Consider the following 57326-nt stretch of genomic DNA (forward strand, 5'->3'; position numbering starts at 1 on the left):
ACGGCGTGTCCTGCCCACCCACACCGCCCCGCCATCCCACGGATAGCCAGCTCTTGCCGTTGCCGTTGCTCCAAGCAGGTGCAGGGCTGCAAGCCCTGCCGAAACACCCACCCCTTACAAAAGCGGCTGCCGCGTCAGACCCACCGGGCGTGCGTTGTCATCCATGTGCAGCGTCACGGCCTTGGCGTTCACCAGCAGATCGGCCAGGGCATCGCTGGCGCCCAGCGAATGGGCGATCTCCGTCCGGCTCGAATCCACCCGCGGCGCGCGCCGTTCCTTGCCGGCGAAACGGTAGCGGTTGTACTCGGCCCAGGCGATCAGCAGCAGCGCGCAGCAGACCAGGATGACCGGCAGCGCGATCATCACGAACGGGTCCAGGTGCTGCTTGTGCTGGTACAACTGCACGAACGCCATCTGCCCGCCCAGCAACCACGAGATCAGGGTGACCAGCGGTGCCCACAGGTAGAAGTAGAAGCCCCAGAACGCCAGGGTGACGAAGCCCCACGCAGTGCGCTGCAGGCGCGGCTGCTTGCGTGGCTTCTGGATCAACCGCGAATCGAAGCGGTTGGACGGTTTCTTCGGTGTGCTGCTGCGTACGATGTTCATCGGATCCCCCGGTCAGGGCTGACCCAGGTGGCGCGCTTGCCGCGGCGCTTGAACAGCGTCTTCGGCAGTGCCACCAGAGTGGTGAACAGGCTGATCAACCAGTACGCCATCGGGTACCAGATGACCCAGAAGTAGTTGCGTCCAATGTGTGTTTCGTAACGACGGTCGATGATCAGACTGCTGGCGAACTGCAGCAGGCAGACCAGCGCCAGGATCACGCCGTGCCATTGCGGCAGCAGCGTATCGATGTACAGCGGGGCCGGCAGCGGGATGAACTTGCCCAGCGCCCACAGCACCACGATCAACAGCATGGTGTACGCCCAGAACACGCTCAGGATGTACTCCAGCAATACCCCCCACATGCGCCGCTTGCGCCAGCTGAACAACGAAGCGCCATGCCGCAGCAGCACTTCCACGCCACCCTGGGCCCAGCGCAGGCGCTGCCGCCACAAGCCCTTCAGGGTCTCGGGCATCAGGATGAAGCACAGCGCGTTGGGTTCGTAGCGGATATCCCAGTGGTCCAGCTGCAGGCGCCAGCTGATGTCGATGTCTTCGGTCACCATGTCATCGGCCCAGTAGCCGATGCGGTGCAGGGCGGTGCGGCGGAACGCGGCGATCACCCCGGACACGGTGAAGATGCGCCCGTACACGCGCTGGGCACGCTTGATCATGCCGATGATCGAGGAGAACTCGGCCACCTGCAGGCGTCCCAGCAGGGTGGAACGGTTGCGGATGCGCGGGTTGCCCGTCACCGCGCCAACGCGCGGCCCGCTGGTCAGGTGCCAGACCATCCAGTGCATGGCGTACTCTTCCAGCATCGCATCGCCATCGATGCAGACCAGATATTCAGAACGCGCGGCCAGCGCACCCATGCGCAGTGCATTGGCCTTGCCCAGGTTGCGGTCCAGGTGCACCACGCGCAGGCGCGGGTGCTGCGCGGCCAGTGCATCCAGGCGCGCGCCGGTGTCATCGCGGCTGCCATCGTTGATGGCGATCACCTCGAAGTCCGGATAACGCTGCGCCAGCGCCGCGCCGATGGTGTCGTCCAGGTTGTCCGATTCGTTGTGGCAGGGAATCAGCAGCGTGGCGAACGGGTACTCGTCCATCGGCGGTGGGTCGTTGCGCGGCCGCGACTTCCGCTCGCGGCGGAAGAAGTAGTACAGGCCGCCGGACATCCAGAAGAACGCCATCACCATCGGGTAGAAGAAGGCGAACTGGAACAGGGCATACAGCCAGGGGCTCATGTCCATGTCACTTCTCCGGGTACGGGAAGTTGCGCGCAGACATCGCGGCGCGCGCGTCCACGGTCGACGGCTTGTCGGCAATGAAATCGTCCGGGTACCACGCGAAGTGGCGCACGCCCTGTGCCTGCAGGCGGCGCACCTGGGCGCGCAGGCGCTGGCCACTGATCGGGGTCTGCGTGCGCCAGTCCACGGTCTGCAGCTCGAACATGGTGTGCTTCAGGTCCGGGTCGTGCGCGCGCACGGCGGTCACCAGCCGGTCCAGCCAGCGTTCGGGGTGGCGGCTGCCTTCCATCCACGGCATGGCCATCAGCGCGGTGCGGTCGTAGGCCTTGTTGAACAGGTCCAGGCGCTGGGCGAACCAGTTGGCGCTCTGCGGTTCCAGCACCGGCTGCGCGTACAGGTTGCGCACCGTGCCCAGCTTCGGCCGCCAGCGCTGCGCGCTGTCACGCAGTTCCAGGGTGAAGTCGATCAGTGCCTGGGTGCGGCCGCCATCGGGGCCTTCCTGCGGCAGCTGCGCCAGTTCGGTGTCACGCACGTAGGCATCGTCGTGGAACAGCAGGCCTTCGAAGTACGAATTGATGGCCAGGTCTTCGTAGATATCCTTGATGATCTGCCGCGCCTGCGGCTTGGTGAAGTCCAGCCGGTACATGCCATCGTGTTCGGGGCTGGCAATGCCCAGCGCGGTGCGCTGGGCCGCATCGGGCAGCTCGTAGCCCAGCACCGGCAGCCACGCATACACCTTCACCCCGGCACGGGTCTTCAGCTGCCAGGCCACGCGGTTGAACAGGTCCGCGCGCATCGGCAGGTGCCGGTTGGGGAAGTACAGCGCATCGGCGGTGTTGTTGCCGTCCGGATCGGCGAAGGCCTGCAGGTAGACGTGGGTCGGGCCGACCTTCTTCACCCGTTCGATCAACGCATCCAGGTTGCGCGCCTGCTGGGCCGGGTTGGCGTCGTACACAGCATCCAGGTCGATCTGCAGCGCGCGGGTGCCGTCCAGGCCCACGTTGCGGCGCAGTTCAAAGGCCAGCGAGGCGGTGTTGGGGTTGTTGGTCACCAGCAGGCGTGCCAGCCCGTGCAGGTCGCGGGTGACCGGCGTGCTGCGGCCTTCCAGGTCGAACGACACCGGCATGCCCAGCTGCTCGGCAATATCGTTGCTCATCTGGTTGTAGGCGGCATACGGCCAGACGATCGCCTTCGGGGTTACCCCCAGCTCTTTCTTGATCAGCTGTACGCTGCGGCCCAGGTCCGCGCGCAGGCGCTGTTCGTACTCCTGCGCGGTTTCGTAGCGCTGCGCCTTCGGGTCGTAGACGCGGGTGATCACCGCCGGGGTCTGGTTGCCCTGCGGGTTGGACTGCACGCCGTGGTGCAGGTTGTCGGTGTGGCTGGCCAGTTCGATCAGCCCGCTGGACTGCATCTCGCGCAGCTGTGCCCAGGTCAGGAAATCATCGTGGCCGAACGGGCGGTAGCCGTAGTCGATGGTGCGGCCCGGTGCCATGTCCACGTAATCGGTGATCACCGCCACCAGCGCCGGGTAGTTGTAGGCACGCAGCAGCGGGTACACCCGCGTATAGACGCTGCGCAGGCCGTCATCGAAGGTCAGCAGCACCGGCCGCGGTGGCAGCGTGGCTTCCCCGCGCGAGGCCTTGATCAGCTGCGACAGCGAGATCGGGTGGTAGCCATGCGCCGACAGCCAGTCCAGGTGTGCGGCGAAGTTCTGCGTGCTGACGGCATAGGCATCAGCATCGGCCTTTTCGCCCACGTCATCGCGGATGTCGTGGTAGCTCAGGATCAGCAGGCCGTTGTCGCTGGCATCCAGCTCGGTGGGCTGCTGGGCGGCCGCCGGTTGTGCCAGGGCCAGCAGGCCCAGCAGCACGGTGGTCATCAGGTAGCGAAGCATCCGTTCCATCTCACTCTCCCCAGCGCAGCGCGGCATCGAAGCCGATATGACGTTCACGTTGGCCGTCGTAGACCGGCCGCGACCAGCTCACCCCGTATTCCAGGATGCGCCCCTGGCTGAACTGCCATTCGTGGCGGTAAGCCACGCTGGGAATCAGTGCGCTGCCATAGCCTTCCTGCCAGTAGTCGCCCAGCGACACCGTCAGGCGGTGGCGGAAGTGGCGTTCGTAGTGGCGCCACAGCTGCTGGTCGATGCGCAGGCCGATCTCCACCGAGCGGTCGCGCGAGGGATTGAAGTACGGTGCGTCGTCCTGGCTGCCACGGCTGGTGTAGACGCTGCCCAGGCCATCGATCAGCAGGCGCGGGCGGGTCAGCAGGCGCTGCTCGATCGCGCTGGTCAGGGTGTCGCGGCGGTTGCCGTCGTCATAGCGGAACTGGCTGCCGCCCAGGCTCCAGTGGGTGCGTTCGTTGCGGGTGTAGTCCACGGCCACGGCCAAGCTGTCGGCGGTGATGCCGGAGACGCGCGCCTGCATCGAGGCTTCGGGGTCGTTGCGTGCGGCGGTCACGCCCGCATGCCACTGGTCGTTGAACTGCCAACCGAAACCGCCGCGCAGGCCAGTGTCGCCGATGCTGTCGTTGGGGCGCAGCACGGCGGCCTCGGCGTCGGCACGGCCGAAGCGGTAGCGCACGCCCGCACCCATCCACAGCGGGTTGATCTTCTGGTCCTGGAAGGTGACCGAACGGCGGTCGGCGAAGGCGAACAGCCGCCAGCGATCGTCCAGGATCGGTGTGGCCACTTCCATGCCGTAGTGCAGGTCGTCGTTGCCCAGTGGCGAGGTGCCACCGCCGCCCGAGCTGCGGCCGCCGTCCACGGTGGCCTGCAGCTGCCAGCCGCGGTGTGCGCGCCAGTCACGGTCCATGCGCTGCACCGAGGGCTGGTTGGGGTAGCGCTGCAGCAGGTCGTCGTGCAGCGGCCGCGCCAGGTCGTCGCGCTGCAGCTGCACGTAGGCTTCGTGCATGCCCAGGCGCGGCGACACATCGCGCGGATCCAGGGTATAGGCCATCTGGTGGCGTTCCAGCGAACGCCGCGGCCAGCCACGCATCTGGTACACGCTGCCCAGTGCGGTCTGCAGGCCGCCGTTGCCGGGGCCCACGTCCACCAGCGCTTCCAGCTCGCGCTGTGCGGTGGGCAGGTCACCGCTGTAGGCGCGGATCATCGCCAGGTTCACGTCGGCCTCGTAGCGCGCCCAGTTGGCGTACGGGCTCTTGCCGCCGCCCCAGCGCCAGGCCGGCTCGTCCTTCTGCCAGGCCTGCAGGTAGCCGATGGCCTTTTCCGCCTGTTCGGTTTCCAGGTAGGCATAGGCCAGCTCCGAACGGGACTGGAAGCGCGACGGGTCGTTCTTCACCGCTGCTTCCAGCAGCGGAATGGCTTCGTCGGGGTGCTGGGTGGCCATCATCGAATCGCCCACTGCCGGCAGCACATAGTCGGGCAGGGCATGGCCTTCGGCCTGCAGGGCGCGCGCTTCATCGCGCACCTGTGCGTGCCGTGACAAACGGTTGAGCAGGATCAGCCGGTCCATGCGGATGCGCAGCGGGGCCTGCGCCAGCGGGGTACCGTCGCGCTGCACATAGCGCTCCATCTCCGCCAGCGCGTCCTCGGCTTCGTCCAGGCGGGAATCTTCGGTCTGGCCGTAGGCCAGGCTCCAGTTCACCAGCTTGGCCACGTAGTTCGCTTCCAGCCGGGCCTTCTGGTCGGCGTCGAACAGCTGCGGCCGCGCCTGGTACAGGCGCCACGCCCGATGCGCGTTGCCGATGTCGCCCAGGGTCAGGACCTGCAGCTTGTACAGCAGGTCGTCGTTGGGCTCGACCTGCTGCGCGCGCTCGATGGCGGCCAGCGCGTCAACCCAGCGGGCCTGGTCACGGTAATGGCCGATTTCGGCCAGCCGGTCGGCACGGGTGGCCTGGGTGGGCGGCGGCGCCGCGTGGGCCCAGGACGCCAGAGCGGCGCAGGCCAGGCCGACGCAGAGCGCCAGCGGTCGATGAACAACCATGAATTCCCCCTTCAGCATCCATTCTTAGACGATGTGCAAAAAGTGTGACGCACATCACATGCCAACTTTAGCTGACACGCCCCAAGGAGGCCAGAGCCTCGCTGTTCCCCTTACACGCAACCGCCGCACGACAACGGCCATTTCCATCGCACCTCCCCTTCCGCCAAAGGCTTGGACTGCGAAATCACAGTATTCCGGTGGCCAACGCGGCGCCGGGCGCTGCCGCGGCGGCACGCCGCGGCCCATCGGCCAGCACGCGTCCCGCGTCAGCTTTGGACACGCTACGTCAGTTCACGCCGAAGCGGTGTGTAGACGGGGGAGGCAGGTGGCTCAGATCACCACAGGTCTTCCAGCCGGCGCGGCTTGCAGGCCACCCACGAGGCGCACAGCATCACCGTGGCGCAGCCGAACAGGAAGCCGAAGGGCAGGCCCCAGCCGTTGCTGATCGTGTGCAGCCAGCCGACCAGGAACGGGCCCAGGCAGCTGAAGCTGTAGCCCACGCCCTGCATGAAGCCGGACAGCGCCGCCGAGCCGGTGGCGGTGCGCGTGCGCAGGTTGATCAGGGTCAGTGCCAGCGGGAAGGTGGACGGGCCCACGCCCAGCAGGGCGGCCCACAGCAGGGGCGCCTTCATCGGCGCCAGCAGCAGGCCGGTGAAGGCGATCACGAACGAGAAGAAACCGATCAGCACCAGCGGGAACGGGTTCTGCAGGCGCACCGCCAGCGACGGGATGACCAGCGACGGCAGCAGGCCCAGGGCCGAGAACACGGCCACCATCACCCCGCCGAACGCCGGCGTGGCACCGGCTTCCACCACGATGCGCGGCAGCCAGGTGAACATCGAATAGGTCATCAGCGAGGTCATGCCGAACATCAGCGACATGCTCCAGCCCAGCGAGGTGCGCCAGACCTTGCCGTGCGGCTGCGCGCTGGGATCGTTGGCTGCCAGCTGCGCGTGCGGCGCGCGACGGGCAAGCATCAGCCACGGCAGGGCTGCGGCAAGGGCCAGCAGCGCCCACATGCCCAGCGACACGCGCCAGCCGGCCGCCTGCGCCATCGGCACCGCCAGCAGCGCGGGCAGCATGGTGCCCAGCTGCAGCATGCTGATGTACAGCGTGCTCATGGTGCCCACCTTGTTGGCGAAGTAGCGCTTCACCAGCGGCGGCACCACCACGTTGCCGATGCCCATGCCGGCCAGCGCCATCACCGAACCCAGCAGCAGGGTGCCTACGCCGCCGGCGCTGGAGCGCAGCAGCAGGCCGGCCATGGCCAGGGTCATGGCCAGCAGGGTGGTGCGTTCCAGCCCCAGGCGCCGGGCCAGGGCCGGGGTGGCCACGCCGAACAGGGCGAACGAGGCGGTCGGCAGCATGCCCAGTACGCCGGTCATGGTGGTACCGAAGCCGAAATGCTGGCCGAGCACGTCCAGCAGCGGGGTGATGGACGTCACCGCGGTGCGCAGGTTCACCGCGGCCAGCAGGATGGCGGCGAAGGCGAGCAGCCGCCCGTGCAGCAGTGAGGGCGAGGCGTGGGGTGCGGTGGTCATGCGGAATCCTTGCAGGTGGCGCACGCCCGGTGGTTGGCGTGCAGCGGCGGCACCGGGCCAGGCCGGTGCGACAGGTGGGGGCAGGGGGCCATTGTACGGGGCCGGTGCATTCCGGCAGCCACGCCGGTGGGGTGCCGGTTGCAGATACAAAAAAACCCGGAGGACTGTCGTCTTCCAGGCTTCTTGGTGACCACCGAAGTGGTCGGGGAGACAGGATTCGAACCTGCGACCTCTACGTCCCGAACGTAGCGCTCTACCAGACTGAGCTACACCCCGAAGGGAGCCGCCTATTCTAGCTGTTCACCCCGGTGGCGGCAAGGGGTGAAAGCCGTTTCCTTCACACTGCCGGAGCAGTGTCACTTCAGGGAACAAAAAAGCCTGGACAACCTCACCAGGCTTCAATGCGACCACCGAAGTGGTCGGGGAGACAGGATTCGAACCTGCGACCTCTACGTCCCGAACGTAGCGCTCTACCAGACTGAGCTACACCCCGAAGGAGCCGCCTAAGATACCGTGTGAAGGCCAAGGCGGCAAGGTTTTTTTCACATCAACGACGGTTTTCCTGTTCGGCGCGGTTCTGCTCGCGCGATTCGAACCACATGCCGTTGAGGATGGCCACGGTGGAGGCCAGGCCGGTGCCGAGAATCCAGGCGAAATACCACATGTTCGTTTCTCCTCTATTCGGGGTAGGTGCCGACCGTTGGTCGGCACACCTTCAAATCAATACGCGTTCGGGTTCTCGTCCATCTCTTCGGTGGTCGTCTTGCCCTTCAGTACGCGGTACACCCAGGTGGTGTAGGCGAGGATGATCGGCAGGAAGATCGCCGTGGCCACCAGCATGATGCCCAGCGTCAGATGGCTGGACGAGCTGTCCCAGACGGTCAGGCTGGAACCGGGCTGGCTGGACGAAGGCAGCAGGAACGGGAAGATGGCAAAGCCGACGGTCAGGATGATGCCGGCGATCGATGCACCCGAGGCGATGAACGCCAGGCCGCCGCGGCGGGCCCGCAGCAGCGCCGCGCTGGCCAGTGCACCCAGCAGGCCCAGCACCGGGAACACAAGGGTGAGCGGCATGCTGCTGTAGTTGCGCAGCCAGCCACCGGCGGCCGTGCCGATGGCAGCGGTCTTCAGCAGCGGATTGGTCGGGCCGTCGGTCACCACCTGCGAGGTGATCTGGTAGCCGGGCAGGCCGAAGGCCACCCATGCACCGGCCGCGGCGAACAGCACGAAGCTGATGATCGCCGCCACGCTGCCGTAGCGGGCGGCACGATCGGCCACCGGGCCATCGGTCTTGATCACCAGCATCGCCGCACCGTGCGACACCAGCATGGCCACGCTCACCAGGCCCGCCACCAGGGCGAACGGGGTCAGCAGGCCGAAGAACGAGCCGGTGTAGAAGATGCGCATGCTGTCATCGAAGTGGAACGGCACGCCCAGCAGCACGTTGCCCACGGCTACGCCGGCAATCAGGCCCGGCAACAGACCGCCCACGAACAGCACGCGATCCCAGTTGTCGCGCCAGCGCTTGCTGGGCAGCTTGCTGCGGTACTTGAAGCCGACCGGGCGCAGGATCAGCCCGAACAGCATGGCAAACACCGCCAGGTAGAAGCCGGAGAAGCTGACCGCGTACAGCGGCGGCCAGGCGGCGAAGATCGCGCCGCCCCCCAGCACCAGCCACACCTGGTTGCCTTCCCACACCGGGCCGACCGTATTGATCACCAGCCGGCGCTCTTCATCGGTTTTGGCCACGAACGGCAGCAGCGTGCCCACGCCCAGGTCGAAACCATCCATCACCGCCCAGCCGATCAGCAGGATGCCCAGCAGCAGCCACCAGATCACGCGCAGGGTGCTGTAATCGAATCCAAGAAATTCCATGTGCGTTCTCCTGCCTCAGACCTGGCCGGGGGCCGGCATTGCGGCATTGGGGGATGCGGGGCGGATATCGGCCTGCAGCGTCGGCAGGATCTCGTCCGGCCCCTTGCGGATCGCCTTCAGCATCAGCTTCACCTCGATCACCAGCAGCACCGTGTACAGCGCGGTGAAGATGGCCAGCGTGGTCAGGATTTCATGCAGGGCCAGGCCCGAAGCGGCATAGAAGGTGGGCAGCACGCCGTCCACCGCCCACGGCTGGCGGCCGTACTCGGCCACGAACCAGCCGCATTCGATGGCGATCCACGGTGCCGGCAGCGACCAGACGGCCAGCTTCAGGAACCAGCGCTTGTCCTGGAAGTTGTTGCGGCAGGAGAAGTAGAAGGCCAGGGCGAAGAAGGCGATCAGGTAGAAGCCCAGGCCGGCCATCACGCGGAAGGTCCAGAACAGCGGCGCCACGCGCGGCACGGTATCCAGCGCGGCCTTGGAGATTTCTTCCGGCGTGGCGTTGAGGATGTCCTCGCGGTAACGCTTCAGCAGCAGGCCGTGGCCCAGATCCTGCCAGTGGCGGTCGAACATCTCGCGCGCTTCCACATCGTCCTTGTTGGCACGGATGCGTTCCAGCGCACCGTAGGCCAGCTGGCCGCCGCGGATGCGGTGTTCGGCGCGCTCCACCAGTTCCAGGATGCCCGGGATCGGCTGGTTGGTCGAACGGGTGGCGATCAGGCCCATCAGGTACGGGATCTTGATCGCGTAGTCGTTCTGCTGGGTGGTCTGGTTGGGAATGCCGAAGGCGGTGAAGTCGGCCGGCGCACGCTCGGTTTCCCACATCGCTTCAATCGCGGCCAGCTTCATCTTCTGGTGTTCGCTGGCGGCGTAGCCGCTTTCATCGCCCAGCACCACCACCGACAGCGACGACAGCAGGCCGAACGCAGCGGCCACCGCGAACGAGCGGCGGGCCATGTCACGGTGCTTGTTGCGCAGCAGGTACAGGGCGCTGATGGACATCACGAAGATCGCACCGGTCACGTAGCCGGCGCTGACGGTGTGCACGAACTTGGCCTGGGCCACCGGGTTCAGCAGCACGGCGGCGAAATCCACCACTTCCATGCGCATCGTTTCCGGGTTGAACACCGCACCGGTCGGGTTCTGCATCCAGCCGTTGGCGATCAGGATCCAGACCGCCGACAGATTGGTGCCCAGCGCCATCAGCCAGGTCACCGCCAGGTGCTTGACCGGGCTCAGGCGCTTCCAGCCGAAGAAGAACAGGCCGATGAAGGTGGCTTCCAGGAAGAAGGCCATCAGGCCTTCGATGGCCAGCGGCGCACCGAAGATGTCGCCCACGTAATGGCTGTAGTACGACCAGTTCATGCCGAACTGGAACTCCATCACCAGGCCGGTGGCCACGCCGATGGCGAAGTTGATGCCGAACAGGGCGCCCCAGAACAGGGTCATCTGCCGCCAGACCTGTTTGCGGGTCATCACGTACACGCTTTCCATGATGGCCACCATGAAGGACAGGCCAAGGGTGAGCGGTACGAATAGGAAGTGGTACATCGCGGTCAAAGCGAATTGCAGCCGCGACAGTTCTACGACTGTCTGATCAATCATGGCCTGGCTACCTCGTTGGATAGTGCCGTTGCAGGTGGCGGGAAGGGTGGTCTACGGGGTGGATGATGTGACCGACTACTTCAAACAGCCTTGATCCAGATCAATGTATGAATGGCTCTGCACAAGGATCGTATGCCAAACCGGATGAAGACTGCGACCGCTGGCCGCAGGGGAGGGCGCCTGTGTGTGCCTACAATGCCGGCCATGCCCTGTTGCCTGTGACCCCCTTTGAGCGCTGCCGATCCTTCCGCTGTTGCCACCGACCCGCACGCCGAATCGGCCCTGCAGCGGCGTACCCGTACGGCCTGGCTGGCTGATCTGGCGCGCGCGGCGCGTGGCCGCCAGCGCTTGGCCGCGGTGTGCCTCAGCGTGTCCGGGGCTCTGCTGATCGGCCAGGCGGCCGCCATCGCCTGGCTGGTGCAGCACGTGCTGGTGCAACGTGCGCCGTTGGCATCCGGGCTGCCGGTACTGGGCGGGCTGGCCATCATCCTGCTGCTGCGCACCGCACTGGGCAGCGCCAGCCAGGCGGCCGCCGGCGATGTGGCCGACGCCGCGCGGCTGGCCCTGCGCGAGCGCGTGTTCGCACGCCTGCTGGGGCACGGACCGCTGTGGCTGCGGCAGCGTCGTACCGGCGAGCTGGGCGAGTTGATGCTGCATCACGGCGATGCGATTGAGAACTATTACAGCGGGTTCCTGCCGGTGCGCACCGAAGTGGTGGTGGTGCCCCTGCTGATCCTGGCGGCGGTCGCCTGGGTGGACTGGGTGGTCGCACTGATCCTGCTGTTCACTGCGCCGCTGGTGCCGTTTTTCATGATGCTGGTCGGCTGGGGCGCCGAAGCGGCCGGTCGCGCGCAGCTGGGTGAACTGGCGCGGATGAGCGGGCACTTCGCCGATCGCATCAAGGGGCTGGGTCTGCTGCGCCTGTACGGCCGCGGCGAGGCGGAACTGGCAGGCGTGGAAGCGGCCGCCGAAGGCGTGCGCGTGCGAACGCTGAAAGTGCTGCGTATCGCCTTCCTGTCGTCCACCGTGCTGGAATTCTTCGCTTCGGTGAGCGTGGCCATGGTGGCGCTCTACCTGGGCCTGAGCTACCTGGGACTGATGTCCCTGCATGCCACCGTGCCGACGCTCGGCGCGGGCCTGTTCTGCCTGCTGCTGGCGCCGGAATTCTATGCGCCGCTGCGGCGGCTGGCCGCCCATTACCACGACCGCGCCAATGCGCTGGCCGCTGCCGCCGAAGTGGAACGGCTGCTGCACGCCTTGCCTGACGAGGCGGCGTTGCCTGAAGAAGGCATGCCTACGCGCGCGCCCGAACCGGCCGAGGCCGCGCTGCCGCCGCTGCAGGCGCAGGGGCTGGTGCTGCGCCCGCTGGGCGCGCCGCAGGATGTGCTGAGTGGGCTCGATGTACGCCTGGAACCCGGCCAGCGCCTGGCCCTGGTCGGCCCCAGTGGTTCGGGCAAGAGCACGCTGCTGGAAGCGCTGGCGGGCTGGCTGCCGCCGCGCGAAGGACGCCTGCAGGTGCGCCCCGGCGTGCAGGTGGCCTACGCCAGCCAGCGCCCGTACCTGTTCCATGGTTCGATCGCCGACAACCTGCGCCTGGCCGATCCCGCCGCCAGTGATGCGCGCCTGCGCGCCGTGGCCGAAGCGGCGCAGGTGCTGCAGTTCGCCCAGCGCCTGCCGCAGGGCCTGGATACGATGATTGGTGAGCGTGGTTTCGGCCTGTCCGGTGGCGAAGCACGGCGCATCGGTCTGGCCCGGCTGCTGCTGCGCGATCCGCAGGTGCTGCTGCTGGACGAGCCCACTGCCTTCCTGGATGCCGACACCGAAGCCGCATTGCTGCGCAGCCTGGCCGCCTATGCGCGCGGCCGCGCCGTGGTGGTGGCCACCCACAGCCCGGCGGTGATCGCCTGGGCCGACCGCTGTCTGCTGCTGCCCGAAGGCCGCCTGGTCGATCCGGCGCAGGCGGTGCGCGCATGAGCCGCTCGCCCGATTCGCTGCGCGCGGTGTTCATGCGCCATCGTCCACGCCTGCTGCTGACCGTGCTGCTGCTGTGGATCACGATGCTGGCCGGTACCGCGCTGCTGGGCCTGTCCGGTGGCTTCCTGACTGCTGCAGCGCTGGCCGGTGCGGCGGGGTTGAGCCAGGGCTTCAACTTCTTCTCGCCGTCGGCCGGCATCCGTGGCCTGACCATGGCGCGCATCGTCTCGCGCTATTTCGAAAAGCTGGTGGGCCACGATGCCACGTTGCGCATCGCCCGCGACCTGCGCGTGTGGTTCTTCCGCCGTGCGCTGCCGCTGGCACCGGCGCGGCTGGGGGCCACCCGCACCGGTGAACTGCTGGCGCGCCTGCTGGGTGACATCGGCGAGGTCGATGGCCTGCTGGTGCGCGCGATCGGTCCTTTGCTCGCACTCGCTGCACTGTCACTGGCCGCCATTGCGTCGGCTGCGGTGATCCTGCCATCGGCGGCCGTGCTGCTGGCCGTGCTGGCGCTGCTGATCGGCTTCGGCGTGCCGTGGCTGGGCGTGCGCGGGCGCGATGCCGAAGAAGCCGACCGCGCGGCGCATCGTGCCGCCCTGCGCACCGCCGCCTTCGAAGGGCTGGAAGGTGCGGGTGACCTTGCGGCCCTGCATGCGGGTACTGCGTGGCAGTTGAAGGTGCGCGTTGCGGCCAAGCAGCTGGCGGCGCGCGATCGGCGTCGACGCTGGCGCCTGATTGCAGCGTCCACCCTGCACGGCGCGGTGGCCGGGCTGGGCCTGGTCGGCATGTTGGCGCTGGCGCTGCATGCGGCCGAACAGCAGCGCATTGCCGCGGAAATGGCGGCAGGCCTGGTGTTCCTGACCGTGGCCCTGATCGAGCTGTGGGCCGGCATGGGCCTGGCCTGGCAGTCGCTGCAGTCGGGCCGCATTGCCGCCGATCGGCTGCAGGCCATCGTCGAACAGCCGACGGCCGTGGACGAGCCGCCGGTGCCGCAGGCGGTTCCGCAGGCATCGGCGGTGCAGTGGCAGGACGTGCATTTCCAATGGCAGGGCGCGGCGCGACCGGTGCTGTCCGGCCTGCAGCTGACCCTCGCACCAGGGGAACGCATTGCGATCCGCGGCGACAGCGGTTGCGGCAAGACCACGCTGTCCAGCCTGCTGCTGCGCCTGTGGGATCCACAGCAGGGCCGCTTGACCTATGGCGGACAGGATCTGCGCGGTTTCGCCCAGGCCGATTGGCACCGGCAACTGGCGTGGTTGCCGCAGAACGCCCCGGTGTTTGCCGGCAGCGTGGCCGACAACCTGCGCCTGGGGGATGCCGATGCCAGCGATGCCACGCTGTGGGCCGTGCTGCGCCGGGTGCGGCTGGGCGAATGGGCCGAGCGCAATGGTGGCCTGCAGACGTGGGTGGGGGAAAACGGCGCGACGATGTCGGCCGGGCAGGCGCGGCGCCTTGCGCTGGCGCGCGCGCTGCTGCGCAACGCCCCCATCCTGGTGCTGGACGAACCCACCGAAGGCCTGGACGTGGACACCGCGCACGCGCTGTTGAACGATCTACCGGCATTGCTGGACGGGCGCAGCCTGCTGATGATCACCCATGACGACCTGCCCGACGGCGTGGTGGACGTGCAGTACCGGTTGCGTGACGGTGTAGTGGTCCGCGAAACATGATCGCGGTGCGCTAGCGCCGGGCCATGCCCGGCGGCGGTTCAACGGGAAAATTCGCGCAGCATCACCGCGATGGACGCAACGTTGGCCAGCACGCACAAGCCGAACACCCACTGGAACTGTGGCTTGCGGTGCTTGTGGCGGAACACGGCCTGGCCCAGCAGCGCGCCCGGCCAGCCGCCGACGAAGGCGAGCAGCTGCAGCGTGCGTTCGGGAATGCGCCATTGCCTGCGCTGCGCCGCGCGCTTGTCGTGTCCATACAGACCGAAGGACAGTGCGCTGGCCAGCGCGCACCAGCCTGCCGCCCACACGGGCAACACGCCACTGACGGCCAGCGCGATCAACGCGCCGAACGCCGCCAGTGCCAGGTTGCGCCGCCAGGCCACTTACAGCCCGTCGAGGAAATCGCGCACGGCCGGACCGAAGCGATCGAAATCGACGAGGAATGCATCGTGCCCCTGCGGTGAGTCCAGGCCGATGAAGCGTGCATCGGCGCCGCCGGCGCGCAGGCCATCGGCCACCTGTTGCTGCTGCTGCACCGGGAACAGGATGTCGGTGTTGGCGCCGATGGCCAGTGCCTTCTCTACGCGTATCCGTGCCAGGCCGGACAGCACGTCACCGTCGGCATACTCGGCCAGGTCGAACCAGTCCATCGAGCGGCTCAGGTACAGATAGCAGTTGGGATCGAAGAAGCGCACGAAACGCCGTGCGTGGCCTTCCAGGTAGCTTTCCACCTGGAACTCCAGGCCGAACGGGTCATCGTCGGTCTGGTCCGAATCCAGCCGTACGCGGCCGAAGCGGCCATCCCACTCCAGCGCGGAACGGTAGGTGATCACACCGAGCTTGCGCGCCATGCGCATGCCCGATTCGGGGTAGTGCGCATCGTCGTAGTGCCCACCGTTCCACTGCGGGTCCAGGCGGATCGCTTCGCGCTGCAGTGAACGGATGGCAATGGAGAACGGCAACGCCTGCGCGCTGCCGGAAATGTTGATGTGGCTGCGGGCGATGCCGGGCTGCAGCATCAGCACGGCCAGCGCGGTCATGCCGCCCATTGAATTGCCGACCACGCAGGCCAGCTGGGTGATGCCCAGCGCCTGCACCACCGCGATGGCTGCGCGCGCGCCGTCTTCCACTGACAGTTCCGGGAAATCCAGGCGATAGGGCTCGCCGCTGGCCGGATTCAGCGATGCCGGGCCGGTGGAGCCCTTGCAGCTGCCCAGCGAGTTCACGCAGACCACGAACCAGCGATCGGTATCGATCGGCTTGCCCGCGCCGACCATTGCCTCCCACCAGCCGGCAGCCGGGTTGGCGTCGTTGGCGGCGGCGTGCGCATCGGGCGACAGGCCGGTGACGATCAGGATCGCGTTGCCGGCATCGGCATCCAGCGTGCCCCAGGTCTCGTAGGCCACACGTGCGCCGTGCAGGGCGCCACCGCGCTTGAACGGGAACGGCGAGGGCAGGGCATGGAAGCGGGTGCCGGGCGGAATGAATTCAGTCATGGCGCCATTCTAGCGGGGCGGCCCGTGGAGCTGGCGGCACGCTGGTTTCCATGGACGGCATGCGTTCGAAGCCGCCGGGCATGGCCCGGCGCTACCGGTGGTGCGTGCCCGAGGGGTAGCGCCGGGCCATGCCCGGCGAGCGCAGCGGTGCGTGGGTCAAGGGAACCGCAGCTGCACCACGCCGTCATGCGGCAACGTCACCCGCACGGCCTCGCTCTGCAGGTCGCCGTCGCTGCGGTTGGCGCTGCCGGTGCGCGAAATGCGCGCCAGCACTTCAACCTCGCGATGTGCCGATAGCGGCGCCGTCGGCATCGGGCTGTCCCCGTCGCCCAGCCCGATCGTGGCCGGGAAGCCGGCCAGTGGCAGCTTGCGCGCGGCCACCGGCATCGGTGGGCCGCCCACGGCGCGGGCCAGCACGAACACCTGGGTGCTGGCGGGCCAATCGCCGTGCTTCACCGCGTCGGGCAACTGCACGCGGATCTGCAGCAGTGCCGGCGCGGCCTCGGCCGGGGCATCGGCAGCGAGACCGGCGGCCTGGCGTGCAATTGCGATCTGCGCCTGCAGCGCCTGCGCGGCACCGGGTTCCAGCCGCGGCAGCAGCGTGCTCCAGACCTCAGCCGCTTCGGCATTGCTGCCACGCTGGCGCAGCGCAATGCCGAGCAGCCAGCTGGCCCGCTCGGCGTCCGGTGCTACCCGGCGCGCCTGCTGCAGCCAGGCCATCGCGGTGTCGTCGAATCGTTTGTCCGGGTCCGCCTGGGCGCGCGCCTGCGCGGCCTCTACCAGCACGCCGGCATCTTCCGGTGCCAGTGCGGCGGCACGCGCAAAGGCCTCGGCAGCGGCCTTGGCATCGCCCAGTTCGGTCTGCGAACGGCCCAGCAGTGCCCAGCCGTCGGCGCGCTGTGGATCGCGCTGCAGGGCCTGCTGCAGTGCGTTCACGCCATCGCGCAGGGTGGCCACCGACGGCGCCGGCTGCACCTGCGCGGCACGCGGGTCACCCACCAGCAGGTAGAGACACGCACCGGCCACGCCCAGCGCGAGCACGCCCACCATGAAACCCGTGCGCCCGTGCCGGCGCAGGGGCCACAGCACCAGCGCGGCCATCACCGCGGCCACCAGACCGGCCAGCACCGGCAGTGTGTAGCTCACCAGCCATCTCCTTCATCGGCGTTGCGGTCTGCCGGTGCTGCGGCCACCGCGCGGCCGCGCCGGCGCACGATGCCCAGCACCAGCAGGCCGCCGCCGGCAAGAACCAGCAGCGGCCCCCCCCACAGCAGCCAGGTGCCCGGCTGCAGCGGCGGCTGGTACAGCACGAACTCGCCGTAGCGGGCGACCAGGAACTGCTTGATCTGTGCATCGTCGTGGCCCTGCTGCATCAGCTGCAGCACTTCACGGCGCAGGTCCTGGGCGATCTGTGCATTGGAATCGGCCAGGGACTGGTTCTGGCACTGCACGCAGCGCAACTGCGCGGCCAGGTCGTGGAAGCGGGTTTCCTCGGCCGCGTTGCGGAATGCCAGCGGCCGTGGGTCGTGCAACGGCTGCTGCGCCAGCACGGGCAGGGCCGTGCACAGCAGCAGCGCCAGCAGCGCGTTACGGATTGCCGTGCAGGCCGGTATCGGCATGGCCCTGGGCCCTTTCGATTTTCTGCAGCGCGGGAATCAGCTTTTCGTCCACCACCTGCTGGGTCATCGCGCCGCTGTACTTCCAGCGCACGATGCCGCTGCCGTCGACCAGGAAGGTTTCCGGCGCTGCGGTAACGCCCCAGTCGATCGCGGTACGGCCTTCCATGTCACTGAGCACCACCATGAACGGGTTGCCCAGCGTTTCCAGCCAGTGCAGTGCGTCGGTGGGTTCGTCCTTCCAGTTGTAGCCGATCACGCGCACGCGCTTGCTCTCGGCGAAGCGGGTCAGCACCGGGTGTTCCTCGCGGCACGCCGCGCACCAGCTGCCCCACACGTTCAGCAGATACGGCGCCCCGCGCAGCTCCTCGCTGCGCACGGTCATGCCGGGGTCGTGCAGCACCGGCAGGGCGAAGGCCGGTGCAGGTTTGTCGATCAGTGCAGACGGCAGCACGTCCCGCTGCGGGTCACCCGACTTCATCACCCCATACACCATCAACCCCAGCAGGCCGAAGAAGAACAGCACGCCGATGACGATGGCGATCGGGGGCAGCGGGCGCGCTGGGCGCGGGGCAGGGGACGGCGACATTGAAACTCCTACGGACGACGGAAACGGCGGTCGGCGGCGGTGATGAAACCGCCCAGGGCCATCAGCAGTGCGCCCAGCCAGATCCAGCGCACGAACGGCTTGATATGCACCCGTACCGCCCATGCATTGTTGCCCAGCGGCTCGCCCAATGCCACGTAGACATCACCGTTCAGGCGTGCATCGATGCCGGCCTCGGTCATCACCTGGCCACCGCTGGCGTACTGGCGTTTTTCCGGGTGCAGCAGGGCCTGCTCGCGGCCGTTGCGGAACACCCGCAGATGGCCGCGGTCGGCAACGAAGTTGGGGCCTTCGCGGTGGTCCACGCCTTCGAAACGGACTTCGTAGCGACCCACGACCAGCTGCTGACCTGGCGCCAACGCCACTTCGCGCTGCACGTTCAGTGCCTCCACCAGCAGGGCCCCGGCCAGGAACACCGCAATGCCGCCGTGGGCCACGATCATGCCGAGCATTTCGGCGGTGAAGCGGCCATTGCCGCGCAGCCGCTGCCAGACGAAGCGCGCCGTGCCCAGCGCGACCCAGGCCGCCGCAGCGACGCCCAGGCCGGCCTTCCAGCCATTCTGCGGCGCCTGCCACCACGCCAGCGCGCCCAGCACGATCGCCAGGCCCAGCCACGGGGCCAGCAGGGCCAGGGCGCGCGAGGGCTGGTCGCGTTGCCACTTCACCAGCGGCCCGAACGGCAGCAGCAGCACCAGCGGCGCCATCAGCAGCAGGAACAGGCTGCCGAAGTACGGCGGCCCCACCGAAATCTTGCCCAGCGACAGCGCATCGGCCAGCAGCGGATACAGCGTGCCCAGCAGCACCATGGCGCAGGCCGTGGCCAGCAGCAGGTTGTTGCCCAGCAGCAGGGTCTCGCGCGAGGTAGCGGTGAAGCCGCGGCGCGGATCCTCACTGTCCACGGCCAGGCGGCCGGCCCGCAGCGCGTACAGCACCAGGCTGCCACCGACCAGCAGTGACAGGAAGATCAGGATGAACAGGCCGCGCGACGGGTCGGCCGCAAACGAATGCACGCTGGTCAGCACGCCCGAGCGCACCAGGAAGGTGCCCAGCAGGGACAGCGCGAAAGCGGCGATGGCCAGCAGCAGGGTCCAGCTGCCGAAGGTTCCGCGCTTTTCAGTAACCGCCTGCGAATGGATCAGTGCGGCGCCCACCAGCCAAGGCATGAAACTGGCGTTCTCCACCGGGTCCCAGAACCACCATCCGCCCCAGCCCAGCTCGTAGTAGGCCCACCAGCTGCCCAGCGCGATGCCCAGGGTCAGAAAGCCCCACGCGACGTTGGTCCATGGCCGTGTCCAGCGCTGCCAGCGGGCATCCACGCGGCCTTCCAGCAGTGCGGCCACGGCGAAGGCGAAGGGCACCGAAAAGCCCACGTAGCCCAGGTACAGCATCGGCGGGTGGATGATCAGCCCCGGGTCCTGCAGCAGTGGGTTCAGGTCGCGGCCTTCCAGCGGCGCCGGGTTCAAGCGCAGGAAGGGGTTGGAGGTGAAGATCAGGAAGGCCAGGAAGCCGACGCTGACCACGCCCATCACGGCCAGCACGCGGGCCTGCACCGGCGCCGGCAACTGCCGCGAGAACAGCGCCACGGCACCGGTCCACAGCGCCAGCACCAGCGCCCACATCAGCAGCGAGCCTTCGTGCGCCCCCCATACCGCCGAATAGCGGTAGATCAGCGGCAACAGCGAATTGGAATTCTCGGCCACGTAGCGCACCGAAAAATCCTGCTGCACGAAGGCGGCGGTCAGCACCGCAAACGCACCGGCTACCAGCAGCAGCTGGGCAAACGCGGCCGGGCGTGCCGTGGCCATCCATGCGCTGTTGCCGCGCTGTGCGCCGACCAGCGGCAAGCCGGCCTGCAGCAAGGCCGCCAGCAGCGCACACAACAGCAGGATCTGACCCAGTTCGGGCAGCACTCAGCGCACCTCGGGCGCCGCCACCGGCACGTCGTGCTTGCGATGGGCGTCGCCCATCTTGTCGGCCACTTCCTTGGGCACGTAGTTCTCGTCGTGCTTGGCCAGCACTTCGTCGGCCACGAACACCCCGTCCTGCAGGCGGCCGCTGGCCACCACGGCGGTGCCCTCGCGGAACATGTCCGGCAGGATGCGGTCGGTGCTGACCGGCAGCGTGGCATCGCCATCGGTCACCACGAAGTGCGCCTGCAGCGAACCACTGGGACGATTGAACGACCCCTTCACCACCATGCCGCCCAGGCGGAAGCGTGCCTGCGCGTCGACATCCCCGCGCAACACTTCCGCTGGGGTGTACAGGTAGGCGATGTTGCGCTGCAGGGCGAAGGCCACCAGGGTGGTGGCCAGCCCGGAAGCCAGCAGCAGGAGCAGCACCCAGACCATGCGGCGTCGCTGCACCGGCGTCATCGGCTGAGCTCGGTAGCCAGCGGGGACGGGGCCGTCCCGTTGCTGCGCGCCTGCAGGCGTTGCTGGCGGCGCAGCGCCTGTTGCCGGGCGTGGCGCAGGCGCAGCCACGAACCCAGCGCATCGCAGGCCAGAACCAGCAGGAACACGGCGAATGCCGCGATGAGGTAGGGCAGGTGGGTCATGGCCGTGGCTCCGAATGCGATGCTGCCTGCGCGGTGCCGAAGCGCTCGCCGATCCAGGCCTTGCCGGCCTCGCGGGCGATGTTGTCGGCACGCGCCTTGGCCAGCAGCGAGCCGACGAACCACAGTTTGGTCGCCACCACCATCCACCACAGCGGTGCAATCAGTTCCGGGCGTACGGCGTTTTCGCCGAACACATTGATCGACTGGCGCTGGTGCAATGCCCCCCACCAGTCCACCGAATAGCGGATGACCGGCAGCAGGCCCACGCCGACGATCGCCAGCAGCCCCGCGGCACGCGCTGCGCTGCGGCGGTCCTCGATGGCGTGGTACAGCCCGATCACACCCAGGTACAGGAACAGCAGGATCAGCTCACTGGTCATGCGCGGGTCCCAGTCCCACCAGGTGCCCCACGTGCCCTTGCCCCAGATGCTGCCGGTCAGCAGGGTGATCAGGGTGAAGCCGGCGCCCATCGGCGCACAGGCCATGGCCAGGATTTCGCAGATCTTGATCCGCCAGATCAGGGCGATGGCGGAATAGGCCGCCATCAGTGCGAATACGAACAGGCTCATCCAGGCGCTGGGCACGTGGATGTAGATGATGCGGAAGGCATCGTGCTGGTTCTGTTCCGGCGGCGCGACGAACAGCCCCTGCCACAGGCCGATCAGCAGCACCGGTACCGCAGCGGCGTAGAACACGCGGGACCAGCGCGCGGCGAAACGATCGAAGGTCGGGGGGGAGCCGAGTTGGTGGAACCAGCGGACGATCGGATTCATGCGTGGCGGCTATCCAGCAGGGATGGATTGGCTCTCAGCTCGTTCAACTCAGAGAAATACGGATGGCCGCAGCGGTCGCCAGCGGTGCCAGCACCAGAGCAACCACCAGGCCCGCGGCCAGCATCAGCAGTGCACCCACTGGATCCTGGCCACGACCGGCCGCCGCCAGACTGCCTGCACCGAACACCAGCACCGGTACATACAGCGGCAACGACAGCAACGCCACGAGAATACCAGAGCGCCGGATGCCGACGGTCAGTGCTGCCACCACACCGCCGATCAGGCTCAGTACCGGTGTTCCCAGCAGCAACGATGCCAGCAACATGGGCAGCTGGTCATGTGGCAGATGCAGCATTTCCGCCAGCAGCGGGCTGAGCACGATCAGCGGCAGCGCGGTGGTGGCCCAGTGCACCAGCACCCGTACCAGCACCAGCCAGGCCAACGGCACCGGGGCCAGCAGCCATTGTTCCAGCGAGCCGTCTTCGGCATCGGAACGGAACAGTGAATCCAGCGCCAGTTGCCCGGCCAGCAGCACCGCCAGCCACAGCACTGCGCCGGCCGTGGTGGCCAGCGGTTGCGGGTCGCGGCCCTGTGCGAGGGCGAACAGCACCACCACCAGCAGCGCGAACAACAGCGGCTGCAGCGCATCGCCACGGCGGCGCCAGAGCAGGCGCAGATCGCGCGCCACCAGTGCGCGTGCGGTCTGCCACAGGCCCGGTTCGGTGCCCGGCGCGATCATGCGGCCTCTCCCTGCGCCAGACCCGGCTGCAGTTCCAGCAGGCGCGTGCGCACCGGTGGCGCGGCGTAGGCGCCGTGGGTGGTGACCAGGGCGGCACCGCCGCTGCGCAGGTGCGCGGAAATCATCCGGTTGACCAGGTTGATGCCATCCAGATCGAGGTTGGCGTAGGGTTCGTCGAGCAGCCACAGCGGGGCCGGTGACAGCCAGATGCGGGCCAGTGCCAGGCGCCGCTTCTGTCCGGCCGACAGATGCCGTACCAGGGTGTCTTCGTAGCCGGCCAGACCGACGATGGCCAGGGCGTTGCCGGGCATCTGCCGCGCCCGGCGGCCGTGCAGGCCGCACAGGAAATGCAGGTTCTCCAGCGTATCCAGGTCCGGCTTCAGCGCGGGCAGGTGGCTCAGGTAGGCCACGTAGCGCGCGCGCTCGGCCGTGCTGGCCTGCTTGCCGTCAATGCGCACCTGGCCGGCACCCGGCCGGGCCAGGCCGGCCAGCACGCGCAGCAGCGTGGTCTTGCCGGCGCCGTTGCCGCCCTGCACCAGCAGCGCTTCGCCGGCGTCCACATGGAAGTCCAGCGGGCCGAACACGGGCTCATCATTGCGGGAGAAGCTCAGGCCGCTGGCGGCCAGCAATGCAGGGGTGTTCAAGGGGCAGGGATCTTCATGCCGGGGTGCGGCGGCAATTGTAGCGGTGAAACCTGCCCTGGTAGCGCCGGGCCATGCCCGGCGACCGCAAGGAATATGCAAAGAGCCGCCGGGTATGACCCGGCGCTACCGGGTGAGTCCACGGCCGGTGCCTGGATTTCGTACACTTCCGGGCCTTGTTCCCCCTTATTCCAGGCCGATGCAACCGAACACCAAGCTGCCCAAGGTCGGCACCACCATCTTCACGGTCATGTCCCAGCTCGCCGCCGAACACGGCGCGGTCAACCTGGGCCAGGGCTTCCCGGACTTCTCTGCGCCGCAGCGGCTGATCGACGAGACCAGCAAGGCAATGGCCGCCGGCCTGAACCAGTACCCGCCGATGACCGGCGTGGCGCCGCTGCGCCAGGCCATCGCGCAGAAGTCGCTGGACCTGTACGGCGCGACGATCGACCCGGACACCGAGATCACCGTCACCAGCGGCGCCACCGAGGCGATCTTCAACGCCATCCACGCCGTGGTGCGTGCCGGCGAGGAAGTGATCGTGCTGGACCCGGCCTACGACTGCTACGAGCCGGCCATCGAGCTGGCCGGCGCCATCGCCGTGCATGTGCCACTGGACCCGCAGACCTTCGCGGTGGACTGGGACCGCGTGCGCGCGGCGATCACCCCGCGCACCCGCATGCTGATGGTCAACACCCCGCACAACCCGTCCGGTGCGATGCTGGACCAGGCCGACATGCAGGCGCTGGCCGACCTGCTGCGCGGCACGCAGATCTACCTGATTTCCGATGAAGTGTACGAACACATCATCTACGACGGCCGCCGCCATGAATCGGCGCTGCGCTACCCGGAACTGCGCGAGCGCACCTTCGTCATCTCCAGCTTCGGCAAGACCTACCACTGCACCGGCTGGAAGATCGGCTACGCGGTGGCACCGCCGCTGCTGACCAACGAATTCCGCAAGGTGCACCAGTACAACACCTTCACCAGCTTCGGCCCGGCGCAATATGGCTTCGCCGCGATGATCCGTGACCAGCCCGAGCACCACCTGGAACTGGGCGCGTTCTACCAGGCCAAGCGCGATCGCTTCCGCGAGCAGCTGGCCGGCACGCGCCTGAAGCCGCTGCCGGTGCCGGGCGGCTACTTCCAGCTGGTCGATTATTCGGCCATCAGCGATCTGCCCGACCACGAATTCGTGAAGTGGCTGACGATTGAAAAGGGCGTGACAGCCATTCCGCTGTCGCCGTTCTATGAAACCGCGCCGGTGGGCCAGCGCCTGGTGCGCCTGTGCTTTGCCAAGAACGAGGCCACTCTGGACGCGGCGATCGAACGCCTGCGCCTGCTCTGAGGGAATACGACCATGCAGGACCTGCGCATTTCCCTCGTCCAGGGCGACACCCGCTGGCATGACCCGGCGGGCAACCGCGATTACTACGGTGCGCTGCTGGCGCCGCTGGCCGGCCGCACCGATCTGGTGATCCTGCCGGAGACCTTCACCAGTGGTTTTTCCAACGATGCCATTGCCCAGGCCGAAGGCATGGATGGCCCGACCGTAGCCTGGCTGCGCGAACAGGCGCGTGCGCTCGACGCGGCGGTGATCGGCAGCGTGCAGCTGCGCGAAGGCGAGGGCGTCTACAACCGCCTGCTGTTCGCCACCCCCGACGGTGCGCTGCAGTACTACGACAAGCGCCATCTGTTCCGCTACGGTGGCGAGCACGAGCGCTATGCCGCCGGTCGCGATCGCCTGAGCGTGGAATGGAAGGGCTGGCGGATCAATCCGCAGGTCTGCTACGACCTGCGTTTCCCGGTGTTCTGCCGCAACCGCTACGACGTGGAGCGGCCCGGGCAGATGGATTTCGACCTGCAGATCTTCGTGGCCAACTGGCCGTCGGCGCGTGCCTATGCGTGGAAGACGCTGCTGCGCGCGCGGGCAATCGAGAACCTGTGCTTCGTGGCGGCGGTCAACCGCATCGGCGTGGACGGCAACCAGCTGCACTATGCCGGCGACAGCGCGGTGATCGATTTCCTCGGCCAGCCGCAGGTGGAGATCCGCGAGCGCGAGCAGGTGGTCACCACCACCATCTCGGCCGAAGCCCTGGCCGCGCACCGCGCGCGTTTCCCGGCCATGCTCGATGCCGACGCCTTCCATCTGGACGAGCGCGCCTGAGCGCCCGGTGCGGCGGCTGAACGCTTGCCGCACCCACGCGCGCGCCTGCATCCACCGTGCACGCGCGCGCTGCTAGATTCGCCAGCAGTCCGAATGAAGTGGAAGTGCTGCCGATGAAGAAGTCTCTTGCCCTGCTGCTGGCCCTGTCCGCTGCGTCGCTGGCCCCGGCTGCGCAGGCCGCCGGGAACCTCGATTGCCAGCTGCGCTACAACCTGTCCGGCTGGTCGTTGATCTACAAGACCGCCTCCGGCAACGGTACCGTCACCTGCAGCAACGGCGCCAGCCTGCCGGTGCGCATCCAGATGAAGGGTGGCGGCCTGACCGTGGGCAAATCGAAGATCACCAATGGCCGCGGCAGTTTCACCGGTGCGGTCAGCGTCAATGAACTGTTGGGGACGTACGCATCGGTCGGCGCGCATGCGGGTGCGGTGAAATCCAGCAACGCCCAGGTGATGACCAAGGGCGATATCTCGCTGGCCCTGTCCGGCACCGGCAAGGGCTGGGACCTGGGCGTTGACGGCACTGCCTTCACCATCAGCCGCCGCTGACCCCGGAAAAAGGCGACGGAGGGGATCACGTCGTTTGAGGCAGAAACGACTTGATTCCCTCCGCCCCCTTTGTCTGGCCGCCGACGCAACCGGGCTCAGGCCCCTTCAGTGTTGGTGCGCACGTTGAGCTTCCAGCGGATCGGCCCTTGCTCCGGGCTGTGCACGTGCTTGGGCTGAGGCGGGAAGGGATCATTCTTGTTGCAGGTGACTTCACGCTTGCAGCCCAGGCAGCGATAGATGCCCGAAACCTCGACCTTGTCGGCGGGCCCGTAGATGGTGTTCCACCAGGTATTGCTGCCGTTGACCCGCTGCAGTACGGAATTGGACGTGTGCCAAGCCATCGTGGCTCCTGTGTGTCATGGATGGAGCAAGCACGATAGGAAGTCGTTGGATCTCATGCGACGACACATGGCACAAACAGCACGTTTTCAAAGAATTCCTAATGCGCGCTTTTCATCCACGCATGGCGTGGATCTACCCGCGGATTGAAGCACCCGACAACGAAAAACCCCGGCCGAAGCCGGGGTTTTTCATTTCAGTCGCCGTAGCGATCAGCCGCCGCGCGGGCCGCTGCGGCGCGGGCCGCCCGGACCACGGTTGCCGCCGGGGCCGCCCGGGCCACGGTTGCCACCCGGGCCGCCCGGACCGCGGTTACCGCCCGGGCCACGGTTGCCACCGGGACCGCCCGGACCGCGACCGCCCGGACGGGCGCCGTGCGCCGGCTTCGGGCTGCCATACGGGTTGAAGCCCGGGGTGGCGTGGTCGGACGGGAAGCTGGGGGCGTTGCCCGGATGGCCGTAGGGGTGCTTGTTGCCCTGGCCCTGCGAGCGGTTGCCCGCGCCGGCCGGACGACCCTGGCCGCCACCGGCGCCACCACGGCCTTCACCACCGAAGCCGCCACGGCCCTGGCCGCCGGCATTGCCACGGCCTTCGCCACCGAAACCACCACGACCCTGGCCGCCACCGGCGCCCGCACCCGGGCCCTTCGGCTTGCCGTACGGGCGACCCTGGCCGCCTGCACCGGGACCACGGGCACCCGGGCCGCGCGCGCCGGGGCCGGCGTTGCGGTGGCCGCTCGGGCCGGTGCTCACGCCATCGGGCACGTACCAGGTGCGGAACGCGGCCGGGTTGCCTTCCGGCAGCGAACGATCATTCTTCGGCGCGCGCTGCTTGAACGGCTTCTGCGACTGCTTGGCCGCCGCTTCACCGCTGACGGTCAGGCCGCCCTTGAAGCCGCCGCCCTTGCCGCCACGGCCACGGCCGCGGTCTTCGCGCACGTTGTCGAAGCGGCGCAGTTCGCGGCCTTCATCGGCCGTGCTGTGGCCATTGACGTAGGCATTGCCGCGGCCACCTTCGCGCACGCGCACGGTGGTCTTGGCGGCGCGGCGCTGGCCGATCACCGGCTGCAGGGTCAGCGCCGACGGCGCGCCTTCTTCCAGCTTCAGCTGCGCGCGCAGGGCTTCCACCTGGGCGCTGGGCAGTTCCACGGTCTGGCCACGGGCCAGCTCGCGCGGCAGCGACACCTTGCCGTAGCGGGTGCGCTTGAGGCGGCTGACCTGGCAGCCCTGCGATTCCCACAGGCGGCGCACTTCGCGGTTGCGGCCTTCCTTCACCACCACGCGGAACCAATCGTGCGAGTCGGTGCCGCCGATGCGTTCGATCTCGTCGAACTTGGCCGGGCCGTCTTCCAGGGCCACGCCGCGGGCCAGGCGGTCGACGATGGCGTCGCTCACCTTCTCTTCGCCTTCCGGCGCACGCACGCGCACCACGTACTCGCGCTCGACCTCGAACGACGGGTGCATCATGGCATTGGCCAGTTCACCGTCGGTGGTGGCCAGCAGCAGGCCGGTGGTGTTGATGTCCAGGCGGCCGATCGCGATCCAGCGCGCGCCCTTCAGCGGCGGCAGCGCTTCGAACACGGTCGGGCGGCCTTCGGGGTCTTCACGGGTGGTCACTTCGCCTTCCGGCTTGTTGTAGACCAGCACGCGCGACGGCTCGGCCAGCGCGGTGGCGACGAAGCCACGGCCGTCCAGCTCGATCTTGTCGCCGCTCTTGACCGACATGCCGGTCTGCGCGACTTCACCGTTGACCTTGACCAGGCCTTCGGCGATGCGCTGTTCCAGCGCGCGGCGCGAACCCAGGCCAGCCTGGGCCAGCACCTTGTGCAGGCGCTCTTCCAGCTTGAACTGTTCGGAGGTGGCTTCGCGCTTCAGCGACAGCTTGTTACGGGGGGTGTCACTCATCAGATTTGCTCCGGCCGACGGTTTCGAGGTCGGCCTCTGGTTCGGAATCGGCTTGGTCAACAGCCACGGTCGTCATCGCGACGGCGTTGTCTTCGCGTTCGTTCACGGGAACCGCGCGCTCGCCCGGCGCGGAATCGGGGTGCCCATCATCGAAGGGCGAAGGTGCTTGCTCGTCACTGGCCGGTGCAGGGGCTGCGCCGGCGGAATCGGGGGTGTTGCCAGTGCCTGCGTCCAGGCGGGTGTCATCGTTGGCCGCGCTGTCCGGGTCGGCGCTGATGTCCGGGCCGGCGGCGCCCGCGGCGGCCGGACCGTCACGGTCCAGCGCCAGCTGCGGCTCCAGCTCGCCCAGGTCCTTCAGCTCGGACAGCGGCGGCAGTTCGTCCAGGCGCTTGAGCCCGAAATAGTCCAGAAAGCCCTTGGTGGTACCGAACAGCGCCGGCTTGCCGGGCACGTCGCGGTGTCCCACCACGCGGATCCATTCGCGTTCTTCCAATGCCTGGATGATGTTGCTGCTGACCGCCACGCCGCGCACCTGTTCGATCTCGCCGCGGGTGATCGGCTGCCGGTAGGCGATCAGCGCCAGCGTTTCCAGGGTGGCACGGGTGTAGCGGGTCTTGCGTTCGGTCCACAACCGGCTGATCCAGCCATGCACTTCGGCGGTCACCTGGTAGCGGAAGCCGGAGGCGACTTCCAGCAGTTCAACGCCGCGGCCGACGCAGGCCTCGCGCAGCTGTTCCAGCGCGCGTTCGATGCTGCCCGGCGGGGCCGGTTCTTCTTCCGGAAACAGGTCTTTCAGCTGGGCCAGGGTGAGCGGCTGGCTGGACGCCAGCAGGGCACCTTCGACAATGCGGTTGATCAGCGGTTGGTCCATCGGCAGGCAGCGCTCACTCGTTCTCGTTGGCAGCGTCGTTGTCGTCGAACTCGCTGCTGAACTGCAGCGGGGCGTTGGTGTTGCCGGCCGCCAGCGACTTCACGTAGATCGGCGCCAGCGGTTCTTCCTGCACGATGTCCAGCAGCTGTTCCTTGGCCAGTTCCAGCATGGCCAGGAAGGTGACCAGCACGCCCAGCTTGCCTTCCTCGGCGGTGAACAGACTTTCAAAACGATAGAACCGGCCATCTTCCATGCGGCCCAGGATCTCGCCCATGCGCTGGCGCACGCTCAGCGCCTCGCGCTTGATGGCGTGGCCGCTGAACAGCTCGGCGCGCTTGAGCACGTCGTGCAGGGCCAGCAGCATTTCCTTCAGGTCCACCGGCGGCGGCAGTTTCACCGTCGCCCGTTCCGGCATGAAGGCGTGCGCCACGGTGGTGTCGCGGTCCTGCCGGGGCAGGGCGTCGATATCTTCGGCCGCCTGCTTGAAACGTTCGTACTCCTGCAGCCGGCGCACCAGTTCGGCGCGCGGGTCGGCTTCGTCACCGTCCTCGCTGACCGGTCGCGGCAGCAGCATGCGCGACTTCACCTCGGCCAGGATCGCGGCCATCACCAGGTATTCGGCGGCCAGCTCGAAACGCAGCTCGCGCATCACCGTGATGTATTCCACGTACTGCCGGGTGATCTCGGCCACGGGAATGTCCAGCACGTCCAGGTTCTGCCGGCGGATCAGGTACAGCAGCAGGTCCAGCGGTCCTTCGAAGGCATCCAGGATGACTTCCAGCGCGTCCGGCGGAATGTACAGGTCCTGCGGAATCTGCAGGACCGGTTGCCCATGCACCACGGCCAGCGGCATTTCCTGCTGCTGGGGGGCGGGCGGCCGGGTTGGCGGGTTCGCGTCGAGCGCGAGTTCGGAAGTCATCTAATGGACGTCAGCATTGCAACGGACCAGTCGCGATACCCGCCATGCCGGGCCATCGCCACGGCCACGGGGGCACCAGGCACGCCTCTCTCGGCGCGATTCCACACATATGAAACAGCAGCACGCGCTGCACAACAGCGGCAGCGACAGAACTACGGGGAGGTCGTCTACGTGGCCCGTCAGGAAGCGGCGGGGCGATCGTCGGGGGCTGCGGAAGCCGCGGAAACCGACGGGCTGCTGCATCCAGCCACGTGCAATTGACCCTAGGGTAAGGCTTTGCCGCGCCAGTGTCCAGCAACGGCAGGCAACAGGGCGGCATTGGCTAGAATCGGCGCACCGCAACATGAACGAGGAACTGCCCCATGTGGTACGTGATTGAAGGCTATGACGGCCAGGATGTGCTGGCCCAGCGGCTGCAGGTACGGCCGCAGCACCTGGCGCGCCTGCAGGCGTTGAACGAGCAGGGCCGGCTGCTGCTGGCCGGCCCGTGCCCGGCCATCGACAGCGAGGATCCGGGTCCGGCCGGTTTCAGCGGCTCGGTGGTCATCGCCGCGTTCGACTCGTTGGCGCAAGCGCAGGAATGGGCCGAAGCCGACCCGTACGTGGCCGCAGGCGTGTACGTGCGCACCCAGGTGCGGCCGTTCCGCAAGGTGTTGCCGTGAACGCGCGGCGCATCGAGCAGATTCGTGATGCGCTGCAACAAGCGCTGGCCCCCAGCGTGCTCGAGATCGAAGACGACAGTCATCGCCATGCCGGTCATGCCGGCGCGCGCGATGGACGCGGCCATTTCAACGTGCACGTGGTCAGCGAACGCTTCGCCGGCATGGCCCCGCTTGCGCGCCACCGCGCGGTCTACGCCGCGCTGGGCGGGCTGATGGACACCGATATCCACGCGCTGTCCATTCGCGCACACACCCCGTCAGAACAGGGCTGAAGATGACTCAGATACTGTCTTTGCAGGTCACCGGGCGGGCCTGCCCGGGACAACTTTTTGTGTCCGGAATGGGACATTCGCCTAACGGACAGTTTACAAGCGCAGATGGAAACGCTTACATTCCGCGCCAAGCTGGTAGGTCCAAGCCGTGGAGGGCGGCTTCGTGAACAAGGCAGCCATAACAATCAAAGATGTCGCACGCGAAGCCCGGGTCTCCGTGGCCACGGTTTCCCGCGCGCTCAACGGGCATGAGAACGTTGCCGAACCGGTCCGCCAGCTTGTGCTGGAAGTGGCCGCACGGCTGCGCTATACCCCACATGCTGCCGCGCGCAGCCTCAGCAGCCGCCGTACCAATACGGTGGGCGTGGTGCTGCCCGATCTGTACGGTGAATTCTTCTCCGAACTGATGCGCGGCATCGATGGCGTGGCCCGCAGCCGTCGCCAGCACCTGCTGGTGTCCAGCTATCACGGCGACCAGGAACAGCAGGGCGCAGCACTGCGCGCGATGCGCGGCCGCGTCGATGGCCTGCTGGTGCTGTCGCCCTATGCGGAAAGCCCGGGGTTCCTGACCGACAACCTGCCGCAGTCGCTGCCCACCGTGCTGATCAACACCTACCTGCCCACGCAGGACCACCCGGTGTTGAGCATTGACGACCATGCAGGGGCGATGGCCATGACCCGCCACCTGCTCGACGCCGGCCACCGCCGCATCGCTTTCATTTCAGGCCCGGACCTCAACTTCGACGCGCGCGAGCGCCTGCGCGGCTTCCGTGACGCGCTGGCGGCGGCGGGCAATGGCGTCGAAGGTATCGAGCTGCCCGGTGATTTCGACGAAGCTTCCGGCCATCGCGCCGGTCAGGAGTTGCTGGCAGCCGGTGCGCTGCCCGATGCCGTGTTCGCCGCCAACGACATGATGGCGCTGGGATGTCTGTATGCGTTCGCGCAGGCAGGGGTCCACGTGCCCACCGATGTCGCCCTGGCCGGTTTCGATGACATTCCACTGGCGCGGTTCGTACACCCTTCGTTGACCACGATGCAGGTCAGTATCGCCGAGTTGGGCGATCGGGCCATGACGCGCCTGTTGCAGTTGATGGACGGCACTACCACGGAAGGGGCAGGGGACAAGCAGACGCTGGTTCCCCGCCTGATCGTTCGAGATTCCACCACCCCGCCATCCGGCCGTTGAAGCCGGAGGCTTTCCTTTTCTTTTGACTGATCGCAGGAACCGCGCAAGCGGGACCACCACCCGGAGATTGAGTTGATGATGCATTCCACCATCCGCACGCCGGCACGCCGGCTGCTGAGCACCGCCCTGGTCAGCTGCCTGATGCTGGCCGCCGCCCCGAACGTGATGGCCCAGTCGGCCAACGCCAGCCTGCGCGGCCAGGTGTCCGGCGCCCAGGCCGGCGCGGAAGTGACCGCCACCAACGTGGCCACCGGTTCGGTTCGTCGCGGCACCGTGCGTGCCGACGGCAGCTACTCGCTGATGGGCCTGGATCCGGGCACCTATGACGTGGTGGCCAATGGCCAGACCCAGAAGGTCACCGTCACCGTGGCCTCCACCGCCACGCTGAACTTCAGCGAAGCAGCCGCCACCGGCGGCGGCACCGCTGGCGCCACCAACCTTGACACCGTGAACGTGGTCGCGCCGACCCTGCTGCAGGAAGTGCGCACCTCCGAAGTCGGCAAGACCGTCAGCCTGCAGCAGATCCAGACCACCCCGCAGGTGTCGCGCAACTTCCTGGAATTCGCCGACGCCGTTCCGGGCATGATCTTCACCCGTGACGCCAAGGGCAACACCTCGCTGCGTGGCGGCGCCACCAACGCCGACGGCACCAACGTCTACATCGATGGCGTGGGCCAGAAGAGCTACGTGAAGGGCGGCGGCGTGGCCGGCCAGTCCGGCAGCGCCGGCAACCCGTTCCCGCAGCTGGCCATCGGCGAATACAAGGTCATCAGCGGCAACTACAAGGCCGAGTACGGCCAGGTGTCCAGCGCCGCAGTGACCGCCGCGACCAAGTCCGGTACCAACGAATTCAAGGGTGAGGCGTTCTACCGCTACACCGACGAAGACATGCGCGCCAAGACCCCGGCCGAGCGCCAGGCTGGCCAGGACAAGATGGTCTCGGCCGAGAAGGAATACGGCTTCGCCCTGGGCGGCCCGATCGTCAAGGACAAGGCCCACTTCTTCGTGACCTACGAAGCCAAGCGCTTCGACCTGCCGGTCACCATCGCGCCGGACGGCGCGGTCACCAGCAGCGTCGGTCTGCTGCCGGCTGACGGCGCTGCCGGCCTCGGCCCGGCCAGCCAGCCGTTCCAGCAGGACCTGATCTTCGCCAAGGTCGACTTCGAGCCGACCGACAACGATCGCATCGAACTGACCTTCCAGGACCGCGACGAAACCCAGCAGCAGTTCAGTGGCCAGACCTCGCCGGAAGCCGGTCGTGAAGTGGTCAACACCGACCGCCGCTACGCACTGCGCTGGAACCACAGCGGTGAGCGTTACTACAACGAATTGATGGTCACCCATGAAGATTCGTTCAACAACCCGACCCCGCTGACCCTGGCCAACGGCATCACCTACACCGCGCCGGACGGCACCGAAGACCGCACCATCGTGAAGGTCGGCGGCGCTTCGGCACTGGATTCGCAGGTGAAGGGCCAGAAGGGCTGGTCGATCGAAGACAACCTGACCCTGGACGGCATCCAGTGGGCGGGCGACCACACCATCAAGATGGGCGCCAAGTACAAGGAAATCGATCTGTACGCCTCTGACGCGGCGCAGATCAACCCGACCTTCACCTACACCCTGGGCGATCCGGACTTCCCGTCGGACATCCCGTACAAGGCGCAGTTCGTCAAGCCGGTCACCGGCGTGTCGGGCGTGTCCGGTGAAGTGCGTTCCAAGGCCAAGCAGCTGGGTCTGTTCATCCAGGACGACTGGCAGGTCAACGACCACCTGCAGATCAACCTGGGCCTGCGCTGGGACTACGAAAAGAACCCGGCCTACCTGGACTTCGTGACCCCGCAGCAGGTGGTGGACGCCATCTACTCGCAGGATCCGCGCGCTGCCGCCGGCCAGACCTACGCCGATTCGCTGGCGCTGGGCGGCCTGGACATCAGCGATTACATCAGCAACGGCCACAACCGCAAGGCGTTCAAGGATGCCTGGCAGCCGCGCCTGGGCTTCTCGTATGACATCAACGCCGACGAGCAGCACGTGATCCACGGTGGTGCCGGCCGTTCCTACGACCGCGACCTGTTCGACAACCTGCAGCTGGAAACCACCAAGCTGGCCCTGCCGCAGCCGACCATCTACTTCCGCAACCCGGCTACCGGCACCTGCATCAACGGCCAGGCCGCCTGCTACGACTGGAACCCGAACCTGCTCAACGGCATCGGCAACCTGCAGGCCCTGGTGGGCGCCACCAGCAATGCCGGTCTGGAAGTGGACCTGCTGAACAACAAGCTGAAGGCCCCGTACTCGGATCAGTTCAGCCTGGGCATGAGCAACCAGATCGGTGACTGGCTGACCGACGCCACCATCGCCCGTACCCTGAGCTACGACGGCTTCGCCTTCACCCTGGGCAACCGTTACCCGACCGGCCAGTTCTTCGATGACCCGCGCCTGTGCGGCGGCACCGACCCGGGCCTGAGCCAGGCCTGGAGCTGCAACGTGCCGGGCTTCGGCAGCCTGATCATCGGCCAGCAGGGCATCAAGACCCGTGCGACCCAGGTGCTGCTGTCGGCGCAGAAGCCGTTCACCAAGGAAAGCGGCTGGGGCACCTCGATCGCCTACACCTGGACCACCGCGCGCCACAACCGCGACATCAACGAGAAGTACGCGTTCGACCGCGGCCTGATCGGCGATTACCCGACCATCCGTTCCAACGGCGCGCCGCGCCACCGCCTGGTGGTCACCGGTTCGTATGCCGGCTTCTGGGGCATCACCTTCGGTGGCAAGATCACCCTGGCGACCCCGACCGCCGTCAACGACTGGTACGGCATCCCGCAGGCCAGCGGTTACACCCTGCCGACCCCGCAGGCTGCCGTGCCCAATGCCAATGGCAAGTTCCTGATCGGTGGCAAGGTGTTCGGCTACCGTTCGGTCGACCTGCAGGCCACCAAGACGTTCAAGATGCCGGGTGATACCGAGCTGTACGCTCGCCTGGACATCATCAACGTGTTCAACTTCGACAACTTCTCCAGCTACAACTACATCAAGAGCAACGGCAAGCTGGAGGCCAGCTACAACGAGACCGGTGACATCATCGGTACGCCGCGCCAGATCAAGGCCGAAGTGGGCTTCCGCTTCTGATGATCGCGCCTGGTACCGCCGGTTCGCCGGCGGTACCGGTGGTGCAATGGCCGGCCTTCGCGGCCGGTCCATTGCCCATGCCAGTACACCGCGTCAGCACGGTGCACTGGCATGGGCAATGACGGCGACACCCGGGCCACGTTTTTCGTGGTTTTTTAAGAGTCCGTTCTGTAAACGATTTCAGGTGTTTGGACGTTATGCTCTTCCATCGAACAGCCCACCGGAGGAACCGCGCCATGCAGGCACGCCACCTGTTGACCGCCGCTGCGATGACCCTGGCCATCGCCGCCTGCAAACCGGCCCAGCAGGAAGCGCCTGCCAAGCCCAAGCCGCAGGTGATCCTGGTCGAGGCCGATGCACCGCCGCGGCCGATGAAGCCGGAGCTGCCGCCGCTGTTCGACGATATCGAGCGCCGCACCTTCCAGTTCTTCTGGGATACCACCAATGAACTGAACGGCCTGACCCCGGACCGCTATCCGTCGCGCCCGTTCGCCAGCATCGCCTCGGTGGGCTTTGCCCTGACCGCCTATCCGATCGGCATCGAAAACGGCTGGGTCAGCCGCAACCAGGCCATCGACCGCACCCTGACCACGCTGAAGTTCTTCCGCGATGTGCCGATGGGCCCGCAGCGCACCGGCAAGGCCGGTTACAAGGGTTTCTACTACCACTTCCTGGACATGCAGGAAGGCCGTCGCTACGACAGCTGGGTGGAACTGTCGTCGGTGGATACCGCGCTGCTGATGATGGGCGTGCTGTTCGCCCAGTCTTACTACGACGGCGACGACCCGCGTGAAAAAGAGATCCGGCAGATCGCCGACAGCCTGTACAAGCAGGTGGACTGGCCGTGGCTGCAGCAGCGCGCCCCGCTCATTTCGATGGGCTGGTTCCCGGAAAGCGGCTTCATCGACCACGACTGGATGGGCTACAACGAGGCGATGATGGTCTACATCCTCGCCCTGGGCTCGCCCAGTCACCCGGTCAGCCCGGATGCGTGGACCGTGTGGACCCGCACCTACGACAACGACTGGGGCGTGTACCAGGGCCAGGAATACCTGTCCTTCGGGCCGCTGTTCGGCCACCAGTACAGCCACGTCTGGATCGATTTCCGCGATATCCAGGACGCGTACATGCGCGAACGCGGCAGCACCTACTTCCTCAACAGCCGTTCGGCGGCGCTGGCCCAGCGTGAGTACGCCATTGCCAACCCGATGAACTGGAAGGACTACGGCGAAAACGTGTGGGGCCTGACCGCCAGCGATGGCCCGCAGAACACCACCCAGGAATACCGCGGCGAGCAGCGCCAGTTCCGCCATTACTCTTCGCGCGGCGCAGGCCTGCGCGAGAACTTCGACGACGGCACCATCGCCCCGACCGCGGCGGTGTCCTCGATCGTGTTCGCGCCGGAGGAAGTGATCCCGGCCACGGTGGAGATGCACAAGCGCTATGGCGACTACATCTACTCCAGCTACGGGTTCCTGGATTCGTTCAACCCCAGCTTCAACTACGACATTCCGATCAAGACCGGGCGCCTGGTGCCTGATCGCGGCTGGGTCGCCAGCGATTACATCGCCATCGACCAGGGCCCGATCCTGACCATGATCGCCAACTACCGCGACGATTTCGTCTGGGAAGTGATGAAGAAGAACCCGTACATCCGCAAGGGTCTGGAACGGGCAGGGTTCAGTGGTGGCTGGCTGGCGCCGGAAGGCGAATTCCAGCCGCTGCAGCTGCAGAAGGATGAGAAGGCCGCGGCGGCGCGCGCGGTGGGTATCGCAGAATCGCGCGCGGCCGCCGCGCAGGAACAGAAGAACAATGCCAACCGCAACTCGGGCCAGGGGAAGTAACAAGGTGCACGATTGGATTGACCGCCTGCGACGCCTGGCCGTGCCGGCGCTGGCCGCGCTGGCCCTGGCCGGCTGTGCGAAACCGGAGCAGGGCACCACCACGGTGCGTTTCTGGGCGATGGGCCGCGAAGCCGAAGTGGTCAGCGAGCTGATCCACGAGTTCGAGGCCGAGAACCCCGGCATCAAGGTGGACGTGCAGAACATTCCGTGGACGGCAGCGCATGAGAAGCTCTTGACCGCGTTCGCCGCCGATGGCCTGCCCGATGTCTGCCAGCTGGGCAACACCTGGGTGCCCGAGTTCGCCGAACTCGATGCGCTTACCCCGCTGCAGCCGTTCGTGCAGCGCTCGACCGTGGTTGATCCGCAGGACTATTTCCAGGGCATCTGGGATACCAACGTGATCCACGGCGAGCTGGTGGGCGTGCCGTGGTACGTCGATACGCGCCTGATCTACTACCGCAAGGACCTGCTGGCCAAGGCCGGTTTCGACCACCCGCCGCGCACCTGGGCCGAGTGGGACCAGCAGATGGCCGCGATCAAGAAGATGCAGGGCCCGAACCGCTATGCGGTGCTGATGCCGATCAACGAATTCGAGCAGCAGCTGTCGCTGGCGCTGCAGCAGCCCGATCCCCTGCTGCGCGACGATGACACCCGTGGCAACTTCGCCAGCCCCGGCTTCCGCCGCACCCTGGCGTTCTACTCGAACATGTTCGAGCAGGGCTGGGCGCCGAAGATGTCCGAAACCCAGATCTCCAACGTCTGGGATGAATTCTTCCGCGGCTTCAACGTCTTCTACATCTCCGGGCCCTGGAACATCCGCGAGTTCAAGAAGCTGCAGCCCAAGGAACTGGAAGGGCAGTGGGGCACCGCTGCGCTGCCGGGCCCGGACGGTCCGGGCGCGGGCATTGCCGGCGGCACCAGCCTGGTGATCTTCCGCAAGTCGCAGCAGAAGGAAGCGTCGTGGAAGCTGATCGAGTTCCTGTCGCGGCCGGAAATCCAGGCCCGCTTCCATTCCATCATCGGTGACCTGCCGCCGCGTCGCAGCACATGGAATGCGCCTTCGCTGGCCGGCGATCCGCTGGCGGCGGCCTTCCGTGACCAGCTGGAGCGGGTCAAGCCCACGCCGAAGGTGCTGGAGTGGGAGCGCATCGTGCAGGAAATGCGCATCGTCACCGAAAAGGTGGTGCGCGGTGGCCTGCCGCAGGACAAGGCCGTGGAAGAGCTGGACCAGCGCGTGGACAAGGTGCTGGCCAAGCGCCGCTGGATGCATGAACAACAACGCCTGCAGGGCGGCGGTGCGCAGGCACCTGCCGATGCGCCGGCCGCAGCGGCCGGGAGCCCGCAATGAAACGTACTTCGCTTGCCGGCTGGATCTTCGCCGGCCCTTCGCTGATCGTGCTGGGCCTGTTCTTCGGCCTGCCGGTGGCCTCGGCGCTCGCGCTGAGCGTGACCGACTTCGATCTGTATGCCCTGTCCGACAGCAGCAACCTGCGGTTCGTCGGCCTGGGCAATTACATCGATCTGCTGCAGACCCCGATGTTCTGGAAGTCGCTGTGGAACACCACCTACTTCGTGCTGATCGGCGTACCGCTGTCGATCGGCGTGTCGCTGGGCGCGGCGATGCTGCTGAACGCGCCGGCGGCGCGCTTCAAGGCCCTGTTCCGTACCGCGCTGTTCGCCCCGGTGGTCACCACCCTGGTGGCGGTGGCGGTGATCTGGCGCTACCTGTTCCATACCAGCTACGGTCTGGTGAACTACGGCCTGGGCCACATCGGCATCAGCCCGATCGACTGGCTGGGTGACCCGAACTGGGCCATGCCCACCATCATGCTGTTCGCCGTGTGGAAGAACTTCGGCTACAACATGGTGATCTTCCTGGCCGGCCTGCAGGCCATTCCGCACGATCTGTACGAGGCCGCCCGCATCGACGGTGCCTCGCGCTGGAAGCAGTTCCTGCACATCACCCTGCCGATGCTCGGCCCGGTGCTGCTGGTGGTCGGGGTCATTACCGTGTCCGGCTACTTCCAGCTGTTCGCCGAACCCTACGTGATGACCCGCGGCGACCCACTGCAGAGCACCGTCAGCGTGCTGTATTTCATGTTCGAGGAAGGCTTCAAGTGGTGGAACCTGGGTCGCGCCTCCGCGGTGGCGTTCCTGCTGTTCCTGATCATCCTGGCGGTGACCACCGTGATGCTGCGTTTCGGCCGCAAGAGGCAGTTGGTATGAGTCGTGAAATCGGCCAGTCGCGCTGGCACCCGTGGATGGTCAATGGTGCGTTGCTGGTGCTGGCCCTGGTCAGCCTGGCACCGCTGCTGTGGATGGTCTCGGTCTCGTTCATGCCGCAGGGCGAGGCCACCCACTTCCCACCGCCACTGCTGCCCTCGCACGTCACCACGCGCAACTACCTGGAGTTGTTCGCGCGCACCGGCATGGGCGGCAACTTCGCCAACAGCCTGCTGGTGTCGCTGGCCATCACCCTGGGCTCGCTGCTGCTCAACACCATGGCCGGCTATGCGTTCGCCAAGCTGAACTTCGTCGGCCGCGAGCGCCTGTTCCAGGTGTTGATGGCCGCGCTGGTCATTCCGGCGCAGGTGGCCATGCTGCCGCTGTTCCTGCTGATGAAGCAGCTGGGGCTGGTCAACAGCTTCGGCGGCGTGATCGTGCCGGCACTGGCCAGCGTGTTCGGCATCTTCCTGGTGCGCCAGTACGCCCGCTCCATTCCCGATGAGCTGCTGGAAGCGGCGCGCATCGACGGGGCAGGGGAGCTGCGCATCTTCTTCCAGATCGTGCTGCCGATGCTCAAGCCGGTGCTGGTGACCCTGGCGATCTTCACTTTCATGGGCGCATGGAACGATTTCATGTGGCCGTTGATCGTGTTGACCGATCAGGAGCACTACACTTTGCCGGTGGCACTGGCCACCCTCTCGCGCGAACACATCATGGACGTTGAAATGATGATGGCCGGCGCGGTGGTTACCGTGGTTCCGGTGCTGGCCCTGTTCCTGGTGCTGCAGCGGTACTACATCCAAGGTCTGTTGCTGGGGAGTGTGAAGGGATGAAGCGTGCGATCGCCGTTGGATTGGGCCTGCTGTGGTCTTCCCTGGCGATCGCCGCACCACCGGCGCTGCCTGCGCCGAAGGTGATTGATGACTTCGACGACATCGGCGCCTGGAAACTGGTGCTGTCCGACCAGGTCAGTGGTTCGCTGCGCCCGGTCACCGTGCCGGGCGGTGGCCGCGCGCTGTGCCTGGACTACGATTTCCACAAGGTTTCCGGTTATGTCGGCCTGCGTCGCGCGCTGAACATCGAATACCCGGTCAACTACCGGTTCGGTTTCCAGCTGCGCGGCGATTCGCCGGGCAACGATCTGCAGTTCAAGCTGATCGACGCCAGCGGTGACAACGTCTGGTGGGTCAACCGGCCCGGTTACAGCTTCCCCAAGGCATGGACGGCGGTGGAATACCGCCGCCGCCAGATCGACAAGGCCTGGGGCCCGTCGGCCGAGAAGGAGATGGCCCGCAGCGCGGCGATCGAGTTCACCATCTACAGCAAGGTGGGCGGGCGCGGCACGGTGTGCTTCGACAAGCTCACCCTGCAGGGCCTGCCCGCGCCGGACACCTCGCCGCTGCACCCGGCGGTGATTGCCGATACCGCCCCTGCGCTGCAGGACCGCATGATCGACGGCAAGAGCGATACCTTCTGGATCAGCGGCGGGGTCAAGCAGCAGACCATCAGCCTGGACCTGCACGACACGCGCGAGATCGGCGGTGCGGTGATCGACTGGCTGCCCAGCCTGGAAGCGAACCGCTACACCGTGCGTACCTCGCAGGACGGCCGCGACTGGCGCACCGTGCGCGAAGTGACCAGCGGCGGCGGCGGCCGGGACTGGCTGGCGTTGCCCGACACCGACGCGCGCTACGTGCGCTTCGATCTGCAGGGTGGCCCGAACTGGCGCTACGGCATTCGTGACATCGCGCTGAAGCCGCTGGCCTTCGCGGCTACCCCCAACGCCTTCCTGTCGTCGGTCGCGGCGGACCTGCCGCGCGGTGCGCTGCCGCGTGCGTTCGTTGGCGAACAGCCCTACTGGACCCTGCTCGGTTTGGATGGTGGCCAGGAACAGGCGCTGATCAGCGAAGACGGCGCGCTGGAGCCGGCCAAGGGCAGCTTCAGCATCGAGCCGTTCATCCGCCTGGATGGAAAGCTGCTGGACTGGTCCAGCGTAGCGACCACCCAGTCGCTGCAGGACCGCTACCTGCCCATCGCCACTGTGGACTGGGTGCATGAGAAGGCAGGGCTGTCGGTGACCGGCTTCGTGCAGGGCACGCCGGAGCGCGCGCAGCTGATCGGGCGCTACCGGTTGAGCAACCCGGACAAGGTCGCCCACGAATACACCCTGGCGCTGGCGATCCGCCCGTGGCAGGTCAATCCGCCCACCCAGTTCCTCAATACCACCGGCGGCTACAGCCGCATCGAAAGCCTGGACGTGGGCGACCAGCTGGTGCGCATCAACGGCGAGCCGCGCGTGTATCCGCTGCAGGTGCCCGATGCGCGGTTTGCCAGCACGTTCGATGGCAAGCTGGATGCGATGCACCTGGCCTCGGGGAAGTTCCCGGCGACCACGGCGGTGAAGGATTCCACCGGCCTGGCCTCCGGCGCCCTGCTGTACACCATCAAGCTCGAGCCCGGGCAGAGCCGCGAGGTGGCCGTGGTGCTGCCGCAGACCGGCGGCTGGAAGCCGCAGGCGCTGGACGTGGCCAAGGCCCAGCAGCAGGTCGCGGCGATGTGGCGCGACAAGCTGGGCGTGGTGTCGCTGCAGGTGCCGGCCGCCGGCCAGCCGCTGGTGGAGACCCTGCGCACGGCCGTGGCCCACATGCTGATTTCGCGGGTGGGGCCGCGCCTGCAGCCGGGCACGCGCTCTTATGCACGCAGCTGGATCCGCGACGGCGCGATGATTTCCGAAGGGCTGCTGCGCATGGGCCGCAGCGACGCGGTGCGTGACTACGTGAACTGGTATGCGCCCTTCCAGTTCGAGAACGGCAAGGTGCCGTGCTGCGTGGATGCCCGCGGCAGCGACCCGGTGCCGGAGAACGACAGCCACGGCGAACTGATCTACAACATCGCCGAATACTGGCGCTATACCGGCGATGGCACCTTCCTGGAACTGATGTGGCCGCACGTGCAGGGCGCCTACCAGTACATGGAACAGCTGCGTGCCAGCGAGCGCACCGAAGAGAACCGTGCGCGCAATCCCGCCTTCTACGGCATGATGCCGGCCTCGATCAGCCACGAAGGCTATTCGGCCAAGCCGATGCATTCGTACTGGGACAACTTCTGGGCGCTGCGTGGCTACAAGGACGCGGCGATCATCGCCGCCCAGCTGGGCAAGCTTGAAGCCATGCAGATCAGTGAATCGCGCGACCAGTTCCGTGATGACCTGCAGGCGTCGCTGCAGTCGGCCATGCAGCAGCATCGCATCGACTTCCTGCCGGGCTCGGCCGAGCTGGGCGATTTCGATGCCACCTCCACCACCATCGCCCTGGCGCCGGGCGGCGAGCAGGGGCGCTTGCCGCAGCAGGCGCTGGATGCCACGTTCGAGCGCTACTGGAGCGAGTTCGTGGCACGCCGCGACGGCAAGCGCGAGTGGAAGGATTACACCCCCTACGAGTGGCGCAACGTGGCCGCGTTCGTGCGCCTGGGCTGGCGTGACCGCGCCTGGCAGGCCACCCAGTTCTTCTTCAAGGACCGCGCGCCGCAGGCCTGGAACCAGTGGGCCGAGGTGGTCTCGCGCACGCCGCGCAAACCGTTCTTCGTCGGCGACCTGCCGCACGCCTGGGTGGCTTCGGATTTCGTGCGCTCGGCGCTGGACATGTTCGCCTACAACCGCGATCTGGACGATGCGCTGGTACTGGCGGCGGGTGTTCCCACGGCCTGGTTGCAGGGCGAGGGCATCGCCGTGCAGGGCCTGCGCACGCCGCAGGGCCAGTTGAACTACCGCCTGCAGCGCAACGACAAGCAGCTGGTGCTGGAGGTGCAGCCCGGCCTGTTGCCGCCGGTGGGCGGGGTCGTGCTGCCGTGGCCCTACAGCGGCGAACCCGGTGCGGCGACCGTCAATGGCGAGCCGGCGGAATGGGTGGACAACGAACTGCACGTGCATGCGCTGCCTGCGCGTGTGGAAATTGAAGTGCCAAGCGCGGTGCGCCGCGCCGAACGCAAGGGGCAGTAAACATGGCGTTGAAGCAGGGGAGGGCGCGCGTGGCACTGCGCGCCCTGGGGCTGGCGATGGCACTGGCATTGCCCGCGTTGGCGGTGGCGCAGCAGGCAGGTGAACCTGCCGTTGCGCAGGCATCGACCGCGCCCGGCATGGGCATGGTGACCTTCAACCTGCACCATGACCGCGAGGACTGGCCGACCCGGCGCCGCACGATCGTGGCCGAGCTCAAGCGCCTGCAGCCCGATGCCATTGCACTGCAGGAAGTGATCCAGCGCCGTAATGTGCGCAACCAGGCACAGTGGCTGGCCAGCCAGCTCGGTTACAAGTACGTCTTCGTATCCACTGATCCGGTGGGGGCACCCAAGCGCTACGGCAACGCTCTGCTGACCCGGCGCCCGATCCTGGCCCACGGCGAGCACCTGCTGCAGCCGCTGGATGACTACCGCACCGTGGCCCACCTGCGCATCGACGTGGACGGGCAGCCGGTGAACGTCTATGCCACGCATCTGAACGAACGCAGTGACGAGCGCGGTCAGGGCATCCGCCGCAGCCAAGTGGAAGACCTGCTGCGCTTCATCACCGAAACCTCGGCCGGTGCGCCGGTGGTGATCGCCGGTGACTTCAACGCGCTGGTGGATGCCGGCGACCTGAGCGAACTGCGCAGCCATTACGGCGACAGCTACGGCAGCGTGCACGTGAACACCGACCTGGCCGGTGTGAGTACGTTGAACCGGCACTACTACCAGGCGCCCTCGCGCATCGACCACATCTTCTTCCAGCAGGACCGGATGGTCGCGCGCGAAGCAAAGATCCTGTTCGATCAGCCCGACGACAGCGGTCGCTGGGCATCGGACCACTACGGCGTGTGGACCCGCCTGCAGTTCGCCCCAGCGCGCTGACGCCACTGGTAGGTGCCAACCGTGGTTGGCACGGACGCACCTGCGCGCGGTGAAGCAAAGGCGCTCTGGTAGGTGCCGACCTTGGTCGGCACGGACGCATCCGCGCGCGGTGAATCAAAGGCAGTACCGCACCCGTGCTCTGGTAGGTGCCGACCTTGGTCGGCACGGGCGTATCCGCGTGCGATGAATCAAAGTGCCAACCAAGGTTGGCACCTACCAAGCAAGCACAGACCCACCTGCGCGAGGTGAATCAAGGTGCCAACCCAGGTTGGCAGCGACCAAGGCCGTACGGGCCGCACAAACAAAAACGGCGGGGATCATCGATCCCCGCCGTTTCGTTTTCACGCGATCAAAGAACGATCAGTTCGCCGGCGGCGTGCGCTTGGCGGCGTCTTCGTCTTCGTCCGACGCCTGTGCTTCTGCAGCCTGGCTGGCTGCATCGGCGTGGCCATCGGCCACCGGGTCGATCGACGGCGTCACCACGGCTTCCGCAACCGGTGCGGCGGCTTCGACCGGAGCGGCCTCCACCACGACCGGGGCGACCGGCTGCTCAACAACCGGCTGAACGTCGACGACCGGTGCAGCTTCAACGACCGGTGCGGCGATCGGGGCGGTTTCGACCACCGGAGCCGACTCAACGGCGACCGGGGCGGTTTCGATCACCGGGGCGGCGTCGGTCACGACCGGAGCGGCTTCCACCACGGGAGCGGCTTCAGCCACGGCCGGGGCCACGTCAGCCACTGGAGCGGCTTCAACCACGACCGGCTTGGCTTCAGCCACCGGGGCTGCCGGCGCGACCGGCTGCACCGGGGTGGCTGCATCGATGGCATCCAGCATGCTGGTCTGCACCGGGGTCGGCTTCGGCTGTTCCGGCTGCGGAGCGGCTTCGCGGGCCACCGGCACGTCCACGGACTGCACTTCGGCAACGGCTTCCAGCACGGCGCTGCTGACCGCAGCCACGGGTGCGGCAGCGGCGACAGCGGCCGGTGCGCGCGCGGGCTTTTCGGCCTCTGCGTGGGCCGGTTCGATTTCGTCGTCGAAATCGAATTCCGGCTGCGAACGCGCCGGCTGCTGCGCGGCGACCGGGGCGGGAGCGGTGCCCTCGCGGTTCGGTTCGGCCACGTCCTGCTCTTCGCCCTCGTCGCCGTCATCCTGGTCATCGCCCAGCACATCGGAGCCGTTGGCGTTCTCGGCGCCACCGCGACGACGACGACGGCCACCGCGACGGCCGCGACGACGGCGGGTCGCGCCTTCGCCAGCCTGCTCGCCGTTGGCGGCGTCTGCTGCAGTCTCTTCATCGCCGGCCACCACGCCTTCGACCTCAGCGGTCGCGGGCGGGGTCGTATCAGCGGGGGCCTCGACCTGCGCTGCCGGAGCGGCAACCGGGGTGGCTACCGGTGCGGTGGCTTCCTGCGCGGTGACCACGTTGGCGGCCACGTTGGCGGCCACGGCAGTGGCGGCGACCGCGGCGGCCGGTGCGGCTTCGACGGCCTCCTCGGCCACGTTGCGCTGCGGCTTGTCGGTCGGCTTCTCACCATCCTGCGGACGCGGCTGGCGCGGCTGCTTCAGCTTCGGCTGCTGCTGACCCTGACCCTGACCCTGGTTCTGGTTCTGGCCCTGCTGCTCGTTGCGCGGCTTGTTCTGCTGCGGCTGCTGGGCAGCGTCCTTCTGCTGCTTGCCCTGCTGCGGCTGCTGCTGCGCATTGCCGTTGTTGTTGCGGCCGTCCTTGCGCTGTTCGTTGCGGTCCTTGCGGTTGCCGCCGTCCTTCTGCGCGTTGCCGTTGCCACCGTTACCACGGTTTTCGTCGCGGCGGTCCTTGTTGCGGTCCTTGTTGCGATCCTTGTTGCGGTCCTTGCGCTGGCCGCCGTCCTGCTGCGGCTGGCGTGCGACCGGGGCCGGCGCGGCGGCCGGAGCCGGTTCGCCGCCAAAGATGCGCTTCAGCCAGCCGACCACGCCGCCGCTGCTGGCAGCGGCCGGGACAGCTGCAGCCACCGGGGCCGGGGCCGGGGCGGCCGCCGGTTCGGCTTCGGCACGCACCGGGGCCGGCGCGGTGTGCTTGACCTGGGTGACCGCCGGCGGCGGGATGTTCAGCTGGCCCTTGGTCAGGGCATGCACCGGCAGCTTGCGCGGGGTGCCGCGCTGGTAGCTGGGCTTGTTGCTCTCTTCACCCAGCTCGTTCTCGCGCAGGCGGGTAACGGTGTAGTGCGGGGTGTGCAGCTGCTCGTCGGCAACGATCACGATCGGCGCTTCGTGGCGGCGTTCGATCTCGCGCAGCGCGCTGCGCTTCTCGTTCAGCAGGTAATTGGCGATCTCCACCGGGGCCTGTACCAGCACCTGCCCGGTGTTTTCCTTCATCGCATGCTCTTCGGCGACGCGGATGATCGACAGCGACAGCGACTCGACGCTGCGCATGCGGCCATGGCCATCGCAGCGCGGGCAGACGATCTGGCTGGATTCGCCCAGACTCGGGCGCAGGCGCTGGCGGCTCATTTCCAGCAGGCCGAAGCGCGAGATGCGGCCGACCTGCACGCGTGCGCGGTCGTACTTCAGCGCGTTGGCCAGGCGGTTCTCGACCTCGCGCTGGTGCTTGTTGGAGGCCATGTCGATGAAGTCGATCACCACCAGGCCGCCCAGATCGCGCAGGCGCAGCTGGCGGGCCACTTCCTCGGCCGCTTCCAGGTTGGTCTGGAAGGCGGTGTCCTCGATGTCGCTGCCCTTGGTGGCGCGCGAGGAGTTCACGTCCACGGCGGTCAGCGCTTCGGTCTGATCGACCACGATCGAGCCGCCCGACGGCAGGCGCACGTTGCGCTCGTAGGCACCTTCGATCTGCGATTCGATCTGGAAGCGGTTGAACAGCGGGATGTCGTCCTTGTAGTGCTTGAGCTTGCGCAGGGTCTGCGGCATCACCTGCTGCATGAATTCCTTGGCGTGCTCGTACATCTCCTCGGTGTCGACCAGGATCTCGCCGATGTCGGCGCGCAGGTAGTCACGCAGGGCGCGCACGATCAGGCGCGATTCCTGGTAGATCAGGAACGGCGCCGGCTTGCTCAGGGCGGCTTCGGCAATGGCGCGCCAGACGCTCAGCAGGTAGTCCAGATCCCACTGCAGCTCTTCGGCATCGCGGCCGACGCCGGCGGTGCGGATGATCACGCCCATGTCGTCGGGGATGTTCAGCTTGTCCAGGGCGTCCTTCAACGCGGCCCGGTCTTCGCCCTCGATGCGACGGGAAACACCACCGGCGCTGGGCGAATTCGGCATCAGCACCATGTAGCGGCCGGCCAGGGAGATGAACGTGGTCAGGGCGGCGCCCTTGTTGCCACGCTCTTCCTTGTCGACCTGCACGACCACTTCCTGGCCTTCTTTCAGCAGCTCGCGGATGCCGGCCTTGTTGTGGTCGACACCGGCCTGGAAGTAGTCGCGGGAGATTTCCTTCAGCGGCAGGAAGCCGTGACGGCCGCCGCCGTATTCGACGAAGGCCGCTTCCAGCGAGGGCTCGATGCGGAAGATCCGGCCCTTGTAGATGTTGGACTTCTTCTGTTCCTTGGACGGCTGCTCGATATCGATGTCATACAACGACTGGCCATCGACGATGGCAACACGCAGCTCTTCGGCCTGCGTGGCGTTGATCAGCATTCGCTTCATTCTTGCGTTCCTCGCAAGCGGCTACCGCGCGGAACGCCATGGGGTTTCGCCTCTGGATACGGCTCGCCGCCCATTCGCGCATGCGCGGGGAGGGCAGCTTCGGTTTCCAGCGCTACGACACCACGGCAGGCCGCGGGAGCGCTTCACTCTTATGGGTTTTGGGGTGTTGCAGGGCCGCAGGCAGCTGTCAGCCAGGCTGGAGCGCCACGCGGGACATGTTCAGCTCGGTTGCGTGTCAGGCATCCGGCGATGGCCGGGAAGGCCGGTGAGCCGCTAACATGGCCGCCCCGCGGGCGGTGGTCGCGCACTGTGCCGGATTCGTCGGAAGCCGGGCTTCTGGCCCTGAGTAACTTCCAACGAAATCAATCCCTTATCTCGCCCCCCGAGTGTAACAGAATAAACAGCCCGATGACTGCCTCAGACCCCACCAAGCCCGCCGGCGACAAGCCTTCCGTGCGCATGATCACCGTTCCCGAGGACCGCGCCGGCCAGCGGCTGGACAATTTCCTGCTGGGCCAGCTGAAGGGCGCCCCGCGCAGCCTGGTCTACAAGCTGGTGCGCAGCGGCCAGGTCCGTGTGAACGGCGGCCGCGCCAAGGCCGAACGCAAGCTGGAGGCGGGCGACGAGGTGCGTGTGCCGCCGGTCCGTCTCACTGAAGAGGGAGACAAGGCTGGCCCGCCGGAGGCGTTCATGCGCCGGCTGGAGCAGGCCATCGTGTTCGAGGACGCGCGCCTGCTGGCCCTGAACAAGCCCACCGGGGTGGCCAGCCACGGCGGCAGCGGCATCAGCTTCGGCGCCATCGAAACCCTGCGGGCGCTGCGCCCGGGGCAGACCCTGGAGCTGGTCCACCGGTTGGATCGCGACACGTCGGGCCTGCTGATCGTGGCCAAGAAGCGTTCAGCGCTGAGCGAACTGCAGGCCTTGCTGCGTGAAGACCACGGCGCCGGCATCCGCAAGCGCTACCTGACCCTGCTGGCCGGGCGCATGCCCGACGGCGTAATGACGGTGGACGCCCCGCTGCACGTGGGCCTGCGCCAGGGCGGCGAGCGTCATGTGCAGGTGAATGCGATCGGCAAGGAATCGATCAGCCACTTCCGTGTGCTGGAGCGGCGCGGCGGGCATTCCTACTGCGAGGTGCGCATCGAGACCGGGCGCACCCACCAGATCCGCGTGCATGCCCAGCACCTGGGGCATCCGGTGGCCGGTGATGACAAGTACGGCGATCCTGCCGTCAACAAGCGGCTTCGTGAGCAGATCGGGCTGAAGCGCCTGTTCCTGCACGCGGCCTCGCTGGAGTTTGCGCTGGACGCGGGCAAGACCCCGTACGTGCTGAACGCGCCATTGGCCGACGAGCTGGTCGAGGCGCTGGACCGCCTGAAATAACCCTTGTAGCGTCGAGCCATGCTCGACGGCTGTTCGGCCGGGTCGCGGAAAGCCAGTCGAGCATGGCTCGACTCCACAAGGGCGGGGCGGTAGAACCACGCCATGCGTGGATGTGCGTTACGAGGCCGTCACCACTTGAACAGCACCAGGCTGATCGCCAGCGTGCCCATGCCGGCCACCAGCCCGTACACGGTCTCGTGGCCCTTGGCGTAGCGCTTGGCCGCCGGCAGCAGCTCGTCCAGCGCCAGGAACACCATCACCCCGGCAATCAGCCCGAACACCCAGCCGAACGTGGCATGCGACAGCGAGCCCTTCAGCAGGAAATAGCCGATCACCGCGCCCACCGGTTCGGCCAGGCCTGACAGCAGGCTGGCCGCGAAGGCGTGCAGCTTCTCCTGCGTGGCGAAATAGACCGGCACCGCGATCGCGATGCCCTCGGGGATGTTGTGGATGGCAATGGCAAACGCCAGCGGCATGCCGACCGACGGGCTTTCCAGGGTGGCGAAGAAGGTCGCCAGGCCTTCCGGGAAGTTGTGCGCGGTGATGGCGATGGCCGTCAGCAGTCCCACCCGCTTGATGTACGCCTTGTTGTTGTCGCGGAACGACGGGTCCTGCTTGTCCAGCGTCTCATGCGGGTTGGGAATCAAGTGGTCGATGACCACGATTGCCAGCATGCCAAGCAGGAACGCCATCGTGCCGTAGGTGAAACCGCTGCGTTCACCGTAGGCCAGGGAGAAGGAGTCGATCGCCTTGTTCAGGATTTCCGACAGGGAGACATAGACCATCGCGCCGCCGGCGAAGGCCAGGCCGAAGGCCAGCAGCCGCGGGTTGGGCCGGCGCGAGAACAGCACCAGCAGGCTGCCGATGGCGGTAGCCAGGCCGGCCGCCAGGGTGACGGCCAGGGCCATCCAGATGTTTTCAGGGGGGATCTGCAGCATGTGCCGACGCGTTCCAGGGGTTCAGTCAACCGCCCCGGCAGCAACCGGGGCGGCAAGGGCGAGGCGGGCGTCGGCTGGCCTCGTCGCAGTCAGCGCGCTCAGCCGCCGCGGCGGGCGCGCTCTTCAATGGCAAAGCACTGGTCGGGCTTGGGCTGCGGCGGGTTGAAGCTGACCGGCACCTGGATCGTGGCCGGGACCGCGGCACCGTTGCGGGTGGCGGCCTTGAACTGCCAGCCCTGCACCGCGGTGCGGGCCAGCTCGTCCAGCTGCGGGTTGCCCGCGCCGGTCAGCAGGGTGACTTCGCTGGGCTTGCCGTCGGTGCCGATCACTACCTTGAAGGTGCTGGTGCCGCCAACGCCCAGGCAGGCCAGTTCCAGCGGGTACTGCGGCGGCGGGGTCTTCACTGCGGCCACTTCGGTGGGCGGGGTGGCCGGCGCTGCCGGGGGCTCTGCGCCGCCGCAGCCGGCCAGGCCGGTGGCAGCCAACAGGGAAAGGCTCAGCAGTCGCACGTTCATCACAGTTGCTCCGTCAGGGCCGAAGTCTTGGCCGCACAGATGAAGTCGTTCTCGCTCAGGCCGCCCACGTCGTGGGTGGAATAGCGCACGACGGCGCGGTCGTAGTGCACGCCCAGGTCCGGGTGGTGGTCCTCGTGGTGGGCGATCCAGGCCAGCGCGTTCACGAAGGCCATGGTCTGGTAATAGTTCTTGAAGCGGAACGTGCGCACCAGCGCCTGGCCGGCCTCGGCCAGCTCCCAGCCCGGTACCTGCGGCAGCAGCTCGGCCAGGCGGGCTTCGCCCAGCTTGTGGTCGCTGCCCTTTCGCGGCACGCAGCGCGCCTGTGCCAGCGGAATCAGGTCGGACATGGGTTCCTCCACCTCGTGTTGACTGAACAATGCGCCGGACAGTGTATAAATCGAATGAGCGGCCGACGCTGACTTGGCTAGAATAGCCTGATGATCCAGATCTCCGACACTGCCCAGACCCATTTCCGCAAGCTGATCGAACGTGAGGGTGTGCCCGGCATGGGCGTGCGCCTGAGCGCCGTCGACCCCGGCACCCCACGCGCCGATGCGCGCCTGGAGTTCGCCGAGCCGGCCGATCTGCTGGGCGACGAATGGGCCGTGGATTGCGACGGCTTCACCCTGTACGTCGATGCCACCAGCGTCGGCTGGCTCGATGGCGCGGAAATCGACATCGTGGCCGGCACCGCGGGTACCCAGCAGCTCACCATCAAGGCCCCGCGCATCAAGGGTGAAGCGCCCGGTGAAGCGGCGTCGCTGGTGGAGCGCGTGCATTGGGTGGTGGAAAACGAGGTGAATCCGCAGCTGGCGTCGCACGGTGGCAAGGTGGCCGTGCAGGAAGTCTCGGCCGACGGCGTGGTACTGCTGCGCTTCGGCGGTGGCTGCCAGGGCTGCGGCATGGCCGACGTGACGCTGAAGCAGGGCATTGAGAAAACCCTGATGGGCCGGGTGCCGGGCGTGACGGCGGTGCGTGACGCCACCGACCACGACAGCGGCCACGCGCCGTACATTCCCCGCGGCAACGCCGCCTGACCGGCACCGCGTGCCTCTGCCCAGGGCTGAGCAACTTGTCGATGTGCTGCTGGCACGCCAGCAGCACCGTCTCATTCTCGAAAAGCACACCCGCCTGCCCTATGGCTGGGCGATCTGGCTGCGCTCGCTGAAGCCACTGCCACGCCTGTTCCATGCCGGCGATGTGATTGCGGTGCTGCTGCCTCGGCCGTTGCCGGGGCGGCCGGGCCGGTTGCCGGCGCTGTCGCCCTGGAATGCGGCGCGCCGCTTGTTCTGGCAGGACTGGGAGCCGGCGCCGCGTGACCAGCGCTGGATGCGCTGGACCTCGGCCGTGCTCAGTGCCTTGCTGCACCTGTTGTTCTTCCTGCTGCTGCTGTGGGTGGCGGTGATCCGCACCACCGAGCCTGATGAAGACGGGGCCGAAGGCGAGCGGGTGCAGATTGAATTCATCGGCGCCGGCGCGCAGGAGGGCGGCGGCGAGCAGGCCGGTGCCGAAGCCGCGACCGCCGCAGCGACCGCCGGTTCCAGTGCCGCGAGCGGTGAGCCCGGCGCTGCGGCGACCGCGCCGCAGCCGCAGCCGGAACCGCAGCCTCAGCCCGTTGCGGCTGCGCCGACGGCGGCGCCACCGGCCGAGGCCAGTGCGCCGCCGGTGGCAGAGCCGACCCCCGTCGTGGAGACCGCGCCGCCTGCCCCGGTGCAGGCCACCGAGGTTGCCCAGGCAACGTCCGATTTCGTGGTGCCACCGGTTGTGGTGCCGCGTACCGAGGTAAGCGTGGTGCCGCGCACTGTCACCCCCAGTGTGGCCGAACGCAGCGTGCCGCTGCTGCAGGCGCCGGCCGCCCCGGCGCCGGTGGCTGCGCCGCAGGTGGTCGTGCAGACCCGCGCACCGCGCGATATCCAGGTGCGCGAACGCGAAGTGGCCGTGGTGGATGCCCCGGTCGTGGCGCCGCAGCCGGTGCGCAGCGTGGAGGTGCCGGTGTCGATGCCGCAGCGCGAGGTGCAGGTGCGCGAACGCGAAGTGCAGGCGGTGGTGGATCCGCAGGTGCGCATGGCGACCGTGGCCGGCCGCGAGCCAGCCGTGCGTGCGCCGCAGGGCCGCGACGTGCAGGTGCGTGAGCGCGCGGTCGCCGCTGCGCCGGCTGCCGCGCCGTCATCGACCACCGGTAGTGGTGCTGCCCAGACACAGGCTGCGGCGGCCACGGCAGCGAACGCGGCGGCACAGAGCGCGGCCAGCGCGGCGGCCAGTGCTGCGCCCACTGCCGCCGCAAAACCGGCACAGGCCGGCGCGCGGCCGGCACCGACGCCGGGCAACTGGGCCACCCCGGCGCGCGGTGACGATTGGGGCGCCTCCACTCGCAACCGCGACGGCGCCTCGCAGGGCAACCGCCAGGCCAACCGCAGTGGCCAGGGCGAGGGCTTGTTCAACGCCGACGGCAGCGTGCGCGTGCCGGGCCAGGACGGCGCAGGTGCTGCCGAGCGCGGCGCCCCGGGCGGCGCCAACGATGGCTGGAGCAAGGAGCGCATCGCCCAGTCCGGCACCTGGCTCAAGCGCCCGCCGTATGACTACACGCCCACCTCGTTCGACAAGTACTGGGTGCCGCAGGAATCGTTGCTGGCAGAGTGGGTGCGCAAGGGCATCAAGGCGATGGAGATTCCGTTGCCGGGGACCAGCACGAAGATTTCCTGCGTGATCTCGATCCTGCAGGCCGGTGGCGGCTGTGGCCTGAGCGACCCGAACATGCAGGACCAGCCTGCCATCGCACGACCGCCGCCGGATATCCCGTTCAAGAAAGAACTACAGGAAGATAACGGCAGCCGGTAACGGGGCTGCCGCGTCGCGCTACCCGCTCTGCAGTAGATCCACGCCATGCGTGGATGAACCGCCGACGTTGCCCGGTCCTCACTCGCTCTGCGACAGGAACACCCAGAACGGAACATCGCGGCCCACCCAGTCCCGGCAAGCCTCATCCAGCACGTCCAGCAGCGTGTCGAAGTCCTTGCCGGCCTCGGCGCGCAGGGTATCCACGTCGGCCAGGAACAGCGCATAGCCGGGTGCCGGCAGCCACTGCAGGTCGCGCAGATTGTCGGAAAGGGCATCCCAGTTGCCGCCGAAGCCGGCAGGGAAATCCAGCTGTGCCGACAGCCGCGCCAGCAGCGTGCGCTTGTCGGCCACGCCCTGCAGGTCGATGCGCACGACCTTCAACTGGGCATCGCGCATGGCCGCAGCCAGCGCGGCGATATCGCCGGTGTCGATGGCGTAGACGCCGGCATTGTTGATGTCGTGCAGGCCGAGGCCGAAATCATCGTGGCTCATGGGCGGTCTCCGGAAGCGGGTACGGTGAAACTGCGGAACGATTCGTAGTGGTCATCGGTGTAGTACCAGGCCTGGGCCGGGTCGCCACCGGTGACGATGCGGCGCGCGCCGCGGTTGCGTGCGCCCGGGGTGTCGACGGTGTATTCGCGGTAATAGCCGCGATCGCGCGGCGGCAGCCGCTGTTCGCGGTTGCCGAACGTGCTGCCATCCTGGCGGTGCGGGAACGGGCCGCCGCGCTGGATGAGCGCGATCGTCTGCCGTGCCTCGGCCGGCAGGAAGGCGGGCAGGGTGTGCTTGTTGCTGCTGTTCTGGGGCGTCGCTGCCGCCGGTGCCGCCGCTTGACCGGCAAGGCTGGGCGCGAACTGCGGCGGCGCCGGTCGCTGCAGGAAATGGTTGGCCAGCAGCCCCAGCAGCAGCAGGGCGATGGCAGTGATCAACAGCCGGGGATTGCGCATGGGCAGGTGGGACCAGGAAGGTGCGTGCACTGTAGCGCCTGTGCGCTGCATCGCGCATGAGGACGGCGGCAACGTCACAGTCGGGTAACAATTGCCGAAGGGCTCACCCGCAGGACGCAATTTCCTTTACATCCCCCTTGGTAATCTGCGCGTCTGTCCCCATCATTCAACGCGCACTGCCCGGCGATACCGCTGGCTACCCTCGCTATCAGGAGATGCATCATGGCCTACACCCTGCCCAAGCTGTCCTACGCCTACGACGCTCTGGAACCGCATATCGATGCGGCGACGATGGAAATCCATCACACCAAGCACCACCAGACCTACATCAACAACGTCAACGCGGCGCTGGAAGGCACTGAGTACGCCGACCTGCCGGTGGACGAGCTGGTGAAGAAGCTGAAGTCGCTGCCGGAAAACCTGCAGGGCCCGGTGCGCAACAACGGTGGCGGCCATGCCAACCACTCGCTGTTCTGGACCGTGATGGCGCCCAACGCCGGTGGCAACCCGGTGGGCGACGTGGCCAAGGCCATCGACAAGGACCTGGGCGGCTTCGACAAGTTCAAGGATGCCTTCACCAAGGCCGCACTGACCCGCTTCGGCAGCGGCTGGGCCTGGCTGAGCGTCACCCCGGACAAGAAGGTCGTGGTTGAAAGCACCGGCAACCAGGACAGCCCGCTGATGGAAGGCAACACGCCGATCCTGGGCCTGGACGTGTGGGAACACGCGTACTACCTGAAGTACCAGAACCGCCGCCCGGAATACATCGGCGCGTTCTTCAACGTCATCGACTGGAACGAAGTCGAGCGTCGTTACCAGGAAGCGATCGCCTGATCGCGGTACTGGGATGAAACGAAGAGGCCGGGGGAAACCCCGGCCTTTTCATTTGTGGGCCATGCCCGGCGGGCGCGACGGCGCGATCATTCGGTGGAGGCTGGCACACCCTGCAGGCGCAGCGTGGCCATCACCCCCAGCCGCAGGCCGGGTGCTTCCCCTGCGGGCGGCAGATCGATGGCCTGCTGGCGGATGCCGCCGAAATGCTTGACCTGGAACAGCACGTCTAGGCCATGCCCGCTGGCACCGCCACCGGCGGCGGCGGCCGCTTCCGGGCGCCCGCCGGGATTGCGCCGGGCCGGCTGGAACCCGGGAGTGCTGCGCACCAGTTCGGTGGTGGGCGCGGCGAAGTCCCCGGCGATCAGGCTGGGCAGCCCTTCGGCGGTGGCGCCGATCCAGGCCATCAGATCGCTGGCCTGGTGCTGGCGCGCGGTGGCTTCCTCTGCCTCCGGGCGCAGGCGCGCCACGTAGACGTTGAGTAACGCCTCGCCCAGCCGCAGCCGCAGCATGCCTGCCGCACTGAAGGTGCCCGGCGGATGCAGCAGGGTGACCCCGTCTTCGCTCACCGGCAGGCGGGTCAGCATGGCATTGCCGTGGCGCAGCGGCTGGCTGGGCGGATCGGCGGTGACGAAGTCGCAGCTGTAGCGCAGGCGGCTGGCCAGCCAGCAGGCCGGGTTGCGGCCCTGTTCCTGCAGCACCTGCTGCACGGAAATGACATCGGGCTGCAGATCGGTCAGCAGTTGCAGCACCTGTTCGCGCCGCTGCTTCCACTGCGCGTCGTCGCGGCTGGGCAGTTCCAGCGCCGCCACCGTCAATTGCCGTGCATCGCCGGCCGCGGCGGGCGCCGGCGGCAGCTGCGGGCGCGCCAGGGCAGGCAGGACCAGCAGCAGCGCAAGGCTGCCGAGCAGGAGGCGGGCGGGGGCAAGGGGGCGCATAACGATAAGTTTACGCTTTTGCCGTGCAGGTGCCGTGACTTCCGGCAGGGTGCGGCGCGCCTGCCATGGAATGCGGGCGCTGTCATGCAGCCCTGCAGCGTGCTTCGCAGGCGCAGGTTCCGGTAACCTTCACCCTTTCGTTTTGCAGGAATGCCTTACAGGATGAGCCACGACGCAGTCGCCCCCATCGCCGGCCAGGGAAAGATGCCGCGCCAGATTCCGTACATCATCGGCAATGAGGCCTGCGAACGGTTCAGTTTCTACGGGATGCGCAACATCCTGGTGCAGTTCCTGATCACCTCGCTGCTGCTGCAGGAAATCACTGCAGAAGGGCGCGCCGGTGAAGCCAAGGACATCATGCACAGCTTCATGATCGGCGTGTATTTCTTCCCGCTGCTCGGTGGCTGGCTGGCTGACAAATTCTTCGGCAAGTACCACACCATTCTGTGGTTCAGCCTGGTCTACTGCGCCGGCCACCTGTGCCTGGCGCTGTTCGAGAACAGCCGCGAAGGCTTCTTCCTGGGCCTGGGCCTGATCGCGCTGGGCGCCGGTGGCATCAAGCCGCTGGTGGCGTCGTTCATGGGCGACCAGTTCGACCAGAGCAACAAGCACCTGGCCAAGATCGTCTTCGATGCCTTCTACTGGATCATCAACTTCGGCTCGCTGTTCGCCTCGCTGCTGATTCCGCTGGTGCTGAAGAACTGGGGCCCGCAGTGGGCCTTCGGTATTCCCGGCATCCTGATGTTCATCGCCACCTTCGTGTTCTGGCTGGGCCGCAAGCGCTACGTGCTGGTGCCGCTGCCGCCGAAGGATCCGCATTCGTTCGCCAACGTGGTGCGTACCGCGCTGACTGCACGCGTGGCCGGCCAGGGCCGTCCGGGCCTGGTGATGGCCATTGCCGGTCTGGTGCTGGCCGTGGCCTCGTTCGGCCTGGTCGGCTCGCTGGGTATCGTGATCTGCCTGTGCCTGGCGCTGGTGGCCATCCTGGTCGGCATCGGCGGCGGTACCTGGCTGCAGCTGGACCGTGCCCGTGCACAGCATCCGGCCGAGGCCGTGGAAGGCGTGCGTGCCGTGCTGCGCGTGCTGGTCATCTTCGCCCTGACCACGCCGTTCTTCTCGCTGTTCGACCAGAAGGCCTCCACCTGGGTGCTGCAGGGCCAGCAGATGCAGATGCCGAGCTGGTTCACCGCGTCGCAGATGCAGGCACTGAACCCGCTGCTGGTGATGATCCTGATCCCGTTCAACAACCTGGTGCTGTACCCGGCGCTGCGCCGTTTCGGTTTCGAGCCGACCGCGCTGCGTCGCATGACCGCCGGCATCGCCTTCAGCGGCCTGGCATGGATCGTGGTGGGTGGCATCCAGGTGGTGATGGACGGTGGCAATGCCATGTCGATCTTCTGGCAGATGCTGCCGTACGCGCTGCTGACCTTCGGTGAGGTGCTGGTCTCGGCC

The 57326-nt window shown here is 67.4% G+C and carries 50 protein-coding genes and 2 tRNA genes (1 of these 52 running past the window's edge); 20 read left to right on the forward strand and 32 right to left on the reverse strand.

What is annotated here, in order from left to right:
- Positions 1 to 114 precede the first annotated feature (114 nt).
- The 10 genes from pgaD to AC06FA_RS15405 all read right to left on the reverse strand — a co-directional run bounded on the left by pgaD (position 115) and on the right by AC06FA_RS15405 (position 10818).
- Complete coding sequence (gene pgaD / locus AC06FA_RS15360) at positions 115 to 606, reverse strand: poly-beta-1,6-N-acetyl-D-glucosamine biosynthesis protein PgaD (protein WP_478069072.1); 492 nt, start codon at positions 604 to 606, stop codon at positions 115 to 117.
- Positions 603 to 1856 (reverse strand): poly-beta-1,6-N-acetyl-D-glucosamine synthase, encoded by a 1254-nt coding sequence (gene pgaC / locus AC06FA_RS15365; RefSeq protein ID WP_312708635.1) that lies wholly within the window; start codon positions 1854 to 1856, stop codon positions 603 to 605. The genes pgaD and pgaC overlap by 4 nt, the downstream gene beginning before the upstream one ends.
- A gap of 1 nt (position 1857) precedes the next feature.
- Positions 1858 to 3747 carry a poly-beta-1,6-N-acetyl-D-glucosamine N-deacetylase PgaB gene (gene pgaB, locus AC06FA_RS15370; protein WP_478069141.1) on the reverse strand — a complete coding sequence of 630 codons (1890 nt, stop codon included), beginning with the start codon at positions 3745 to 3747 and terminating at the stop codon, positions 1858 to 1860.
- A gap of 10 nt (positions 3748 to 3757) precedes the next feature.
- Positions 3758 to 5797, reverse strand: a complete 2040-nt coding sequence (gene pgaA / locus AC06FA_RS15375) for a poly-beta-1,6 N-acetyl-D-glucosamine export porin PgaA (protein WP_478069073.1) — start codon at positions 5795 to 5797, stop codon at positions 3758 to 3760.
- A gap of 335 nt (positions 5798 to 6132) precedes the next feature.
- Positions 6133 to 7338 (reverse strand): MFS transporter, encoded by a 1206-nt coding sequence (locus tag AC06FA_RS15380; RefSeq protein ID WP_478069074.1) that lies wholly within the window; start codon positions 7336 to 7338, stop codon positions 6133 to 6135.
- A gap of 199 nt (positions 7339 to 7537) precedes the next feature.
- Positions 7538 to 7614 (reverse strand) — tRNA-Pro (locus tag AC06FA_RS15385).
- Between the two features lie 140 nt (positions 7615 to 7754).
- Positions 7755 to 7831, reverse strand: a tRNA-Pro gene (locus AC06FA_RS15390).
- Positions 7832 to 7885: 54 nt separating this feature from the next.
- Entirely contained in the window at positions 7886 to 8002 is a 117-nt protein-coding gene (cydX, locus tag AC06FA_RS15395; protein ID WP_312708630.1) for a cytochrome bd-I oxidase subunit CydX, read from the reverse strand.
- A 56-nt stretch (positions 8003 to 8058) separates the two neighbouring features.
- Complete coding sequence (cydB, locus tag AC06FA_RS15400; RefSeq protein WP_478069075.1) at positions 8059 to 9213, reverse strand: cytochrome d ubiquinol oxidase subunit II; 1155 nt, start codon at positions 9211 to 9213, stop codon at positions 8059 to 8061.
- A 15-nt stretch (positions 9214 to 9228) separates the two neighbouring features.
- On the reverse strand, positions 9229 to 10818 hold the full coding sequence (locus AC06FA_RS15405) for a cytochrome ubiquinol oxidase subunit I (protein ID WP_312708628.1): 1590 nt from the start codon (positions 10816 to 10818) through the stop codon (positions 9229 to 9231).
- Between the two features lie 228 nt (positions 10819 to 11046).
- Here AC06FA_RS15405 and cydD point away from each other — a divergent pair, with 228 nt between their 5' ends.
- Entirely contained in the window at positions 11047 to 12792 is a 1746-nt protein-coding gene (gene cydD, locus AC06FA_RS15410; RefSeq protein ID WP_478069076.1) for a thiol reductant ABC exporter subunit CydD, read from the forward strand.
- Positions 12789 to 14462 (forward strand): thiol reductant ABC exporter subunit CydC, encoded by a 1674-nt coding sequence (cydC, locus tag AC06FA_RS15415; protein WP_478069077.1) that lies wholly within the window; start codon positions 12789 to 12791, stop codon positions 14460 to 14462. The genes cydD and cydC overlap by 4 nt, the downstream gene beginning before the upstream one ends.
- Before the next feature lie 38 nt (positions 14463 to 14500).
- Here the strand turns inward: cydC and AC06FA_RS15420 are convergent, their stop codons facing one another.
- The 11 genes from AC06FA_RS15420 to ccmA all read right to left on the reverse strand — a co-directional run bounded on the left by AC06FA_RS15420 (position 14501) and on the right by ccmA (position 22990).
- Positions 14501 to 14845, reverse strand: a complete 345-nt coding sequence (locus AC06FA_RS15420) for a DUF1294 domain-containing protein (RefSeq protein WP_478069078.1) — start codon at positions 14843 to 14845, stop codon at positions 14501 to 14503.
- Positions 14846 to 15958: a homoserine O-acetyltransferase MetX gene (gene metX, locus AC06FA_RS15425; RefSeq protein ID WP_478069079.1), complete on the reverse strand. Its 1113-nt coding sequence runs from the start codon at positions 15956 to 15958 to the stop codon at positions 14846 to 14848. It abuts the gene before it with no gap.
- A gap of 156 nt (positions 15959 to 16114) precedes the next feature.
- Positions 16115 to 17107 carry a tetratricopeptide repeat protein gene (locus AC06FA_RS15430; protein ID WP_478069142.1) on the reverse strand — a complete coding sequence of 331 codons (993 nt, stop codon included), beginning with the start codon at positions 17105 to 17107 and terminating at the stop codon, positions 16115 to 16117.
- On the reverse strand, positions 17101 to 17577 hold the full coding sequence (locus AC06FA_RS15435; protein ID WP_478069080.1) for a cytochrome c-type biogenesis protein: 477 nt from the start codon (positions 17575 to 17577) through the stop codon (positions 17101 to 17103). The genes AC06FA_RS15430 and AC06FA_RS15435 overlap by 7 nt, the downstream gene beginning before the upstream one ends.
- Positions 17546 to 18163 (reverse strand): DsbE family thiol:disulfide interchange protein, encoded by a 618-nt coding sequence (locus tag AC06FA_RS15440; RefSeq protein WP_478069081.1) that lies wholly within the window; start codon positions 18161 to 18163, stop codon positions 17546 to 17548. Before AC06FA_RS15440 ends, AC06FA_RS15435 begins: the two co-directional genes overlap by 32 nt.
- 8 nt (positions 18164 to 18171) lie before the next feature.
- Positions 18172 to 20091 carry a heme lyase CcmF/NrfE family subunit gene (locus AC06FA_RS15445; RefSeq protein ID WP_478069082.1) on the reverse strand — a complete coding sequence of 640 codons (1920 nt, stop codon included), beginning with the start codon at positions 20089 to 20091 and terminating at the stop codon, positions 18172 to 18174.
- Positions 20092 to 20553: a cytochrome c maturation protein CcmE gene (ccmE, locus tag AC06FA_RS15450; RefSeq protein ID WP_478069083.1), complete on the reverse strand. Its 462-nt coding sequence runs from the start codon at positions 20551 to 20553 to the stop codon at positions 20092 to 20094.
- Positions 20550 to 20735, reverse strand: coding sequence for a heme exporter protein CcmD (gene ccmD / locus AC06FA_RS15455; RefSeq protein WP_478069084.1), 186 nt, complete (start codon positions 20733 to 20735; stop codon positions 20550 to 20552). The genes ccmE and ccmD overlap by 4 nt, the downstream gene beginning before the upstream one ends.
- Positions 20732 to 21508, reverse strand: a complete 777-nt coding sequence (ccmC, locus tag AC06FA_RS15460) for a heme ABC transporter permease CcmC (RefSeq protein ID WP_478069085.1) — start codon at positions 21506 to 21508, stop codon at positions 20732 to 20734. Before ccmC ends, ccmD begins: the two co-directional genes overlap by 4 nt.
- 43 nt (positions 21509 to 21551) lie before the next feature.
- On the reverse strand, positions 21552 to 22247 hold the full coding sequence (ccmB, locus tag AC06FA_RS15465) for a heme exporter protein CcmB (RefSeq protein WP_478069086.1): 696 nt from the start codon (positions 22245 to 22247) through the stop codon (positions 21552 to 21554).
- Positions 22244 to 22990: a heme ABC exporter ATP-binding protein CcmA gene (gene ccmA, locus AC06FA_RS15470; RefSeq protein ID WP_478069087.1), complete on the reverse strand. Its 747-nt coding sequence runs from the start codon at positions 22988 to 22990 to the stop codon at positions 22244 to 22246. The genes ccmB and ccmA overlap by 4 nt, the downstream gene beginning before the upstream one ends.
- A gap of 97 nt (positions 22991 to 23087) precedes the next feature.
- On the opposite strand from ccmA, the gene AC06FA_RS15475 reads away from it, so the two are divergent.
- The 3 genes from AC06FA_RS15475 (at position 23088) to AC06FA_RS15485 (ending at position 25603) form a co-directional block, all read left to right on the forward strand.
- Positions 23088 to 24236: a pyridoxal phosphate-dependent aminotransferase gene (locus AC06FA_RS15475; RefSeq protein WP_478069088.1), complete on the forward strand. Its 1149-nt coding sequence runs from the start codon at positions 23088 to 23090 to the stop codon at positions 24234 to 24236.
- Positions 24237 to 24248: 12 nt separating this feature from the next.
- Complete coding sequence (locus tag AC06FA_RS15480) at positions 24249 to 25055, forward strand: amidohydrolase (RefSeq protein WP_478069089.1); 807 nt, start codon at positions 24249 to 24251, stop codon at positions 25053 to 25055.
- A gap of 113 nt (positions 25056 to 25168) precedes the next feature.
- Complete coding sequence (locus tag AC06FA_RS15485; RefSeq protein ID WP_478069090.1) at positions 25169 to 25603, forward strand: hypothetical protein; 435 nt, start codon at positions 25169 to 25171, stop codon at positions 25601 to 25603.
- A 95-nt stretch (positions 25604 to 25698) separates the two neighbouring features.
- On the opposite strand, the gene AC06FA_RS15490 is transcribed toward AC06FA_RS15485, so the two are convergent.
- The 4 genes from AC06FA_RS15490 to AC06FA_RS15505 all read right to left on the reverse strand — a co-directional run bounded on the left by AC06FA_RS15490 (position 25699) and on the right by AC06FA_RS15505 (position 29636).
- Complete coding sequence (locus tag AC06FA_RS15490; RefSeq protein WP_478069091.1) at positions 25699 to 25944, reverse strand: protein L; 246 nt, start codon at positions 25942 to 25944, stop codon at positions 25699 to 25701.
- Positions 25945 to 26154: 210 nt separating this feature from the next.
- Positions 26155 to 27846, reverse strand: coding sequence for a pseudouridine synthase (locus AC06FA_RS15495; RefSeq protein ID WP_108753601.1), 1692 nt, complete (start codon positions 27844 to 27846; stop codon positions 26155 to 26157).
- The gene (gene scpB, locus AC06FA_RS15500; protein ID WP_478069092.1) at positions 27839 to 28717 is read right to left on the reverse strand and encodes an SMC-Scp complex subunit ScpB; all 879 of its coding nucleotides are present in this window, start codon (positions 28715 to 28717) and stop codon (positions 27839 to 27841) included. The genes AC06FA_RS15495 and scpB overlap by 8 nt, the downstream gene beginning before the upstream one ends.
- Before the next feature lie 13 nt (positions 28718 to 28730).
- Positions 28731 to 29636, reverse strand: a complete 906-nt coding sequence (locus tag AC06FA_RS15505; protein WP_312708597.1) for a segregation and condensation protein A — start codon at positions 29634 to 29636, stop codon at positions 28731 to 28733.
- 362 nt (positions 29637 to 29998) lie between these two features.
- On the opposite strand from AC06FA_RS15505, the gene AC06FA_RS15510 reads away from it, so the two are divergent.
- The 10 genes from AC06FA_RS15510 to AC06FA_RS15555 all read left to right on the forward strand — a co-directional run bounded on the left by AC06FA_RS15510 (position 29999) and on the right by AC06FA_RS15555 (position 43842).
- Complete coding sequence (locus AC06FA_RS15510) at positions 29999 to 30298, forward strand: YciI family protein (RefSeq protein ID WP_478069093.1); 300 nt, start codon at positions 29999 to 30001, stop codon at positions 30296 to 30298.
- A complete protein-coding gene (locus tag AC06FA_RS15515) occupies positions 30295 to 30570 on the forward strand; it encodes a BolA family protein (protein ID WP_478069094.1) in 276 nt (91 codons plus the stop codon). The genes AC06FA_RS15510 and AC06FA_RS15515 overlap by 4 nt, the downstream gene beginning before the upstream one ends.
- 148 nt (positions 30571 to 30718) lie before the next feature.
- Positions 30719 to 31756, forward strand: a complete 1038-nt coding sequence (locus AC06FA_RS15520) for a LacI family DNA-binding transcriptional regulator (protein ID WP_478069095.1) — start codon at positions 30719 to 30721, stop codon at positions 31754 to 31756.
- A gap of 75 nt (positions 31757 to 31831) precedes the next feature.
- Entirely contained in the window at positions 31832 to 34888 is a 3057-nt protein-coding gene (locus AC06FA_RS15525) for a TonB-dependent receptor (protein WP_478069096.1), read from the forward strand.
- Between the two features lie 236 nt (positions 34889 to 35124).
- Positions 35125 to 36732, forward strand: coding sequence for a glucoamylase family protein (locus AC06FA_RS15530; RefSeq protein WP_478069097.1), 1608 nt, complete (start codon positions 35125 to 35127; stop codon positions 36730 to 36732).
- The gene (locus AC06FA_RS15535) at positions 36701 to 38080 is read left to right on the forward strand and encodes a sugar ABC transporter substrate-binding protein (protein WP_478069098.1); all 1380 of its coding nucleotides are present in this window, start codon (positions 36701 to 36703) and stop codon (positions 38078 to 38080) included. The genes AC06FA_RS15530 and AC06FA_RS15535 overlap by 32 nt, the downstream gene beginning before the upstream one ends.
- On the forward strand, positions 38077 to 38958 hold the full coding sequence (locus tag AC06FA_RS15540) for a carbohydrate ABC transporter permease (protein WP_108750093.1): 882 nt from the start codon (positions 38077 to 38079) through the stop codon (positions 38956 to 38958). Before AC06FA_RS15535 ends, AC06FA_RS15540 begins: the two co-directional genes overlap by 4 nt.
- Positions 38955 to 39791: a carbohydrate ABC transporter permease gene (locus tag AC06FA_RS15545; protein WP_108750092.1), complete on the forward strand. Its 837-nt coding sequence runs from the start codon at positions 38955 to 38957 to the stop codon at positions 39789 to 39791. The genes AC06FA_RS15540 and AC06FA_RS15545 overlap by 4 nt, the downstream gene beginning before the upstream one ends.
- Positions 39788 to 42955, forward strand: coding sequence for a discoidin domain-containing protein (locus AC06FA_RS15550; RefSeq protein ID WP_478069099.1), 3168 nt, complete (start codon positions 39788 to 39790; stop codon positions 42953 to 42955). The genes AC06FA_RS15545 and AC06FA_RS15550 overlap by 4 nt, the downstream gene beginning before the upstream one ends.
- A gap of 2 nt (positions 42956 to 42957) precedes the next feature.
- Positions 42958 to 43842, forward strand: coding sequence for an endonuclease/exonuclease/phosphatase family protein (locus AC06FA_RS15555; protein WP_478069100.1), 885 nt, complete (start codon positions 42958 to 42960; stop codon positions 43840 to 43842).
- Positions 43843 to 44202: 360 nt separating this feature from the next.
- On the opposite strand, the gene AC06FA_RS15560 is transcribed toward AC06FA_RS15555, so the two are convergent.
- Positions 44203 to 47484, reverse strand: coding sequence for an Rne/Rng family ribonuclease (locus AC06FA_RS15560; RefSeq protein WP_478069101.1), 3282 nt, complete (start codon positions 47482 to 47484; stop codon positions 44203 to 44205).
- 408 nt (positions 47485 to 47892) lie between these two features.
- Between AC06FA_RS15560 and AC06FA_RS15565 the strand changes: the two genes are divergently transcribed.
- Positions 47893 to 48867: an RluA family pseudouridine synthase gene (locus AC06FA_RS15565; protein WP_478069102.1), complete on the forward strand. Its 975-nt coding sequence runs from the start codon at positions 47893 to 47895 to the stop codon at positions 48865 to 48867.
- Positions 48868 to 48995: 128 nt separating this feature from the next.
- On the opposite strand, the gene zupT is transcribed toward AC06FA_RS15565, so the two are convergent.
- From zupT to AC06FA_RS15580, 3 genes are all read right to left on the reverse strand, one after another.
- Positions 48996 to 49805, reverse strand: a complete 810-nt coding sequence (gene zupT, locus AC06FA_RS15570) for a zinc transporter ZupT (RefSeq protein WP_478069103.1) — start codon at positions 49803 to 49805, stop codon at positions 48996 to 48998.
- A 98-nt stretch (positions 49806 to 49903) separates the two neighbouring features.
- Positions 49904 to 50320 (reverse strand): energy transducer TonB, encoded by a 417-nt coding sequence (locus AC06FA_RS15575; RefSeq protein ID WP_478069104.1) that lies wholly within the window; start codon positions 50318 to 50320, stop codon positions 49904 to 49906.
- Positions 50320 to 50667, reverse strand: a complete 348-nt coding sequence (locus tag AC06FA_RS15580) for a 4a-hydroxytetrahydrobiopterin dehydratase (RefSeq protein WP_478069105.1) — start codon at positions 50665 to 50667, stop codon at positions 50320 to 50322. The genes AC06FA_RS15575 and AC06FA_RS15580 overlap by 1 nt, the downstream gene beginning before the upstream one ends.
- A gap of 90 nt (positions 50668 to 50757) precedes the next feature.
- Between AC06FA_RS15580 and AC06FA_RS15585 the strand changes: the two genes are divergently transcribed.
- Both AC06FA_RS15585 and AC06FA_RS15590 read left to right on the forward strand, forming a co-directional pair.
- Complete coding sequence (locus AC06FA_RS15585; RefSeq protein ID WP_478069106.1) at positions 50758 to 51357, forward strand: NfuA family Fe-S biogenesis protein; 600 nt, start codon at positions 50758 to 50760, stop codon at positions 51355 to 51357.
- Between the two features lie 10 nt (positions 51358 to 51367).
- Complete coding sequence (locus AC06FA_RS15590; protein WP_478069107.1) at positions 51368 to 53158, forward strand: hypothetical protein; 1791 nt, start codon at positions 51368 to 51370, stop codon at positions 53156 to 53158.
- A 78-nt stretch (positions 53159 to 53236) separates the two neighbouring features.
- Here the strand turns inward: AC06FA_RS15590 and AC06FA_RS15595 are convergent, their stop codons facing one another.
- Positions 53237 to 53650, reverse strand: a complete 414-nt coding sequence (locus AC06FA_RS15595) for a barstar family protein (RefSeq protein WP_478069108.1) — start codon at positions 53648 to 53650, stop codon at positions 53237 to 53239.
- Complete coding sequence (locus AC06FA_RS15600) at positions 53647 to 54105, reverse strand: guanyl-specific ribonuclease (RefSeq protein WP_478069109.1); 459 nt, start codon at positions 54103 to 54105, stop codon at positions 53647 to 53649. Before AC06FA_RS15600 ends, AC06FA_RS15595 begins: the two co-directional genes overlap by 4 nt.
- Positions 54106 to 54327: 222 nt before the next feature.
- On the opposite strand from AC06FA_RS15600, the gene AC06FA_RS15605 reads away from it, so the two are divergent.
- Positions 54328 to 54939, forward strand: a complete 612-nt coding sequence (locus AC06FA_RS15605) for a superoxide dismutase (RefSeq protein WP_108750080.1) — start codon at positions 54328 to 54330, stop codon at positions 54937 to 54939.
- Between the two features lie 86 nt (positions 54940 to 55025).
- On the opposite strand, the gene AC06FA_RS15610 is transcribed toward AC06FA_RS15605, so the two are convergent.
- The gene (locus tag AC06FA_RS15610; protein WP_478069110.1) at positions 55026 to 55874 is read right to left on the reverse strand and encodes an endonuclease/exonuclease/phosphatase family protein; all 849 of its coding nucleotides are present in this window, start codon (positions 55872 to 55874) and stop codon (positions 55026 to 55028) included.
- A 162-nt stretch (positions 55875 to 56036) separates the two neighbouring features.
- Here AC06FA_RS15610 and AC06FA_RS15615 point away from each other — a divergent pair, with 162 nt between their 5' ends.
- Positions 56037 to 57326: the 5' portion of a POT-type proton-dependent oligopeptide transporter gene (locus AC06FA_RS15615; RefSeq protein ID WP_478069111.1), read on the forward strand. The gene runs 276 nt beyond the window's last position; only the first 1290 of its 1566 coding nucleotides appear in the window; its start codon is at positions 56037 to 56039; its stop codon lies beyond the right edge, outside the window.

It is taken from the genome of Stenotrophomonas sp. Steno-C17, assembly GCF_056393165.1.

Coding starts and splice junctions, on each gene's coding strand:
- pgaB (WP_478069141.1), bottom strand. CDS start 3,747: ATGCTTCGCTACCTGATGACCACCGTGCTGCTGGGCCTGCTGGCCCTG.
- pgaD (WP_478069072.1), bottom strand. CDS start 606: ATGAACATCGTACGCAGCAGCACACCGAAGAAACCGTCCAACCGCTTC.
- AC06FA_RS15585 (WP_478069106.1), top strand. CDS start 50,758: ATGATCCAGATCTCCGACACTGCCCAGACCCATTTCCGCAAGCTGATC.
- ccmB (WP_478069086.1), bottom strand. CDS start 22,247: ATGATCGCGCCGGGCACCGAACCGGGCCTGTGGCAGACCGCACGCGCA.
- AC06FA_RS15475 (WP_478069088.1), top strand. CDS start 23,088: ATGCAACCGAACACCAAGCTGCCCAAGGTCGGCACCACCATCTTCACG.
- AC06FA_RS15525 (WP_478069096.1), top strand. CDS start 31,832: ATGATGCATTCCACCATCCGCACGCCGGCACGCCGGCTGCTGAGCACC.
- AC06FA_RS15600 (WP_478069109.1), bottom strand. CDS start 54,105: ATGCGCAATCCCCGGCTGTTGATCACTGCCATCGCCCTGCTGCTGCTG.
- AC06FA_RS15485 (WP_478069090.1), top strand. CDS start 25,169: ATGAAGAAGTCTCTTGCCCTGCTGCTGGCCCTGTCCGCTGCGTCGCTG.
- AC06FA_RS15560 (WP_478069101.1), bottom strand. CDS start 47,484: ATGAAGCGAATGCTGATCAACGCCACGCAGGCCGAAGAGCTGCGTGTT.
- cydX (WP_312708630.1), bottom strand. CDS start 8,002: ATGTGGTATTTCGCCTGGATTCTCGGCACCGGCCTGGCCTCCACCGTG.
- cydC (WP_478069077.1), top strand. CDS start 12,789: ATGAGCCGCTCGCCCGATTCGCTGCGCGCGGTGTTCATGCGCCATCGT.
- AC06FA_RS15380 (WP_478069074.1), bottom strand. CDS start 7,338: ATGACCACCGCACCCCACGCCTCGCCCTCACTGCTGCACGGGCGGCTG.
- zupT (WP_478069103.1), bottom strand. CDS start 49,805: ATGCTGCAGATCCCCCCTGAAAACATCTGGATGGCCCTGGCCGTCACC.
- ccmE (WP_478069083.1), bottom strand. CDS start 20,553: ATGACGCCGGTGCAGCGACGCCGCATGGTCTGGGTGCTGCTCCTGCTG.
- AC06FA_RS15490 (WP_478069091.1), bottom strand. CDS start 25,944: ATGGCTTGGCACACGTCCAATTCCGTACTGCAGCGGGTCAACGGCAGC.
- AC06FA_RS15545 (WP_108750092.1), top strand. CDS start 38,955: ATGAGTCGTGAAATCGGCCAGTCGCGCTGGCACCCGTGGATGGTCAAT.
- AC06FA_RS15610 (WP_478069110.1), bottom strand. CDS start 55,874: ATGCGCCCCCTTGCCCCCGCCCGCCTCCTGCTCGGCAGCCTTGCGCTG.
- AC06FA_RS15605 (WP_108750080.1), top strand. CDS start 54,328: ATGGCCTACACCCTGCCCAAGCTGTCCTACGCCTACGACGCTCTGGAA.
- AC06FA_RS15575 (WP_478069104.1), bottom strand. CDS start 50,320: ATGAACGTGCGACTGCTGAGCCTTTCCCTGTTGGCTGCCACCGGCCTG.
- AC06FA_RS15495 (WP_108753601.1), bottom strand. CDS start 27,846: ATGAGTGACACCCCCCGTAACAAGCTGTCGCTGAAGCGCGAAGCCACC.
- AC06FA_RS15505 (WP_312708597.1), bottom strand. CDS start 29,636: ATGACTTCCGAACTCGCGCTCGACGCGAACCCGCCAACCCGGCCGCCC.
- AC06FA_RS15540 (WP_108750093.1), top strand. CDS start 38,077: ATGAAACGTACTTCGCTTGCCGGCTGGATCTTCGCCGGCCCTTCGCTG.
- ccmD (WP_478069084.1), bottom strand. CDS start 20,735: ATGACCCACCTGCCCTACCTCATCGCGGCATTCGCCGTGTTCCTGCTG.
- AC06FA_RS15405 (WP_312708628.1), bottom strand. CDS start 10,818: ATGATTGATCAGACAGTCGTAGAACTGTCGCGGCTGCAATTCGCTTTG.
- AC06FA_RS15530 (WP_478069097.1), top strand. CDS start 35,125: ATGCAGGCACGCCACCTGTTGACCGCCGCTGCGATGACCCTGGCCATC.
- AC06FA_RS15480 (WP_478069089.1), top strand. CDS start 24,249: ATGCAGGACCTGCGCATTTCCCTCGTCCAGGGCGACACCCGCTGGCAT.
- AC06FA_RS15580 (WP_478069105.1), bottom strand. CDS start 50,667: ATGTCCGACCTGATTCCGCTGGCACAGGCGCGCTGCGTGCCGCGAAAG.
- ccmC (WP_478069085.1), bottom strand. CDS start 21,508: ATGAATCCGATCGTCCGCTGGTTCCACCAACTCGGCTCCCCCCCGACC.
- AC06FA_RS15595 (WP_478069108.1), bottom strand. CDS start 53,650: ATGAGCCACGATGATTTCGGCCTCGGCCTGCACGACATCAACAATGCC.
- cydB (WP_478069075.1), bottom strand. CDS start 9,213: ATGGAATTTCTTGGATTCGATTACAGCACCCTGCGCGTGATCTGGTGG.
- AC06FA_RS15555 (WP_478069100.1), top strand. CDS start 42,958: ATGGCGTTGAAGCAGGGGAGGGCGCGCGTGGCACTGCGCGCCCTGGGG.
- pgaC (WP_312708635.1), bottom strand. CDS start 1,856: ATGGACATGAGCCCCTGGCTGTATGCCCTGTTCCAGTTCGCCTTCTTC.
- AC06FA_RS15535 (WP_478069098.1), top strand. CDS start 36,701: ATGCCAACCGCAACTCGGGCCAGGGGAAGTAACAAGGTGCACGATTGG.
- scpB (WP_478069092.1), bottom strand. CDS start 28,717: ATGGACCAACCGCTGATCAACCGCATTGTCGAAGGTGCCCTGCTGGCG.
- AC06FA_RS15440 (WP_478069081.1), bottom strand. CDS start 18,163: ATGTCGCCGTCCCCTGCCCCGCGCCCAGCGCGCCCGCTGCCCCCGATC.
- AC06FA_RS15510 (WP_478069093.1), top strand. CDS start 29,999: ATGTGGTACGTGATTGAAGGCTATGACGGCCAGGATGTGCTGGCCCAG.
- pgaA (WP_478069073.1), bottom strand. CDS start 5,797: ATGGTTGTTCATCGACCGCTGGCGCTCTGCGTCGGCCTGGCCTGCGCC.
- AC06FA_RS15435 (WP_478069080.1), bottom strand. CDS start 17,577: ATGCCGATACCGGCCTGCACGGCAATCCGTAACGCGCTGCTGGCGCTG.
- AC06FA_RS15565 (WP_478069102.1), top strand. CDS start 47,893: ATGACTGCCTCAGACCCCACCAAGCCCGCCGGCGACAAGCCTTCCGTG.
- AC06FA_RS15550 (WP_478069099.1), top strand. CDS start 39,788: ATGAAGCGTGCGATCGCCGTTGGATTGGGCCTGCTGTGGTCTTCCCTG.
- metX (WP_478069079.1), bottom strand. CDS start 15,958: ATGACTGAATTCATTCCGCCCGGCACCCGCTTCCATGCCCTGCCCTCG.